Consider the following 54,085-nt stretch of genomic DNA (forward strand, 5'->3'; position numbering starts at 1 on the left):
CGTACAGTGCGGTCACGAGGGTGTTCAAGTTCGTCGTCACAAACGATCATGAACACCCTCTCTTGGCGCCCGCAGGCATTCGGAAAGACTCGTCTGAGGCCGGCCGTCGTCGGCCAGCTTCGCTACGTGGTCGGTCTGCTGAAGGAGAGCCGCCCGCCGTCCATCCAGCACGGCCTGTACGGGATCGCGGCCGAACTGGCCCGCCTCACCGGCTGGACTTACTTCGACGCCCGCCAGTACAACCAGGCCCGCGCCTACTTCACCGAGGCTCTGCAACTGGCCAAGGAGATCGACGACCGCCAGTTCATGGCCAACGTCCTGGCCTGCATGAGCTTGCAGGCGACTTACCAGGACAAGCCCGCGGATTCACTGGCGCTCGTGACCGCCGCCCAGGACCAGGCCCGCTCAGCCTTCGGCACGACGCCGCGAGTCCTGTCGATGCTCTCCATGCGAGAGGCATTCGCCCATGCCACGCTCGGCAGCCAGACGGCGACGCACCGAGCCATCGGGGAAGCCCACCGCCAGTTCGAGCAGATCCAGGAGAGCGACCCGGACCCGTCGTGGGTGACCTACTTCGACGAACTAAAGCTCATAGTGGACACGGGCATCGCCCACGGCCGATTGGGCGAGGCGGCGACGGCTGAACCCTTGATCGCGGACGCGTTGCGCCGGGAGGCCCGCACCAACCAGCGCGGCCGGGCGTTTCACGCTTTCTGGCTGGCACGTACGCAGCTGGACCAAGGGAAGCTCGACCAGGCGTGCGGTACTGCCACGCAGGCTCTGGAGTCCGCGTCGGCGGTGGCGTCGGAGCGGGTGTCCGGCCATCTCAGGGAGTTCTACGAGCAGTTGGCCCCGCACAGGCAGGAGCCCGTAGCCCTGGCTTTTGAGGCACGGCTACGGGCGATGCTCCCACCGGTCAGCGGATCGCTTCATCCATGAGCACGTAGAGGAGACCAACGAGGGTTCCGCTGCTGACGATCTCGCGGCGGTCGATCATTGCGCGCACCTCGCTGAGCGGGATCCACTCGATACGGTCCGACTCGTTCTTCTCGGTGGGCGGTCCCACATGGGTCGCGCCGTCCGCGCGGAAGACGTGGTGCTGAGAGTCGGTGATGCCGTTGGCCGGCTCGGCGTAGATGAGCGGCTTGATGGGGCCAGGCCGCCAGCCCGTCTCCTCCAGCACTTCGCGGGCCGCCGCCTCCTCGGGCGACTCGCCCTCCTCGACCAGGCCCATGGGCAACTCCCAGGCCCACGAGTCCGTGATGAAGCGGTGCCGCCACATCATCAGTACCTCTTGCCGGTCGTTGACGACGGCGGCCACGGCCAGGTGCCGGAGGCGAACGACGTGGTACTCCCACCTGCGCCCGTCAGGCTGTTGGACGTCGACCAGACACAGGTTCACCCACTTGTTCGTGTAGATCTGCCGTTCACCGTGGGTCTTCCACTCCATGCCTTCGGCCCCTCTCGATCGGACTCCAAGGATCTCAGACAGCTGCGGAAGAGGGCGTCAGTTCGACGCTTTCGCGTCATACTGACGAGATGGCCCGTGTATCGGTTGGAGCAGCAGAATGCCGGGCGTAGGGGGCCAAGGAAACCTCAGCTTGGGAAGCTTGGGTCTTCTGTCGGCAGTTGCTGCGTCGGCCTGCGGCGGAGCGCCCCTGGGACCTGACCTGGCTGGCACTCTGGTCCCCGTCATTCCCCGTGGTTCCCTGCACGATCTGGCACGGTTCTGGCACGACCTCTTCGTCCACTTCTAGGAGTACGGGGCGGTGCCTGGCCGGTACGATGCGCAGGCTGAGCAGTGTCCATGCGGTGGGGGAGGGACAGTGAGGATCAAGGATCCGGAGTACCCGGCAGCGGTCGAAGCGGCCGTGGAGATCCTGCGGAAGCGTGCCCGGCAGGGACAGACCATCACGTACGGGGAGCTGAGCGCCGAGTTGGCGGCACAGGGCTTCGACTCCATCCCGCCTCACCGCGGAGTCATGACCTACCTGCTCAAGGATGTCTGCCTCCACCGCAACGAAGACGGACGAGCAGCGATGCTCTCGGCGATCGTGGTGAACAAGGCCAGCCGGGAGCCATCCGACCAGTTCTCCGGCCTTGCCCGAAGTCTGCCCTTCTCCCGGTCGGCCAACTGGAGCTGGTGGGACGAGCAACAGCAGGTGTTCGCTCAGTACCGCGAGGAATGACATCGGTCCTCGACACCCGCTTTTGGAGTTCGATCTGGGCCCGGGGTGGTGGGGACTCACCTCGCGCACTGGCGCCGTACATGGCCGCTGGTTGTCGCCGCCGTCCGTGCTCGTTGATGTCAACGTTGGATGTCAGCGGAACAGCCCTGGGGCCGGGCAGACCTCCAATGGTTCATCCGGCCGGTCTGCCCAGCTCCACCAGATATGCCGATCGGCACACCGCCACAGCGACCGGCAGGTCAGCCGGCCAGCTCGTCACCACCGGTCGGCGCAGGATCCTTCGCCTCGCCCGGCACTGGCCCTGGACCGGCGACATCACCGCCGCCCTCGAACGGCTCGCGGTCCTGCCCGACCCCGGCTGACCAACAACCCACCGTCCCTGCGACAGCATCACCCGCCCCGGGCAGTGGAACCCGGCGCCCACCCGACGCGACAGCCGGGCCACCGGCCTGCCCACCATCAGCTCCGGAAAGCAAAAGGGCCCACCGACTCCGTCGGCGGACCCCCGCGAAAGATCGAGGCTAGGTTTCTACGTCACCGTGTGGGCGTGGTGCAGGAACCGGAATGACATCAGTCCGGCAGAGGGGACGTTCTAGTAGTTGTATGAACTGCTTATGTTGGTCCGGTGAGGGGGTGATCTGAAGCCCAGTGCTGCTAAGGCCTATAGTTACCGTGCCGGCGCAACACGACCCTGCCGAGCTACCTGCCGCAGCGTGCAGGTTGAGATGTGATTTCCCGGTCGGCAGGGGCGCCTCGCGGTGGCAATGTGTTGAGAGTTGTGTACAGGCAATGTGAGCATGAGGCCGTGCCGCGCGCACTCCCGAGACCATCTCGGGGTCCGGATTTGAAAAGCGGCCACCCCGAGCCATGGAGAACACAACTAATTCCGGCTGTACAGCTTGACATATCGCGGCCGCGAACTTTCGAGAATCGGATGTCTTCGCCTTCCCTCCATGATGAGGAAAGACCAGCACATGAGCTTTCAAATCATCGTTGAGAGACATCATGCGCTGGAGGGCCAGGGCGTCAATGTCAGCTGGCAAAAGTACTGCTGGGCGATCCTCCAAGGAAATCCGGAGAACGGCTGACAGTGTGTTCGCGGTGAGTCGCCCGAGTGGAGTTGCAGCATCAGAGGGACCGAGCGTCGCGATTTCTAGATCTGGATGTAAGACCTCGATCGTCACTCGATTGCTGAACGATAAGTCCGCAGTCGAAGCCGTGTTGAGGTTGCGCTGCCCGTTAAGCAGCCGCCCTTCTCGATAACGCAGATAGGCTTGCCTAGCAAGGTTCTGCCAGGCTTTGCTCTGCTTAGTGCCATCTGGGTTGTACCAGATCATGCCGATGATAAAACGGGTGTCCCATAGGAGCTTGACGGCACTTCCCATGTGGTCCAAGTCGCTGTGGGAAAGCACCAGGTGATCAATTTTTGTAATACCGCAGCGGTCTAACTCGTCGAATAGAGTTGTGCCAGGGGGGGCGTCAACCACCACACATCGGTCACCATCTCGCACTACAGCGCAATTCCCATGCCCGACATCGAGGACGATTACTTCCAGGGTGTCTGTGATTTGCTCAGTAGGCGTGCTGGTCACGCGCGCATCCAATCCGCTGGAAGGTCGGGGCTAAGTGAGAAGTTTCTGAAAAACAGGTCTCGCTCCTTCTCGGCGTGACAGTTCACCTCGGCTTCAACCCAACGGTTCCGTAATTCATGGAGGGCTAGGCCGGTACCTTCTGTGATCAGGCCGGCGGGCAACTGAATGGCCACGGAAGGGCGCCAGGCAGGGACGAGCACTTCTGCAGTCGGCATTTCCTCGTTGGTGTGCACTCCAAGCACTTCGATGACCGTCGGAAGGGCTAGCCTTGCCCGCGGCACGTCTCCATGAAACTCTGCGACAATGGCCTCGAATGCTGACTGAATGGCCTCCGCGCTCTGTTCGTCTTTATCGAGGAGACATGGAATTTCTGCCCTTCGCAATCGTATGGTGGTTGCCTGATCCCGCGAGATGTATGTACTACTCAGGACAGCGGGAAAGCCTCTCTGGGAGGCAAGGCTCGCGAGTTCGGCGCCATCAAATGGGACATTGATCTTGCCATTAAGCCTGTGGTCGAAGACAGCCGCAACGCAGTTGTCAGTCACGCGCTGCAGCATGCGCTCAGCCGCTTCCCTTTGCGGTGAGATCTCAACGGGCTCGTATCCCGCAAGGCGCAGTACCATTCCCGTCGCGTAAGCTTCCTCGGGGTCGTCATCAACTACCGCTACACGTGACCCCGCTTCAGGCACCTGAGCATGCGGGAAGAGTTTGTCTAGAGGCCGCCTGGCGTCCTGCTCCACGTTCATGACGAAGCTCCAGGAGTTTTGTTAGCAGCACGAGCTGGTTGAGCAGGTAGGCGGACCATAATCCGAGCACCGCCCAGCTCGCCCTTCTCGAAGGCGAGATTCTTACCTTTCAGCTCTTCCACCACGTCTCGCACGATGGTTAGCCCCAGCCCGGTACCGTCCGTGCGTGATGTCCTACCCGGTGACCAGATCTCGTCAATAGGCATGTCCTGAATTCCGGGTCCTGAGTCATCGACCGTGAGCACGACACTCTCTTCACCGCTCTGAGTCCGGATGAGGATTTCACGGTCGCGATCGGGCATGTCTTGCCGCAATAGAGCATGCGCAGAGTTCGTCAATAGGTTGGCCCAGATCGCCTCTATTTCCGCCACTGTGCTACGGACCCTCATTGTCTGGGCGTCGAACTCGGTCCTCACTGAAATGTTGCGGTCGTTGAAGTATGGCGAGAAGAGTTTCACTACCTCTCGGCAAACTTCATCAACGTCGACGTCGGCGGAGTCTCGTTTGCGTTTCTTCACCATCTCGAGTGAGAGATTGGCGAATGCTTGCACGGTGTCAAGTGATCGCCCGATTCGGGACATGGGCTCATCGAAGACGGCGTCATATGTTTCCTGGTCAACTTTGGTCCCTATAAGTTGACCCAGTGCCCTGACCATTCGAGTGAGCCGACTGGCAGGCCCTAGAACTTCGTGTGCAAATACCGCGGTGCTCGTGCCGAGAGTGCTTAGAGTTCGGTATAGCCTTAGGTCCCGCTCCACAGCCTTAACGTGCTGCTGTGTTTCGCCACGATATGTATTTACTTGGCGCTCTACTATTTCCCTGTACCTCGGCGGAAGAGTGCGCACGGTCTTGCGGAGCTCGTCCTCGGCGGTCTTCATTCTTGTGCGTGTCTTAGGTACTTGCTCCCGACGCCTGACTTCAGCATCTTTCAAGCGGACCGCAGCAGCCCAGTCCGTTGCCCGGATGGCGAATTCCCTGAGGTCAACGAAGGCTGGTGTTTCGACGAAGCCTGTTCGGTCGGTTTTGGGTTGCAGGATCTGAGTGTCGTCGTCGACGACAACTCGTCCGACGGCTGTCCTGGTCGAAGGACGCTCTTCGGGGCTACCTGTGCGGCGAGCATTGAGCTCTAGCCAGTCGTTTCCGGGGTCCCCGTATGGTGTGACCCTGAGCCCGCGGTGAATCAAATGTACGCCTCCCACAACATCAAGCCAGGGCCATACGCGGTCCCTGTCGGGGGAGGTTTTCAAAGGGGAAAGTGATTTTCCGCCCTTGAGGAACATCCAGAGTTCAAGGCTGGCTCGTGGGGCGAGCTCGAAAGGCAAGTGCACATCGCGGCCGCCGCGCTTTCGATTCAGGGCTACCAGGTCGTGGCCCGCTTCGTGAAGCACATCACCGCGCCAGTCATACAGCGTTGCCTTGGCATACCCTTCTCCATCGATTTCCGCGAACAGGCGAAAATCTGCTTGGTCCAAGTAGGCGCGAGACGTGTCAGCGAGTAGTTTGTCGAACTCTTCCGAAACGAAAATAGCTCGGAATGATGAGTTCTCGGGAAACGGTCCAGTGAGGAGCAGAACCGAGCGAGCCATCCGCTTTATATCCGCTTCAGCGAAGGGCTCGCGAAGCTGGCTAATGGTGACGCGAGTCCCCGGGGGTTCTGAAGTCGGCTTGTTGATGACTGTAAGGGGCACGTCTTCCACAGCGTGCACGGAGTCGTACTTCGTCCAGTCGATTGAGAGCACGTGCGCCTGGCCGGGGGTTCGGGCTGGTCGTGTCTCTAACTCAACGTGTGCTCCGAGTCGCAGCGCCGCCAGCCGGCCAAGGCCTTTCTCGCCCACCTTTCGTCGTCCGCCCGGCGTGATTGGAGATGAGGTCTTAGCGGAGCGGCCTAGGAGGAGGAAGCTGTCATAGATGCTGTCCTCGTCCATGCCTGTACCATCATCTTCAACGATGAGAGTGCCGCCAGCCCGATCCGCCTCAAGTAGGCGAATTGCGCAAATGGTTGCGTCGGCGTCGTAGGCGTTGCGTACCAACTCCATGACGCCGAGGTCTGGATGTGGGACGAGCTCTTCGCCCAGCCGCGCGAGGATCTCCGGCGCGAATCGCAGATGTCGGCTCATCCTTGCCTCCCCGTGGTGGCCGTGGAACGGCCACAGTCCCAGTCGCCAGACCAGCTGACTGCATGTTATCTATCGTGCCCAGTTAGCGACAGAGGGTCATGTGCCAGCAGACTAAGCCTGGCTCCAGGGGATCTCGCGCACTGCCCGCACGGTGAGGTGCCTACACCTGATGCGCTCGTCCAGCCATGCCGTCACGGGTGGGGAGGCCAAGACTTGGAGGAGGTGCCTGCACGTTTCCTCGCGTCCGTCCAGCGGTCGCGCTGTGATGACGTGGTTGTCAACGGCGACGGGGGCATGCCCTGTGAGCAGCACTCCGACGCCGCGGCTGTGTCCGCCCGTGCCCTGGCCCGGCCGTGACGTGCGCCGTATGGCCACAAAAGGCGGTTTTAGCAGACGCCCCGAGAAGCGACGCACTTGCTTGGGTATGCCTACGTCCCCGGCGGGGGGGAGGGCTCGGGCTTTGAGGAACGGCACCTCAGGACCTACGTGTGGATCACGGTTGTCTACAACTGGCCCAACCCGTACTTCAAACAGATCTCCCAGACTGCGCTTACTTCGCTCGGCTGTCCACCAGGCTGTATCTGCTCCGATTTGTCCCTTGGAACGACGGTGTCGCGTTCCCGACATCAGAAACACATGGATGTCCGTGTGGGGGTCGAACTGGCCCTGGGTCTGGACGGCCTGCAGGCTGAGGTGCTCGGCAACTTGCTGTCGCCATCGCTCGTAGCGACTGCCGCTGCGCAGTACGTCTGGGAGCACGGCAGTCAGCTGACTACCCAAGGAGAGCGCCTTGGAAGCTGCAAGAGTGAACACGGCAGCCTGAGACACTGCGCCTGAAGCCCAAGTCCAATGCCTCTCCGCTGGCATGGCGCCGAAGGGCGGGTTGAGGAGCACGCTGCCGTTGAAACTGCGAGCTGAATGCAATGCAGCCAAGCCGTCCTCGACTCTAAGTGAGCGCAGGTGGTTCGAGGGACGGTGGCTATCGCTTGGTCCGGGTTCGGCTCCTGCTGTGCGTGTCCTGTGAGCCGCAGCTATGTACAGGCGTAGACGTGCGGCAGCTACAAACTCAGGCTGCAGGTCACTACCCCGCAGGCTCCGGGACCATATGGCTAACGTCTCGTCGGTACTCTGCCCGACGGGGAGAAGATCGGATGCGGCAAGCAACAGATCCCCGGCGCCACAGGACGGGTCCCAGAATCTGCGGATAGATGGGGGCTGGTCTTGAAGCGCCCCGCTGAACGACGTGCGGACCGCGCCTGTGGTGAAGAAGGCGCCGTGCGTGCGCCGCGTCTGCAAAGGAACAAGCTGGCGTAGCCGCTCGGAAGCCTGACCATTCAATGCCAGGCTCACATCCTCCTCGATCCGACGCCATGAGCCACGGGCTACATCCTGTGCTAGGAGGGCTAGCTCATCGACGTAAGCGGAGTAGGAGCCGGTAGTGCCTTGCATGTGGGCGATGCGCCTTTCTGAGTCGCCAACACTGTAGGCACTCCAGGGTGTGCCGTGTGGTCAGATTCTGCAGCAGTGAGTTCTGCACGTCTATGTGGTAGCGCACGCTGTTCACTTGAGGGTGGTTCATGCAACGCGAGGTTGGCGGAGCGGCTTTGGGGTGGCGCTGCTTTGGCGCGAGTGATCATGGCCCCGTAAGCTTTCGGCGCGTCGGGCAGTCTGTGGACCTGCCCGGTAAAGCACGACGTTGGGGCCATGATCTTCGAGGCTCGCGCCAAAGTGGCTCCGTAAAGCCGCGGAGCCGACCGCCCCAGCCACGACGCACCCCTTCTCTGGCCTCAGGTGGCTGATTGCCGTGAGCGCGGCGCGGGCGCTGGCCGGGCTGGAGCGGGACGGAGGCAGGAGCGCAGGCCCGGCCGGGGGCCGGGCCGCGCGCGCGGAGCGGAGCGAGCCGCCTTGAACCCAGCAGAGAAAGTCGTAACTCGCCGAAGGTCCCGGGGCGGTCCCGGGGCGCGACGGGTACAGCAAGTGGGAGGCGGCATCAGAGTCCAGGTTGACGGCAGCTTTGACGGCAACGACGGCACATAGCCGCGCATGATCGCTCACCTGAGCGAGCGAGGTCCGGCGCCGTCAGCCTCTCACCTGGGGCCTTGCCCGATCCTACGGATCAGAAGGTTGCAGGTTCGAATCCTGCCGAGTGCACACAGATCGAAGGCCCCGGAGAGATCCGGGGCCTTCGGCGTTGAATCGGCGGGGAAACGCTCTGCCGCGACCACCGACCAGGCTTGATATCGGATGGGTACTGTTCGGAACTGCCGTCACGCCGGGGGAACATGACATGGCTGCCATCAAGCTTCTGAGAACCGCCCTTGCCGCCACTCTCCTGGCGTCGGTCGCCGCCTGCGGAGGGTCATCCGTGCCGGCCGTCTCGGCGAGCACCACGACCAACTCGGGCGCCGCCGGGAGGCCTCGTTCGGCAGACCCCGAGTCCGTCGCCGCCGTCATGCCCGATGTCATCGGCGGCAACGCCGGGCGGGCGTACGAGCAGATGAGCTCCGAACTCGACATGGTCTTCAAGGACGCGAGCGGACAGGGGCGCGTGGTGGATGACCTCGCCGTGTGGAAGATCTGCGACTCCCAGCCCGGCCCGAACCAGCAGATCACCGAGTACCCGGTGGTTTTCGAGGTGGTAGAGGTTTCGGAGAGCTGCGAAGACGCGACGCCGAAGTGATGCGTGCCCCCACGGCGCGGCTCCCTTGCCGAGACCGAGTGCGGCGGCTGACACCAGTAGTTGACACCGGCGAGGCCGAACAGCAGCGGTCCACGCCGGACCCCGGTGGACCATCGGCCGACACGCAGTGGGCGGACGGCCGAGTGCGGCTAGGCGCGAGGGGTGGTGTGCAGGGTGGCGAACAGTCCTCGTGTGCGGGTGCCGTCCGGGAGGTGCCAGGAGCCGGCGACGTGGCCGGCCGCCTTCGGGGGGAGGAGGGGCGCGTCGTCCGGGGCGGGGCGCAGCAGACGGTGCAGGCGGAGGGTCGTGCCGTGCGGGGCGGGCGGCTCGGTGCCTTCGTGGTCGTCGGTGGCGGAGGTGGTGAAGTCCGCGGGGGCGAGACCGCCACCGGTGCAGGAGCGGGTGACCTCGCGGTCGGGGGTGTCGCTGGTGTTCTGGTCCTGGGCCTCGACCCGGCCTTCGAGCAGGGCCAGCAACTGGGCGACCAGCACCGGGTCGTGGCAGCCGTCGTAGGCCCAGCGCCGCCCCAGCACCCCGTGCTCCATGGTGCCGACGAGGGCGTGCTCCGCCTCGTCGCGCGGGGCGCCTCGGTGAGTGAGGGGAACCAGGTAGCCGGCCGGTTGGGTGCCGGAGGTCTCGGTCACGACCATGAACTCGATGCCGACCTCACCCTGCGGGTCGTCCAGCCGGAAGCCGCCGGCCTTGGCCGGTTCGGGTCCGCCCGTGCCGCCGGAGTACCACGGCCGGGACGGCAGCCAGGAGGCGAGCAGCTCCAGCTTGGTCGGCTTGAGGTCGGTGCGGTGGATGACGGCCATGCCGAGGTTCTCCTCCGTGGGTGGATGCGCTCCGCACACCTTCCCATCCGCGTGACGTCCGCAGTGAGGTTCTTCAACGGGTGGCCTGGTAGGTGACGTTCAGCAGCAGTCTCGCCAGGCACAGCCTGAAGTACGCCGGCCAGGGGCCCAGTTGGGTGTCGTCTACCTTCAGGCGCGCGACGAGGGTGGCCAGGAAGTACAGCACGAGGCCCGCCGCGGCGACCGTGCCGGGCGCGGCCGCCGCCGGGAGCGTGCCCAGGGGGCGGATCCAGGCGTGGGGATGCCGTGGCGGTCCGCCTGGGTTCCGGGGTAGGCGTGGCCGGTCAGATACCGGGGTGACGGTTCGGGTGGGGCAGGGGTGACCGGCGGGCGTTGTCAGTGGCTCCGCCTACGCTCGGATGTCGATGGCGGACGTGTGGAAGTGCTCGGGGCTGCGCTGGGTGGACGGCGGGCCCGTGCTGGCGTGGAGCGGGGGCCGGCGCAGCGCGCTGAGCTGGGGGAAGCGGGTGGCCTTCGCGGTGGCGGAAGGGGGTGTCCGGACGTGCGTCGGGGCCCGGGGGCACGCGTGTCCCGTGGGGGCCGTGGTGGCGGGGCGGAGTACGGGGGCGAGGTGCGAGGAGTGTGCTCGGCTGGACCGCGCGCATTCCGTGGCCGCCGACGCCGTCCCCGACGACCCGCGGGCCTATCACGTGTATCTGGCCTGGTTCGGGCCCGGGATGGTGAAGGTCGGGATCACCGCCGTCGAGCGCGGTCAGGCCCGGCTGCTGGAACAGGGGGCCGTCTGTTTCAGCTGGCTGGGGGCGGGCCCCCTGATGGCGGCGCGGCGGGCCGAGGAGATGCTGCGGGCGGCCCTGCGGGTGCCCGACCGGATTCCGTACGCCGCCAAGCGTGCCGTGCGGGCCGGGTTGCCCCCGGCCGAGGCGGAGCGCGCGGCCGAGATCGCGGAGTTGCACGGCGCGGCCGTCGCCCTCGCCGCGTGGCCGGAGTCGCTGGAGCGCAGGCCGTTCCGGCCCGTCGACCAGGTGCGGGCGTTCGGGCTGGCGGGGGCGCCGGGTGCCGTCGGGGAGGTGGGTGAGCTCGTCGCCGGTGGAGTGGTGAGCGGCGAGCTGGTGGCGGCCGCCGGGCCCGACCTCCATCTCGACGTCGGCCGGCGGGTCGTGGTGCTGGACACGCGCCTCATGAGCGGGTGGGAGTTGATCGCGTCGCGTGCCGGGGCGGGGTGTTCCGTGGGGCAGGCGGGGGCCCTCTCCCTTCCTGTGCGTGGGTTTCCGCGGGCGGAGGCCCTTCAGGACGGCTTGTTCTGATCCCCTCCACCAGGCTCCTGAGGACGTTCCCGGCGGCCGCCGTCACCCCGCTGTGCGCTTCTCAGACAATTCACAGGTTGCCGAAAGGGCGCTCTCAGAGCCGGCCGCCAAGGTGTCCGGCATGGCCGCGATCTCGCCCCAGGGGCGCACCGAACTGCTGAGGCCGGACGGGAGCCCTGTCCGGGTGCTTGTGGTGGACGACGAGATGTCGATCACCGAGCTGCTGTCCATGGCCCTGCGCTACGAGGGCTGGCAGATGCGCAGCGCGGGCGACGGACGGGGCGCGGTACGGACCGCGCGGGAGTTCCGGCCGGACGCCGTCGTGCTCGACATGATGTTGCCGGACATGGACGGGCTGGCAGTGCTCGGCCGGCTGCGGCGGGAGCTGCCGGATGTGCCGGTGCTGTTCCTGACCGCCAAGGACGCCGTCGAGGACCGCATCGCCGGGCTCACCGCCGGTGGGGACGACTACGTCACCATGCCGTTCTCGCTCGAAGAGGTCGTCGCACGGCTGCGCGGCCTGATCCGGCGCTCCGGTGCCGCCGACCGCCGCTCCGAGTCCGTGCTCGTCGTCGGCGACCTCACCCTCGACGAGGACAGCCACGAGGTGACGCGGACGGGCCAGGGCATCCATCTCACGGCCACCGAGTTCGAGCTGCTGCGCTTCCTCATGCGCAATCCGCGGCGTGTGCTGAGCAAGGCGCAGATCCTCGACCGCGTGTGGTCGTACGACTTCGGCGGACAGGCCAACGTCGTCGAGCTGTACATCTCGTATCTGCGGCGGAAGATCGACGCCGGGCGGGAGCCGATGATCCACACCCGGCGCGGGGCCGGTTACCTGATCAAGCCTGCCGCTTCATGACCCGGCGGCGGTCGCGTACGCGCCGGCGGGCGGGGCGGGCGGGCCGGCCGCGCACCCTGCGGACCCGGCTCGTCGTGGCGTCGGTGGTGCTGATCGCGGTGGTGTGTGCGCGGTGACCGGCTCGGTGACGACGCTCGCGTTGCGGTCGCATCTGTACGACCAGCTGGACGGCCGGCTCGGTGAGGCCATGGCCCGGGCGGTGGGCAGGCCGCCCGGTGGCAAGCCCGACGGCGACGGAGTCCAGCGGAGCCAGGGAAGCCAGGAGAGCCAGGAGACCCAGGCGAGCCAGGTGGGTCAGAGGAGCCAGGGGAGCCAGGTGGGTCAGAGGAGCCAGGAGACCCAGGCGAGCCAGGTGGGTCAGAGGAGCCAGGGGAGCCAGGAGACCCAGGCGAGCCAGGGGAACCTCGGGACCGGCCTCGCCGAGTTCGTCACGCGCGGCCCGCAGCCGAGCGGCACGATCGCGGCCGAGGTGCACGACGGCACGATCACCGACGCCAGGGTCGGCGAGGAGACCGACACGTACCGGATGAGCGCCGGGACGCCGAGCGCCGGCGGCGGCACGGGTGGTGCCCAGGACGGCACGTCGTCGCAGATCACCTCCTGGGTGGAGGCGAACTTCAAGGAGGTGACGGTGGGTTCGGCCACGTTCCACGACCTGACGCGGCGGGCGGGCTGACCCGTGCCGACCCTCGTCCTGTACGGCGTATAGGACCTGTTATACGGTGTACAGCATGGCGACGACCCCCCGGGCGCAGGCCGCGGAACGGATCCCCGCGCGGGCCCCGACCGGACACCCTCAGCGCTGGCTGATCCTCGGTGTCATCTGTCTCGCACAGCTCACCGTGCTGCTGGACAACACCGTGCTGAACGTGGCGATCCCCTCCCTCACCCAGGAGCTGGACGCCACCCCCGCCGACATCCAGTGGATGATCAACGCCTACTCCCTCGTGCAGTCGGGTCTGCTGCTCAGCGCGGGCAGCGCCGCCGACCGCTACGGCCGCAAGAAGATGCTGCTCGCCGGCCTGACGCTGTTCGGCATCGGCTCGCTGGTGGCCGGGGTCGCGGACACCAGCGGGCAACTGATCGCCGCGCGGGCGGGGATGGGTGTCGGCGGTGCGCTGCTGCTGACCACCACGCTCGCCGTGGCGATGCAGATCTTCGCGCCCGAGGAGCACCCGAAGGCGATCGGCATCTGGAGTGCCGTCAACGCGCTGGGCTTTGCGACCGGCCCGCTGATCGGCGGATTCATGCTCGACCACTTCTGGTGGGGCGCGATCTTCCTGGTCAATCTGCCGGTGGTGGCGATCGGCCTGGTCGCGGTGGTGGCGCTGGTGCCCGAGTCGAAGAACCCCCAGGGTGACCGGCCCGACCTGCTCGGCGCGCTGCTCTCCACGATCGGCATGGGCTCGCTCGTGTTCGCGATCATCTCCGGGCCTGAGCACGGGTGGACGTCCGGTCAGGTGCCGGCCGCAGCAGGCGTCGCGGTGGCCGTACTCGCGCTGTTCGGCTGGTGGGAGAGCAGGATCCCGTACCCGATGCTGGATCTGCGCTTCTTCCGCGACCAGCGGTTCACCGGTGCGGTGGCGGGCGCGGTGCTGATCACCTTCGGGATGGGCGGCGCGCTGTTCCTGCTCACGCAGCATCTGCAGTTCGTGCTCGGGTACGAGCCGCTGGAGGCCGGCCTGCGGACGGCGCCGCTCGCCCTCGTCGTGGTGCTGCTCAACTTCTCGGGGCTGTCGGCGAAGTGGATGGTGAGGCTCGGCACGCCCGTCTCCATCGGGCTCGGCATGGTGATGATGTCGGGCGGGCTGGTGTCGATCGCGACATCGGCCTCCGAAGGGTACGCCGGGACGCTGCTCGGGCTGGTGCTGATCGGCGTGGGCTGCGCGATCGCCAACCCCGCGATGGCGCACGCCATCATGAGCGCGATTCCGCCCGCCAGGGCCGGGACGGGCGCCGGGATCAACGGCACGCTGGCGGAGTTCGGCAACGGCCTGGGCGTCGCCGTGCTCGGCGCCGTGCTCAACTCCCGGTTCGCGGCTCTGGTTCCGGTGGCCGCGACATCACTGCCGGCCGCGCTGGCCTCGGCGGGGTCGTCCGCCGAGCGGCAGGAGCTCACCGAGGCGTTCTCCTCCGGGCTGCGGACCAGCCTGCTGGTCGGTTCGGCGGCCGTGCTGCTGGGCGGGTTCCTGGCGGCCGCGTTGCTGAAGCGGGCGGAGCGGGCGGAGCGGGCGGACGCCTGAGAACGCCAGGGGCGCTGTCCTGTGGCGGGTACCGGCCGCAGGGCGTGGCTCGGGCGGTTCCCCATGCCCCCTGCCGGGCGTCGCGGCCTAGCCTTGTGATCAGGGACCCACTGTCGAGGAAGGTGCGCCATGGCGAAGGCAGCTGCGGGGCGGGCGGCGCGGACCAGCGTCTGGCTGGCGGACAGGACGCGCCGCACCGGCGGCCGGAGCGCTCAGCCGTCGGGCCTCGACCTCCGGCGGATCACCGAGGCGACCGTGCGGCTGCTCGACGCCGAGGGCCTCGCCAAGTTCTCGATGCGGCGCCTGGCCACCGAGCTGAACGTCACCGCGATGTCCGTCTACTGGTACGTCGACACCAAGGACGACCTCCTCGAACTCGCCCTGGACACCGCCTTCGGCGAGCTGCGGCTGCCGGACCCGGACGCCGCCGGGGACTGGCGCGACCAACTGCGCGCGCTGGCCACCGGGTACCGGACGCTGCTGGTGCGCCACCCCTGGCTGTCGCCGCTCGCGGGGACGTACCTCAACATCGGGCCGAACCACCTGGCCTTCTCCCGCGCCGTCCAGCGGGTGATCCGCAGGAGCGGGCTTCCGGCGCACGGCGTGACGGGCGCCATCTCGGCGGTCTTCCAGTTCGTCTACGGCTACGGCACGATCGAGGGTCACTTCTTCGCCCGCGCCGCGCAGACCGGCATGACCCCGGACGACTACTTCCAGGAGGCCATGAGCTCGGTGAGTGACGTGCCGGAGACCGCCGAGGTCGTCGAGGAGTCCAAGAGCCTCATGGCGGCCCGCGGCGGCGACACGGTAGCGGAGATGATGGACCGGGACTTCGTCTTCGCCCTGGACCTTCTGGTGGCCGGTATCGAAGTCATGGTCGAACGCGGCTGACCGGCTCACCGTCTGCGCGTACGCCTGTCGGCCGCGGGTGCGTCAGCCCGCCAGGGCCGCGCCGAGGTACGGGCGGGCACCCAGGCCCAGGTACTGCCCGCTGAGCAGGACGGAGCCGGTGCCCGGCGGGCCGGCCGTCGTGCCCGGGAGGATGTGCAGCCGCCCCCTCCCGTTCGCCGTGGCGACCAGTTCGGCCAGTCCGTCGTGGTCGAAGTCGCGCAGCGGCACCGACGCCCCCAGCCAGGAGTCGCCCTCTTCGGCGGGGCGGCCCCCGACGCCGGGTGTGCGGACGTCGTACTGGCGGACCCCGGAACCCGGCGTCGCGATCAGGAGACCGTCGGAAAGTGGCGGAGGTCGCAGGGGAGTTGGGTGAGCATTCGGGGTTCACGCGTGCTGGGAGGAGACTTCAGTCGCTCTCGACCAGCCGCGCCGGAAATCCCCCCGTCGCCACCGGGCCCCACCGCTGCGGCGTCACCCTGATGATCGACTTGCCCTGCTTCACCATGGCCTCGCGGTACTCGGCCCAGTCCGGGTGCTCCCCGGCGATGTTCCGGTAGTACTCGACGAGCGGTTCCACGGAGTCGGGGGTGTCGATCACCTCGGCGGTGCCGTCGATCTGGACCCAGGGCCCGTTCCAGTCGTCGCTGAGGACGACGAGGCTGACGCGGGGGTCCCGCTTGGCGTTGCGGGTCTTGGCCCGCTCCGGGTAGGTGGACACGACGATCCGGCCCGGGTCGTCGACCCCGCAGGTCAGCGGCGACGCCTGGGGGCCGCCGTCGGCGCGGCGGGTGAGCAGCAGGGCGTGATGACGGGGACGTACGAAGTCCAGGAGCTCGTCGAGCGAGACGCGGGTGCTGGTCGCGATGTTCGGTGCCATGGACGGCAGCCTAGGGGGAGCGGGGCCCGCGGCGGCCGGCCCTGCGGGAGGCACCGTCACGCGGCCAGCGCCTCCGTGAGGTCGGTGTGGACGGGGACGTCGCGCCGGACGCCGGTCACCTCCAGGACGCGGTTCGGCACGCCGTCGGGGGGCGCCACCACGCGGAGCTGGACGTGCGCCGGGAGGTGGTGGCGGACGTCCACGACCAGGCGGGCGCCCTGGGAGTCCATGAACTCGGTTGCGCTGAAGTCGAGTACGAGCAGCCGCAGCTCATCGGTGCGGGCGTCGGCGACGGCGGTCGCCGCGGCGTACAGGGCGGCGCCGTTGCCGAGGTCGATCTCGGCGGGGAGGGCGAGCAGGGTGCAGCCGGGCAGGTCGCGCACCCGGCAGGGGGTGGGGAAGGGGGTCACGGCACTCACCTGGCAGACGGCATGTGGCAGACGGCAGACGATCGTCCGGTTCCGTATTCCGAAGAGGCCGCTTCCTGACCCGTCGGCCCATTCCATCACGCCCGCCGCCCGGTTCAAAGGTGTCCGGAAAGACCGTCAGCCGGGCGTCACCTCACCGCAACGGAGCAGATAAAGTGCTGTCCGTCCTGTGCTCGCAGTCGGGAATGTGCTGCGGAGCTCTCCTGCGCACGGCTTTGTGGCCGCGCTCGCTGAAGAGGTTCGTGGTGACTGCGTCCGACTTTTCTGGTTTGCACCGTTTTCCGGCTGGTTTCGAGCTGGCCGAAGCACTGACGGTGGCGGCGCAGCAACTCCATGAGACGCTCACCCCGGACACCACGCTGGACACCGCCGTGCGGCTCGCGGTGCGGCTGCTGCCGGGCGCCGAGTACGCCGCGATCTCCGTGATCGAGCGGGACGGTGACCGTCGCACGGTGGCCTGGAGCGACGAGCTGGTACGCGCCGTCGAGGCGTACGGCGGCGACGGTGCCCGGCCGCCGTACTGGACCCGGCTGTGGAACGCCCCCGTCGTCCGGCTCGCCGACGGTCAGGCCGAGGAGGGCGGCGAAGGCCCGGCCGGTCTCGGGCTGCGCTCGGCGCTGGCGCTGCGGCTGCGGGCCGACAGGCGCAGCCTGACCGTCCTCACCGCCTACGCCCGCAAGCCGCACGTCTTCGACGAGGTGGCGACGCGGATCGGCCGCCTGTTCACCGCCCACGTCAGCATCGCCCTGGACTCCGCGACCGTGCGTGAGCAGCTCACCGAGGCCATGCGCACCCGCGACCTGATCGGGCAGGCCACCGGGATCCTGATGGAGCGGATGAACATGGACGCGGGGGAGGCCTTCGAGAGCCTCGTGCGGGCCTCCCAGCGGGAGAACGTCAAGCTGCGCGACCTCGCCCGCCGGCTCGTGGACGCGCATCCGCCGGCGTGAGGCGGAGCAGGCTCACGCCCCCGGCAGCGCCTCCTCCCCCGGCTCCCGCGGCGTCCCGTCCCGCACCGTGCCCGGGGGTGTCCGCCTCGGCCCGCGGCACCCGCGTGCCCCTCGCGTCCGTCACGGTGACGACCGCGTGCGACACGGCCCATCCGTCCCGGGTACGGATCCTCGCGGTCGGTCCCCTGTCCTTCCTGACTCCCCGTACTGGAACCGGCCCGTGACGGGGCACCCGCCACGGGCCGGAGCTGGTGCTTCCACGTGCTTACTCGCCGGGGTGGGCGAGCTCGATGTCGTGGCTGTCGACGCCGGCACCGGTGACCGTCAGCGCGGTCGCCGCCGGCGGGTGGCCGCTCGCGATCACGGTGTACTCGCCGCCGTCCAGATCGGTGAAGGCGTACGCCCCGTCCGACCCGGTCGTCGCGGTGCCGACGACGTTGCCGGCCGCGTCGACCAGCGTCACGCGCGCGTCGGCCAGCGGCCCGTGCGGCGCCCGTACGACGCCCTGCACCCTGGCCCCCGCGTCCAGGTCGACCCCGACCCGGGTGACGCCGGTGTTCGCCACCTCGGCAGGCACCGCGCGCGGCCGGAACCCGGCGGCGCTGACGGCGACCGTCACGGGGCCGGGCACCAGCTCGGCGAAGCCGAACTGGCCGTGTTCGCCGGTGGTCTGGCCGGCCAGCAGGTCACCCCGGACGTCGGTCACGATCACCATCGCGTCCTTCACCGGCAGCGCGTTCCCGGCGGCCCGCACCACACCGGTCAGCCCGCTGGTGCCGCTGAGCAGGATGTCGTACGACACCGGCTCGCCACCCACGACGACGGTGCAGGCCTGCGGCTGGAAGCCGTCGGCGGAGGCGATCAGGACGTACGAACCCGTGCCCGGCGCGTCCACCGCGTACGAGCCGTCCGCCTGCGCGACCGAACGGCCGAGCTGGCGGCCCGACAGGGAGATCAGCGTGACGGCGGCCTGCGGGACCGGCGCGTTCCCGGCGCCGCGGACATGGCCGCGGACCGGGATGCCGCCGGGGACCGGCGCTTCGGTGGCCACGGCGACGGCGGCCGCGAGCCGCTCTGTGCCGTCGGCACCGGCCTCGGTGTCCGCCAGGACCGGCCCGCGCGCAAGCGGCTGAGCGGCGGGAGCGGCGGCCGGTGCCGGGATCCCGTCGTCGGCGGCCTGCGCCAGCGCTCCCTTGGTCCTCAGCGGCACCTCCTTGATGAACAGCGAGCACACCAGCGCGAGCAGCGCGACCGGCGCGGCGTACAGGAAGACGTCCGCGATGCCGTGGCCGTAGGCGCTCTCGAAGAGGGTGCGGAGCGGGCCGGGCAGGGCGTCCAGGTCCGGGATGCTGCCGCTGGAGCTCGAACCGGTGAGCGCGGCGGCCGACTTCGGGTCGAGGGCGGACGCGCCCTCCTCGACGTAGTCCGTGATGCGGCGGGTCAGCACCGCGCCCAGCGCGGAGACGCCCACGGCACCACCGAGGGAGCGGAAGAAGTTCACCACCGAACTCGCGGCGCCCAGGTCGCCGGGGGTCACCTGGTTCTGCGTGGCGAGCACCAGGTTCTGCATCATCATGCCGACGCCGAGCCCGAGCAGGGCCATGTAGAGCGCCACGTGCCAGTACTCGGTGTCGTACCGGATCGTGCCGAGCAGGCCGAGGCCGCCGGTCACCAGGACACCGCCGGCCAGCAGCCACGTCTTCCAGCGTCCGGTGCGGGTGATGACCTGGCCGGAGACGGTGGAGGAGACGAACAGGCCGCCGATCAGCGGGATGGTCAGGACGCCGGACATGGTCGGCGACTCGTCCCGGGCCAGCTGGAAGTACTGGCTGAAGAAGATGGTGCCGGCGAACATCGCGATGCCCACCAACAGCGAGGCGAGCGAGGCCAGCGTGATGGTGCGGTTGCGGAACAGCCGCAGCGGCACGATCGGCTCGGATGCCTTCGTCTCGATGATCAGGAAGATCGCGAGCAGCGCGACCGTGCCACCGACCATGGCGTACGTCTGCCAGGACACCCAGTCGTACTTGTCACCGGCGAAGGTCACCCAGATCAGCAGCAGGCAGACCGCGGCCGTGATGAAGAAGGCGCCCGCCCAGTCGACCTTGACCCGCCGCTTGTCGACCGGCAGGTGCAGGGTGCGCTGAAGGACTGCGAGGGCTATGACGGCGAACGGGACGCCGACGTAGAAGCACCAGCGCCAGCCGAGCCAGTCGGTGTCGGTGATGACGCCGCCGATGAGCGGGCCGCCGACCATGGCGGTCGCGAAGGTGGCGCCCAGGTATCCGTTGTAGCGTCCGCGCTCACGCGGGGAGATCATCGCCGCGAGGATGATCTGGGCCAGCGAGGACAGGCCGCCCATGCCGATGCCCTGCACCGCGCGGAAGGTGATCAGCGTCGCGGGGTCCTGCGACAGACCGGCCGCCGCCGATCCCAGCATGAAGATCACCAGGGCCAGCTGGATCAGCAGCTTCTTGGAGAAGAGGTCCGCGAGCTTGCCCCACAGCGGCGTGGACGCGGTCATCGCCAGCAGCGACGCGGTGACCACCCAGGTGTAGGCGCTCTGGCCGCCGCCGAGGTCCTGGATGATGTCGGGCAGGGCGTTGGAGACGATCGTCGAGGACAGGATCGCCACGAACATGCCGAGCAGCAGCCCGGTCAGCGCCTCCATGATCTGCCGGTGCGTCATCGGGGCGCCGGAGCCGTGCGAGCCGTGGGCGCCACCTCCGTGCCTGGCGTGGGCCCGCACACCGGCTGGTGTGGATGTTGCCATGGGCTCCCTTTTCTCTCTCACGTGTTTGCGGGTGTACGGGTGCAGTCGTCGAAGCTCGCCCGGAGCCGGGTCATCAGCTGGATCAGCCGGCCGACCTCGTCGTCGCTCCAGTCGCTCAGCCGCTGGGCGAGCAGGTGTGTGGTCCGCCGGGACAGCTCGTCGAGCTGGTCCAGGCCACTGGGGGTCAGGCGCAGGATGCGGGAGCGCTTGTCCGCCGGATCCGGCAGGCGTTCGATCCAGCCCCGTCCGGCCACGTGCGCGACATGGCGGCTGGTGACCGACATGTCGACGCTGAGCAGCTCGGCGAGCCTGCTCATGCGCATCTCGCCGTACCGGCCGAGCAGTGTGAGGACGGCGGCGGAGCCGCTCGGGCACTCGGACGGCAGGATCCGCCCCATCTCCCGTTTCACGGCCCCGAAGGCGCTGAACTGACGCGCCAGTTCCTCGTACTGCGCCCGCTCTGCCATGACCTCTCCCAGTTCAGTTGCTTAGGGCAACCATAGAAACGTTGGTTGCTGCAGGCAAGCTAAATCGGGGGTCAGGCCACAAAAACTTGGCAAAGGCAAGTATTGCGACCGTTAACGTGCAGGTCGGGCCCGGTGCGACCCCCACTTGGGCCCGTCAGGCCTTTTCGCTAGGGTCTCGGGGCATGGCTAACAACCCGGGTCCCCAGGGCAACCACGACCCCGCAGGCAACACGCAGATGTTCCGGGCCTTCGTCGACGAGGCCCCGCAGGGCCGGCAGCAGCCGGCCACCCAGGCCGGCCCGCGCGTCGGACTGATCGTCGGCATCGTGGCGGCCGTCCTCATCGTCGCCGCGGTCGCCTGGCTCGCACTGAAGTAACCGCCCCGTCACTCCCACCGGACCCAGGCCGAGACGTCCCGCGTCTCGACGTGCATGCCGAGCGGCACCCGCCAGGCGTCGGCACACACCGTCCAGGTCCGCTCCTTCCGTGCGCCGGCCGCGATCGGCGCCGGGAGTTCCTCACTCGACTCGATCGTCCCCCAGTCGACGCCGAGCGCGCCGATGATGTGCGTCCCGAAGGTGGCCGTGCCCGAACGCACCGCGCTCGCGCCGGTGTTGTGGAAGGCGACGGTCACCTGCTCGCACCACCGTCTGTCCGCCGGCTTCCGCACGGGCGTGCCCATGCTCACCTCGGCCGGTCCTGGCGGCGCCGGCCGGCCGGGCCCCGGCGTGGGGCCGGACGGGCGGGTGGGGACCGGCGGCGGTGGGCCTGCCGTCGTACCGCCGGGACCGGGGCTGCCGCCCGAAGGGGGCGCCGTGCGGCGGTCGTCCGCAGGGGCGGAGGCGTCGTCCGCGGGCGGTGGTGTCCGGTCCGGCGTCCGCCCTCCCGCGGAGGCGGGGGCCGAAGCAACCGGGTCCTCAGGCGAGTTGCGCTGCCGGCCCGTCCCGTCCGCAGTCCGGGTCCCGTCGAGCGGCACCAGCGTGACCCCGCCCGGCCGTGCGCCCGCCGTGCCGGACGCCCCGGGCGGGCCGCCTGCCGCGCCGACCGCGACGTACCCGCCGTCACCGCCACCGCTGCCGCACGCGGCCAGTACGCCCCCCGTGCACACGAGGGCCGCCGCGGCACCCAGCAGGGCACCACGGCGGCGAGGCGACTGTGTGCTGAACGCGCTCCATGCCCCACGCATCGCGCCAGTGTGACTGACGGCCCGTCAGGAAGGAAGGAGCGGGGAGGGGTCAGTCGGAGATGAGGCCCTCGCGCAACTGCGCCAGCGTGCGGGTGAGGAGGCGGGAGACGTGCATCTGGGAGATGCCGACCTCCTCGCCGATCTGCGACTGGGTCATGTTGGCGAAGAAGCGCAGCATGATGATCCGCCGCTCCCGGGGCGGGAGTTTGGCCAGCAGCGGCTTGAGCGACTCGCGGTACTCCACGCCCTCCAGAGCGCTGTCCTCGTAGCCGAGCCGGTCGGCCAGGGAACCCTCGCCGCCGTCGTCCTCGGGCGCCGGGGAGTCCAGCGAGGAGGCGGTGTAGGCGTTGCCGACGGCGAGGCCGTCGACGACGTCCTCCTCGGACACGCCGAGCACCGTGGCGAGTTCGGTGACCGTGGGGGAGCGGTCCAGCTTCTGGGACAGCTCGTCGCTGGCCTTGGTCAGGGCCAGGCGCAGCTCCTGGAGCCGGCGCGGCACCCGCACCGACCACGAGGTGTCGCGGAAGAAGCGCTTGATCTCGCCGACGACGGTCGGCATCGCGAACGTCGGGAACTCGACGCCGCGCTCGCAGTCGAACCGGTCGATGGCCTTGATCAGCCCGATCGTGCCGACCTGGACGATGTCCTCCATCGGCTCGTTGCGGGAGCGGAAGCGGGCCGCCGCGTAGCGCACGAGGGGGAGGTTGAGCTCGATCAGGGTGTCCCGGACGTACGCGCGCTCCGGGCTGTCCTCGTCGAGTGCGGCGAGCCGCAGGAACAGGGAGCGGGACAGGGTGCGGGTGTCGATGTCCGCCGGGGCCTGCGGGGCCGGGACCTCCGCAGCCGGGAGGGCCGGGGCCGGAACGGCTGCCAGGGCCGGGACGTCATCGATGGGGTCGAGCGCGTCGTGCGCGTCGAGCGCCTCGGGCGCTGTCTCGCTCTTGGTGAGCGTGAGCACCTTCGAGCTGCCCTGGTCTGCGGACATGCCACCCCCTTTGGGTCGCGGGACGGTCGCGGCGAAACGCTCCTCGTTGCGGAGCGCAGCCTTCACCTGAATACCGGCGCCGGGGCACCGGCAAACGCGCTTCCCGCAGAATGTCACATGTCGGCAACGCGCTGTAGTGACATGTCGACATGCGAGATGCGAATACCCCCTGGCAGAAGGGGGTCTGACGGGTATTCGGGACGGAAGGACCGCCAAAGGGCCTGGTGAGCGATTCGCTCTCCACGGTGACGTGTCGAGCCCGCTTTCGGTTGTGCGCCGGTTCGATTCGCGGCCGCGTGGTGATCCCGTTCGCTCTTGCGCCGGACGGGGTCCCTGGGTTAAGGAGCCCTGGGTCAGGCGTCGATGCGGTTCGCCGACCGCAGGCGCTGGAAGCTGCGGGCGAGCAGCCGGGAGACGTGCATCTGGGAGACGCCGAGTTCCGCGCTGATCTGTGACTGCGTCAGATTGCTGTAGTAACGCAGCAGCAGGATCCGCTGCTCGCGTTCGGGAAGCTGGACGAGCAGATGCCGTACGAGGTCGCGGTGCTCCACGCCGTCCAGGGCCGGGTCCTCGTAGCCGAGCCGGTCGAGAAGTCCGGGCAGCCCGTCGCCCTCCTGGGCCGCCTCCAGCGAGGTGGCGTGGTACGAGCGCCCGGCCTCGATGCAGGACAGCACCTCGTCCTCGGTGATGCGCAGCCGCTCGGCGATCTCGGCGGTGGTCGGGGAGCGCCCGAAGGCGGTGGTCAGGTCCTCGGTGGCGCTGTTCACCTGCACCCACAGCTCGTGCAGCCGGCGCGGCACGTGGACGGTGCGGACGTTGTCCCGGAAGTACCGCTTGATCTCGCCGACGACGGTCGGCATCGCGAAGGTCGGGAACTGCACGCCCCGGTCCGGGTCGAAGCGGTCGATGGCGTTGATCAGGCCGATGGTGCCGACCTGGACGACATCCTCCATGGGTTCGTTGCGGGAGCGGAACCGGGCGGCCGCGTAGCGCACCAGCGGGAGGTTGGCCTCGATCAGCGCCCCGCGCACCCGGTTGTGCTCCGGCGTGCCCGGCTCCAGCTTCTTCAGCTCGGCGAACAGCACCTGGGTCAGTGCCCGGGTGTCGGCGCCCCGGCTGCTGCGCTGGGGCGCCGGTTCGGGGGCGGGCGTTTCCGGGGCGGCTGCTTGCGGGACGGAGGCTTCTGGGACGGAGGCTTCTGGGGCGGGTGTCTCCTGGGGCGGGGCTTGAGGCGCAGTACTGGCCGGCACGGTCAACTCCACCTCGTGATCCATCAACTCATCCGTCAAAAGCGGTCATAGCATCACAAGACATGTGCACTGTGTGCAAGCACCGCATAACGCCGTGTTGAGGGCAAGTTGGGGCATAAGGCGCATGAGAGCCCCCCGCCGTTCCGGCGGGGGGCTCATGGCCGTCCGTCTAGAACTCGTAGTCCGCGATCACCCAGGTGGCGAACTCCCGCCACGGCGCGACGCCCGCCTGGTGCTCCGGGTGCTCCAGGTACCGGGTCAGGGCGGCCCGGTCGTCGAACGACGAGCTGATGGCGAAGTCGTACGCGATGGGCCGGTCGCTGAAGTTCCAGCCGAGCTCCCAGGAGCGGATCTCCGGGATCCTGCCTTCGAGGGCACGGAAGGTGTCAACACCCGCGACCACGCGAGGGTCGTCTCGCTCCACACCCTCGTTGAGCTTGAAGAGGACCAGATGGCGGATCATGACTTTCCTCCGTTGGCGACCCAGGTCATGAAGTCGCCGATGGCCTGGGCGGCGTCCGATATGCCCTCGAAGCCTATCTGGACGTAGTCGGCCGCCTTGGCGGGGTCAGTGATGATCACGTAGAGCGCGAAGACCACGACGACATAGACGGCGACCTTCTTCGAATTCACCGCCACCGCGGCCTCCCCTGCGCCTGCTGTGCCCGTATGGAACGCCTGTTTGCCGGCCGCGAGTGTAGCTTCACGTCGTATTTGACGACCAACGGCGCGCTGAACGGCGACCGCACACGGGGAGGCGGCGGAACGGCCGGCGCGGGATCATCGGTACATGGACGTCACCCTTCACCTCGCACAGGACCCCGAGGCCGATGAACTGCTCGGACGCTCCCCGCTCGCCGCGCTGATCGGGATGCTGCTGGACCAGCAGATTCCGATGGAGTGGGCGTTCAAGGGCCCCGCGACCATCGCCGGCCGGATGGGCGTGGCCGACCTGGACGCGCAGGAGATCGCCGCGTACGACCCGGAGGCGTTCGCGGCGCTGCTCTCCGACAAGCCGGCCGTGCACCGCTACCCGGGTTCGATGGCTCAGCGGATCCAGCAGCTGTGCCAGTACCTCGTCGAGCACTACGACGGTGACGCGAACGCCGTCTGGGCGGACGTCGGCGACGGCCGGGAACTGCTGAGGCGGCTTCAGGAGCTGCCCGGCTTCGGCAAGCAGAAGGCCCAGATCTTCCTCGCGCTGCTCGGCAAGCAGCTCGGCGTGACGCCGCGGGGGTGGCGGGAGGCCGCGGGCGACTACGGAGCACCGCGGTCCTTCCGCTCCGTCGCCGACATCACCGGACCCGAGTCGCTGGCCAAGGTGCGGGCGCACAAGCAGGAGATGAAGGCGGCGGCGAAGGCGGCCAAGGCCGCGAAGAAGTAGGGCCGGGCGTCATTCGTCTGGACCGCTCCGGCGTGCGGCCGGCTCGGTCACGTTCCCAGCATGGAGCATGACCGAGCCACCGAGCGGGGCCCCGCGGGGAGCGGAGTTCGACGACCGGCACGTGCACGCCGCGCGTGACCCGCACACGCCGAGACCGCCGTACGAGGGTCCCGAACCGCCCTTCGAGGGCCCGCTGCACATGCTGGCCAGGGCGGCCTGGCAGGCGGTCCTCGTCACCGGCATCGCGTCCCTGGTCCTGGGCGTCCTCGTCCTGATCTGGCCCGGCGCCTCGCTGGTCGCCGCCGGTGTCCTCTTCGGCCTCTACCTCCTCTTCAGCGGCGTCCTCCAGCTCGTCTCCGCGTTCGGCACCCACAAGACGACCGCACTGCGCGTGCTGGCGTTCATCAGCGGCGCCCTGGGCATCCTGCTGGGGCTGTTCTGCTTCCGCGGGGCCATGCAGTCGATCCTGCTGCTCGCCCTGTGGATCGGGATCGGCTGGCTCTTCCGCGGCATCACCCAGACGCTGGCCGCCGCCTCCGACCCGGCGATGCCCGCCCGCGGCTGGCAGATCCTCCTCGGTGCGGTGACCTTCGTCGCCGGAATCGTCCTGATCGTCTCGCCGTTCGAATCGGTCGCCGTCCTCACGGTGGTCGCCGGGTGCTGGCTCGTGGTGGTGGGCGTGGTCGAGATCGTCACGGCCCTGCGCATCCGGGGCCGCGCACGCCAGGTACCCCGCGAGGTGTGACGACCGTGCCCGCGACCTCACCCCCCACCGGCATATCCCCGCACCCCGCCTTCAGGCCCCTCCCGACCGGCATGTCCCCGCACCCCGGGCCCCTCCCGGCCACGCCACCACCGGCCGCCGGCCCCGGCACACGACTGCCTGCCACCGACGCGGTACCGGCCGTCCCCGGCTCGTGGTGGGTCGCTGGTGTCGTGCGGCGGGGTGCCGGTTCGTCGTGGTGGGTCGCTGGTGTCGTGCGGCGGGGTGCCGGTTCGTCGTGGTGGGTCGCTGGTGTCGTGCGGCGGGGTGCCGGTTCGTCGTCGTGCGTCACGGGTGCTCTGCCGGCCGGTGCGGGTACGGCGCCTGTGCCGCGGGGCCGGGCCGGTGGGCGGCCCTGTGCCGGTGATGCGTCGCCGCGTGTCACCGACGGGTCGCCGGGTCCCGACGGCGCCTCCCTGCGTGGCGTCAGCGGGTCGCCCCGGCGCGATGGCGACGCCCAGCGTGGCCTCGGCGGGATGCCGAGCCTCGACAGCGATTCCCCGTACTCCACCAGCGTCTCGCCGCGTTCCGACGGCGGCTTCCCGCATGCCTCCGTCAGGTCACCGCGCCCCACCGCTACGCCGCCGGCGTCCGCCGTGCCGTTGCGAGGTGCCGTCGGCTCGTGGGCGGCGTCCGTCATGTCGTCGCCGGGTCCCAGCGCCCTGTGGCCGGCTGCAGCCGCTGCCTCGGCGTGGCCTCTCGCCGTCCCACGCCGTCCCGCCGGGGCGGTGCTCCGTTCCGCCCGCGCCTCCTCCCGTCGCGCCCCTACGCCGAGCGGGCGGATTCCGGACGCCATGCGATGGACGCCGCGCCTTGGCCGGGGAGATGACCTGCTGTGAGCGCCTCCCCGCAGTCCCGTCGCGTCGTGCGCCGGCGCGCCTGGCCACGGATGCTCGCGCTGCTGCTGGTGCTGCTTCTGCCCGTGGCGCACGCGGAGGCGGCGGTCGGGCCCGTCTCCGTGGTGGCGGGGGAGGCGGTCGAGGCCGACGTACTGGACACCGTTGCGCGGCCGCCGGGGCGGAGCGGGCACCGGCCCGTCGTGCCGCAGCGGCCCGCGCGGTCGCCCTCCCCGGGCAGGCGGACCACGCCCGACCGCCCCGCTCACGCGCCGACCGGGCCGCCGTACCCACTGCGGGCCCTGCGCTCGGTGGTCCTGCGCTGCTGACCGGCCTGTGGTTCCCCCCAGGTCAGCCGGTACGACGCAAGGAGTCACAGCCATGCCCTCGGATCCCTACGCCGTTCTGCGCGCACTGGTACGCGCGGAGGCCATCCGTAACGAACCGAAGACGGAACTCAAGGACACCAAGCAGCCGCCACGACCGCCGAAGAAGCGGGATCGCTGAGCCGTGGGCGGAGGCGGGCCCTACCGCCTCCGCCGCGCCGTCCCGAAGAGGGAGCGGGTGATCTCCCGCCCGATCTGGGTGCCGATGGAACGGGCCAGCGACTTGAACATGCCGCTTCCCACGACCTGTTCGACGACGGATTCCTCCCGGCGGGCCGTGCTCCCGCCCGCTTGCCGCTCCGGTTCTGCCTCCGGCGCCGGCCGCCGCGCCTTCGCCGCCTCCAGCTTCTCGTACGCCGACTCCCGGTCCACCGCCTGTGCGTAGCGGCCGAACAGCGGCGAGGACGTCACCGCCGTGTCCAGGGCAGCCGCGTCGACCGGGCCCATCAGGGACTCGGGCGCGCGCAGCCGGGTCGCGGCGACCGGCGTCGGGGCGCCCTTCTCGCTGAGGACCGTGACCACGGCCTCGCCGGTGCCGAGGCCGGTGAGGAGTTCTTCGAGGTCGTAGGCGGAGTCGGGGAAGGTCCTGACCGTCGCCTTCAGGGCCTTCTGGTCGTCGGGGGTGAAGGCGCGCAGGGCGTGCTGGACGCGGTTGCCGAGCTGGGCGAGGACGTCGCCGGGCAGGTCCTTGGGGGTCTGGGTGACGAAGAAGACGCCGACCCCTTTCGAGCGAATGAGCCGCACGGTCTGCGTGATCGAGTCCAGGAACGCCTTCGACGCGTCGTCGAAGAGCAGGTGCGCCTCGTCGAAGAAGAAGACCAGCTTGGGTCTGTCGACGTCGCCGGCCTCTGGCAGGTCGTGGAAGAGATCGGCGAGCAGCCACATCAGGAAGGTCGAGAAGAGCCGCGGCTTGTCCTGCACCGCCGGCAGCTCCAGGACCGACACCAGGCCCCGCCCGTCCTGCGCCGTGCGCAACAGCTCCGCCGTGTCGAACTCCGGCTCCCCGAAGAAGGAGCCCATCCCCTGCGCCTCGAAACCGGTCAGCGCACGCAGGATCACCCCGGCGGTCGCGGTGGACAGACCGCCGACGGCCTTCAGCTCGGCCCGGCCCTCGTCGGAGGTGAGGAAGGCGACGACCGCGCGCAGGTCCTTGAGGTCGATCAGCTCCAGGCCCTTGGCGTCGGCGTAGTGGAAGACCAGGCCCAGGGACTGTTCCTGGGTCTGGTTGAGCTGGAGGACCTTGGCGAGCAGGACCGGGCCGAAGCTGGTGACCGTCGCGCGCAGCGGGATGCCGTGGCCGATGCCGCCGAGGGCGTAGAACTGGGCCGGGAAGCCGGTCGCGGTCCACCGCTGATGGACCTCGGAGGCGCGGGAGCGGATCTTGTCGTTGGGCAGGCCGGGCGCCGAGATGCCGGACACATCGCCCTTGATGTCGGCGAGGAAGACGGGGACGCCCTGCGCGGAGAGCTGCTCGGCGATGAGCTGGAGCGTCTTCGTCTTGCCCGTGCCGGTGGCACCCGCGACCAGGCCGTGCCGGTTCAGCATCGGCAGTGGGATGCGGACCTGGGCGTCAGGCAGGCACCGGCCGTCCCACAGCAGGGCTCCCAGATCCAGGGCGGGCCCGCCGAACGCGTACCCGGCGGCGATTCTCAGGGCCTCCTCCGGGAGGGCGGGAGCGCTGCCGGGCGCCTCGGGGTTGGTGGCCGCGGGCACGGTCTCGCTGTCACTCATGTCAGACCCCTGTTCTGTTTTCACCCGAATAGCGGCATCTTTTCCAGCGTTGCACTCCCTCTCCATGGCTGCGCCCGGAAGGTCTTGACCGGTAGGCTTTCCGTGTGATCTTCAAGCGCATCGGAAACGGCCGGCCGTACCCCGACCATGGCCGGGACAGCACCCGGCAGTGGGCGGACGTCGCGCCGCGCCCGGTCCGCCTCGATCAGCTCGTCACGACGAAGCAGCAGCTCGACCTGGAGACCCTCCTGGCCGAGGACTCCACCTTCTACGGCGACCTCTTCGCGCACGTCGTGAAGTGGCAGGGCGACCTCTACCTGGAGGACGGTCTGCACCGCGCGGTGCGTGCGGCGCTCCAGCAGCGCCAGGTGCTCCACGCGCGCGTCCTCGAGCTGGACTGACCCACCCCGCGCGAACCCCGCGAACGGCACCGGCCGGCAACGGCTTGGCCCTTTCGGGTTCTCCTGTGCGGCGTCCGATGATCATCTAGTAGGCATTGCCGCCCGAGCGCACTACGCTGCGCTCATGAGCATGCTGACTCCCCCTGGCATGGGCGGCCAGTACCGGATCACGGGGGACAAGTACCCGCGGATGCGTCCACCCCAAAGGCGCGGCAGGCTCGTACTCGTCGTCACCGCGTCCGTCGTCGTGATCGGCGTCCTGAGCTGGGGCACCCTCCAGCTCGTCGACGTCTTCACAGGCGGCGACACAGCCTCCGCGGCCGGCACCAAGGCGGGCTGCGCCACCAAGGCGAGCCCCTCGCCCAGCGCGGCCGTGGCCGTCACCGTGCCGAAACCCGGCGCCGTCACCGTCAACGTGCTCAACGCCACGACCCGCAGCGGCCTCGCCAAGAGGACCGCCGACGAGCTGAAGAAGCGTGGCTTCACAATCGGCGAGGTGGGCAACGCGCCGAAGCAGTGGGACAAGAAGGTGAAGGGCACCGGGCTGCTGATCGGGCCCACCTCGGCCCTCAACACCGCACTGCCCGTGCTGGCCACGCAGGTGCCGGGCGCCGAGCGCAGCACGGACCGGGCCCGTAAGGGCCCGGCGGTCGACCTCATCATCGGCGACGGCTTCAAGGAACTCGCGAAGAAGCCGGCCGCCGACCGGGCGCTGGCCGCGCTGACCGCGCCGCAGCCGGCGGCCGCGGCTGGGAAGAAGAGCTGCTGAGCGCGGCGTACGGAGCCGCGTCCGCCGAGCCGGCGCAGTAGCCGGGCCCGCTCGCGCGGCACGGCCGCTGCGCCCGCCTGCCCGGCTGTGCGGTGCGCCTGCTTGCCCGGCTGTACGGTGCACCCGCTTGTCGCCGGTTGCCCGCAGCCGGGCACGCCCCGGGCGCCTGCTCGGCGGGCCCGCAGCGAGCGGGACTGCTGGACGGGCCGGGGATTTCCGGCTACTCGGCCGCCCCGTACATCCGGTCACCCGCGTCGCCCAGGCCCGGGACGATGTAGCCGTGGTCGTTGAGGCGTTCGTCGACCGAGGCGGTCACGACCGTCACCGGGGTGCCGGCCAGCTCGCGCTCCATCAGCTCGACGCCCTCGGGCGCGGCCAGCAGGACCACGGCCGTCACGTCGTCGGCGCCGCGCTTGATGAGCTCCTGGATCGCCGCGACCAGGGTGCCGCCCGTCGCCAGCATCGGGTCCAGCACGTACACCTGGCGGCCGGAGAGGTCCTCGGGCATGCGGGTGGCGTACGTGGAGGCCTCGAGCGTCTCCTCGTTGCGGATCATGCCCAGGAAGCCCACCTCGGCGGTCGGCAGCAGCCGGACCATGCCGTCCAGCATGCCGAGGCCGGCCCGCAGGATCGGCACGACCAGCGGGCGCGGGTGGGAGAGCTTGACGCCGGTGGTGGCGGCGACGGGGGTGGAGATGTCGACCTGTGCGGTGCGCACGTCGCGCGTGGCCTCGTAGGCGAGCAGGGTGACCAGCTCGTCGGCCAGGCGACGGAAGGTCGGCGAGTCGGTGCGGCGGTCGCGCAGCGTGGTGAGCTTGTGGGCGACCAGAGGGTGGTCGACGACGTGGAGACGCATGGGCACAACAGTAACCGCGCTTCGTTGCCGCCACTGTCTGGCGTCAAACGGGCCGTCCGGGGGAAGGTGAGAGGGACGGATAGGGGTGGTGTGCCTATGCCTGACCTGCCAGAGCTGCCCGACCACGCGTCCCGGCCGGACGCGGGCGCGCAGGAGAACGACGCCGAGCGGAGGCGGCGCCGGGCGAGGTTCCTGCGGGAACTCGCCGAAGCCAGAGAACTGCGTGACCGCGTCCAGCCGCGCCGCGCCAAGGCGGCCCGGCTGCGCCACGCGATGCGCATGCGAACGTTCCGCTGGTAGCCACCGCCACCCGCCGAGGGCCGGGAAGAACCGCGCCACGCGCGGTCGTTGTCGGGGTGGGCCTACGTGGCCCCGCTCGGAAGCCGCGTACGATCCGCTGGTGGCGGCAACGAGTGTGCCGGTGAGTCGTTCGCGGACGTGCGATCAAAACAGCCGGACACAGCGGGCCGAAGACGTCCCCTGAGCGCCTTGTTTCTGCCACGATTCCGAGTGGGTGGGGCTCGGAGCCCGAGCGCTCCCCGCCCGCAGCCTCCGCCGGGGGGACCCCCAACCGGCACGCCTCAGACCAGTGGGAGAGTCACGGTGTACTTCGCCGCACTGCTCGCGCGCACCGAAGACGGGTGGGAAGCGAGCGACACAGAGCTCGACGACGTGGAGACCCTGTCGGATCTGGCCGACCTGGCCCGGGAAGCCTCTCCCGACGACGACACGGTGCTCGTCCTCATCGAGCAGGAGGACGCCTGGTTCGGCGTCGTCCGCATCGATGGTGAGGACGACCCTCGCATCTACGTCTCGGACGCCGCCGCAGCAGCCCGCAGCAGCTACGGCGAGATCCTGCTCACCGACGAACTGCTCGGCCGGGATCCCGCCGACGACGGCAACGACCTGGACGCCCTCGACCTCGACGGCACCGAGGACGGTGAGCCCGACGGGGACGGCGACGACGGCGAGGAGGACGGCGGCGCCGCCGAGGCCGTGCCGCACGGCCCGGTCGGCGACGCCGCCGTCCTCGACGACCTGGGCGTCAGCGAGAAGGAGTTGCGGTCGCTGTCGGCCGACGCGGTCACCGAGATCGCCGACGCCCTGGGCGCCTCGGAGACGCTGGAGACCGTCCGCTGACCCCGTCCGATCCCCGTACGGCCCCGGATCCGGTGCGCGACCCCTGGCGGGCCGCGATGCGGCTCGCCCTCGACGAGGCCGGGCAGGCGGTCCGGGGCGGTGACGTCCCCGTCGGCGCGGTCGTCCTCGCCGCCGACGGCATCACGGCGCTCGCCGCCGGGCACAACGAGCGCGAGGCCACCGGCGACCCGACCGCGCACGCCGAGGTGCTCGCGATCCGGCGGGCCGCCGCCCGGCTGGGCGAATGGCGGCTGACCGGCTGCACGCTGGTGGTGACCCTGGAGCCGTGCACGATGTGTGCGGGCGCGCTCGTGCAGTCCCGGGTGGACCGGGTCGTCTACGGCGCCCGTGACGACAAGGCCGGCGCCGCCGGCTCCCTCTGGGACGTCGTACGCGACCGGCGCCTCAACCACCGCCCCGAGGTGATCGAGGGCGTGCTCGCCGAGGAGTGCGCGGGGCTGCTCACCGACTTCTTCCGGGACCGCTGACGGCCTTCTTCCGGGGCTCGAGCGACCGCTGACGGCTCTCTCCCGTACCGCTGACGGCACCGCGCCGACCGCGCCACGGCCTCGCGGCTGCCGTGCTCCGGGGCAGCCGGAAACGGATTTCGGAGCACGCCCCACCTTGCTGTAAGGTCTCCCTCGGTAGCGTGTCCGAGCGGCCGAAGGAGCTCGCCTCGAAAGCGAGTGTGGCGCAAGTCACCGAGGGTTCAAATCCCTCCGCTACCGCTCACAGCCGAAAGGGCGGTCCCGATGGGACCGCCCTTTCGTGGTCCCCGCTCATCACCGCTCAGCCGATGCGGACGTCCTTCTCCACCGTGACCTGGTCGATGTCCGTCGTGCGGACGGTGATCTTCATGGTCCACACGCCGGGCAGCGGGAGCTGGAGTTCGTCCGTGTTCCAGTAGCCGCCACGGTTCTCCAACTCGGCGTCGATCGGGCCGACGTCCTGCGCGCGCAGGGTGAGGCTGAGGCTCAGCTCGGGGACCGTGACGATGCCGCCGTCGGGGCCGAAGACGATGGCCTGCACCCGGTTCGGCCCGACCCGCCCGGGGGCGAGGTCGAGCTGCACCTTGCCGCGGCCGTTCGCCGTGCCCACGTCGAAGGGCACCGTACTGCTGGAGGCGGTGGGCCCGCCGGGGCTGGCGGCCGCCTGCGCCGCGGCGGACTCGGTGGCGGCGCGGCCGGGGACGGTGACGGTGAGGAGGGTGGTGATCATCAGCACCAGCACGGCGGTGACGAACTCGGCCAGGACGGAGCGGCGCAGGGCACTGCGGTGGCGGTCGGGACCGGGGGCCTGTACCTGATCCTGCTCGGCGGGGTGCCCGCCCGCCTCACCGTGCCCGGCCCCGGCGGCGCCGGAGAGGCCCGTCGGCGGCTCCACCGGTGCGATCGCGGCCGCGCCCGCCCCCACCGTCTCCAGCACCCGCGCCTCGGCCGCAGCCCGCCCCGGTTCCGCCGCCCAGCGATGCGTCCAGCGGCGGGAGAAGCCCGCCGCCGCCAGCAGCATGGCCACCGCGGCCACCTTGGCCAGCAGGAAGCGGCCGTACGTCGTACCGGTGAGGGCCTCCCAGGTGCCGAGGCCCCGCCAGGACTGGTAGACGCCGGTGACGGTGAGGACGGCCACCGAGGCGAGGGCCAGCCGGGAGAAGCGGGCGACGGCGGCGGACGTGAGGTCGTGCGGGGTGCGGTGGAGGACGACGAGCAGGGCCGTAAGCCCGCCCAGCCAGACCGCCATGGCCAGCAGGTGGAGCACGGACGACGTCATCGCCACCGGCACCTGGATGCCGGCGGAGGCGTGCTCGGCGGCGGCCCAGGTGAGGGCCAGCGCGACGCAGAGCGCCATACCGGCAACGGGGTGCGCGGTACGGGCCGCCGAGCGGCGTACCAGGACGAAGGCCGCCGCCAGCAGGGCCAGCCGCGCCAGGAGCGCCAGGCCGGGTCGGGTGGTGAGCGTGGCGCCCAGCACGGCCGGGTCGAGGGCGTCCTCGAGGCCGTTGCCGCGTTCGTAGGGGCCGCGCAGGAGCAGCAGGGCGACCGTGGAGATCACCAGGGTCAGCCAGGCGGCGGGGAGGAGCCGGCGCAGGGCGGCGGCCGGGCCGCCGAGGACGGCGGACAGGAAGACGGCGACGCCGATGAGCAGGGCGAGGGCGCCGTACGCGGCGTAGCGGGCGATGTTGTGGAGCGCGGCGGTCGCCGGGTCCTCGGCCGGGGCGGTCACCGCGGCGGTCGTCGCGGACGGTTCGCCGACCGAGAAGAGGAACGCGCCCGAGACCGGGTGACTGTCCGCCGAGACGACGCGCCAGGCCACGGTGTACGTGCCGTCCGCCAGATCGGCGGGGAGGCCGACGCGGACGGTGTCGGCGCGGTCGCCGGGGTGCGCGGCCTCCCCCGTGTCGACGCTGCGGTTCTCCGGGTCGATGACCCGGACCGAGCCGTCCATGAGGCCGACGGCCTCGGTGAAGGTCAGGGTGATGTGGCGGGGGGCGGAGTCGAGGACCGCTCCGTCGCGGGGGGCGGTGTCGCCGAGCGCGCTGTGCGCGGAGGCGGGGGAGGTGCAGCCGAGGAGGACCAGGGCGAGCGCCGCGACCAGCAGCAACGGCCTGCGAAGTCGCCGGAGGCCCCCGGGTGGGGCGGGTGCGCCGTACCCGTCGCCGTGCCGTGCTCCGCCGTCGCGCATCCCCATCGCTTCTCCGTCGTCGGATCTGCTTCCGGGATACGTACGGATGCGGTGGCCGGTGTGCTCAGCAGGGACCGGCACGGATGCGGCGGCCGCGGCGCGGCCGTCCGGGAGCCGTCCGGATACGGCTGCCGGCGTGGTCACCGGAAGCCGTGCGGGCACGGCACCCGGAGCCGTAAGGGCACGGCATCCGGTCCGCCAGTGCCGGGCACCGGACCGGCGTCCGGCGGGGCGGGATCTCACCACGTGGGTCGTGCCGAGATCCCCCCGTCCACCACCAGGTCGTGACCCGTCACCCAGGACGCCAGCGGCGAGGCCAGGAAGACGCACGCGTCGCCGACGTCCTGCGCCCGGCCCAGCCGGCCGAGCGGCACCGCCCGATGCCAGCGCTCCACGCCCTGCGGCCAGGCCTCCGCCAGGCCCTCCCGGTCGATCAGCCCGGGCGAGACGGTGTTGACGCGGATCCCATGACGCCCGTACTCCAGCGCCGCCGACCGGGCGTGCATGACGACCGCCGCCTTGGAGGCGCAGTAGTGCGCGTGCGCGGGTGCGGGTGCGCTCGCCTCGATGGAGGCGAGGTGCGTCACCGAACCCCCTTCGCCGCGCTCCCTCATGACCTCGACGGCCGCCTGCGTGCACGCGAACACGCTGGTGAGGTTGGTGTCCACGACCGTCCGCCAGTCGGCGGCGGTCATCCGGGCGAGTTCCTGGACCGGCTGCACGGCGGCGTTGTTGACCAGCGCGGTCAGCCGTCCCGCACCGAACTCGGCGGCCTCGCGCACCACCCGCCGGCACTCGTCCTCGTCGTTCAGGTCGGCCCGCAGGACGACGGCCCGGCCGCCCAGGTCCCGCACCTGGCCGGCCACCGCGCGCGCCTGTTCCACCGACGTACGGCAGTGCACGGCGACCGCCGCGCCCTGCTCCGCGAACCGCAGGGCGATGCCCCGGCCGATTCCGCCGCCCGCGCCCGTGACGAGGGCGACCTGGCCCTCCAGCAGCCTCATGCCCGGCACAGTGCCACGATCCGGTCGGCCAGGTCCGGGTAGCGGGCGGTCAGCTCGGCCGCGTCGCCGTGCTCGTAGCCCTCGAAGGTGAAGCCGGGCGCCATCGTGCAGCCGAGGAACGTCCAGGCACCGCCCTCGGCGACCCGCCCGCCCATCCAGGTGCCGGCCGGCACGGTGAACTGCGGGTGCTGGCCGCCGAGCACGTCCGGTCCGAGGACGACCGTGCGGGAGGTGCCGTCGGGGGCGAGGAGCAGCAGTTCCAGCGGATCGCCGAGGTAGAAGTGCCAGACCTCGTCGGTGGGCAGGCGGTGCAGGGCGGAGTGGTCGTCCCGCTGGAGCAGGGCGACGATGGCGGTGCCCTCCGGGCGCCCGTCGGGGCGGTCCGGTCCGGCCCAGGTCTGCCGGAACAGGCCGCCCTCGCGCGGGAGGGGCTCCAGGGCGTAGTGCGCGACGAGGTCTTCGGGAGTCACGCCGGGAAGGCTACCGGCCGGGTGAGGAAGGCCAGTTGAGCGTGCTTCTCCGGCAGGTGCACGTCGGGCAGGTTCACCTCCGGCAGTACGACCTTCGGACCGGCCACGAACCCCAGTCGCAGGAAGCGCTCGATCGCCTTGCCGTTGCGCACGTCCGGGTCGACCACGATGCGCCGCCGGTTCAGGCCGAGCCACACGTACGAGGCAACGGCGTGCACCAGCGCCGCCGTCCAGCCGGCGCGGGCCCCGCCGGGGCGGGCCGGCGCGAGCATCAGGTGGACGCCGATGTCGCCGGGTTCGGCGTCGTAGCACTCGCTGACCCGGTCCGCCTCCGGCTCGTACGTCTGGAACAGCGCTGCCGGGTCGCCGTCCTTCACCACCAGGTACGCGTGATGGGTGTCGAGGGTGTCCATGTGGGCGTAGATGCCGGCCACCTCGTCCCGGGTGAGCCCGTTCATGCCCCAGAAGGCGGCCCGCTCCTGGCTCACCCAGCCGTGGATCACCTCGGCGTCGCCCTTCGCGTCCAGGGGCAGCAGCCGTACGGTGCCGAAGCCGTCGATCACCTGTTCGTGGACGGCGGTGCGGTCGGCGTACGGGTCAGTCATCGTCGTTCTCCTTCGTCAGGCGGGCCCAGTCGGTGACGACCGGGACGAGCTCTCCCCTGGTCCACAGCGGGAGTTGGTCGCGGTGATGCGCCGAGCCGGGCACGCCGGACGCGCCCAGCGGCACCACCCACAGGCTGTCCTCACGCCGGGCCAGGTCCCAGACGTAACGGGCGGCCGGGCCACGCGCCGCGAGGTCGGTGAGGCCGGGGACCGCCGAGGTGCACAGCACGCAGTCGTGGTCGCCGGACAGGGCCGGTTCGGCGTTCGTCTTCGTGGCGTACGGCGTGCCGGGCAGCGCCCGCCACGGGGCCAGGCGGTGGGTGTCGCCCCAGGTGCGGACGGTCCCGGTGGCCGCCACCTCCTCCAGCGCCGCCCGGACGATCGCCGGGCGGTCGATGCCGTACAGCTCCTCGGCCGTCAGCAGGTTCTCCAGGGCGAACGCGATCCGTGCGGTGAGTCCCAGCCAGGGGAGGAGGACCTCGGGGTAGGCGGGCGGCTCGGTGAGCGGGCCGAACGCCGGGTGCGCGGCGAGGCGGCGGACGACGGCGCCGCGCACGGCCGCGTAGTCGGCGGCCGGCTCGCTCGTGGCGTCCATGCGGCGGTCCCAGCTCAGCAGCCGGTCGCGCAGGGCGGCGGCCTCGGGGGACAGGCCGTCGAGTGCGGGGAGCAGGCCGAGGAGGGGCGCGGCGGAGGCGAGGTGGGTGTCCATGTGGAGGGTGGGCATGCCGGTCGCCGACCACTGCTCCTTCCCGCCGAGCAGCGCGGCGATGCGCCGGGCGCGGTGCGGCGGGGCGAACTCGACGCCGAGCGGGGCGGACGGGCCGCGCTGGTTGGCCATCACCGCGATGCCGTCGGTCAGGCCCGCGCGGGGCATCTCGTGCCAGCCGCGCCACTCGTGGCCGGGCTCCCAGGCGGGCACGAGCCGGACCTGGTTCGCCTCGGACCGGACCGGCACCCGGCCCGCCACCCGGTGCAGGGTGCCGCCCTCGGTGTCGGCGGCCAGCACGACGTTGACCGGCTCCACCCAGCTGTCGAAGGCGCGGTCGACGTCGGCGACCGTGCGGGCCCGCAGCAGCGGGAGCAGGGCGGCGAAGCCGGCCTCGGCGAGGACCCGGGGCGGGTGGCGCAGGCTGAGGGCGAGAGGGGGCTCCGGGTCGTCCGGGAGGAATGTGCCGTCGTCCAGCCCCTCGGGCCCGCCGGCGATCACCGGTCCGCGGGCCGTCTCGATGACCTCGACCGGCACCGGCTCCGCCCCGCGCACCTCCACGGACTCGGTCTGGCGGTGGGCCCGTTCCCACCGCCCGTCCGGGCCGAGTGCCTCCACGCCCGCGCCCGTCCGGCGCAGCCGCTCCCGGTACAGGTCCTGGTAGTCGGCCATGGCGTTGGTGATGGCCCAGGCGACCGCGCCGGTGTGGCCGAAGTGGGCCGTGCCCGGGACGCCGGGCACGGCGAGGCCGACGACGTCGAACTCCGGGCAGCTGAGGCGTATCTGCTGGTAGACGCCCGGCTCCTCGATGAAGCGGTGCGGGTCTCCGGCGATCACCGCCTGTCCGGTGACGGTCCGCTCTCCGGCGGCCAGCCAGCCGTTGCTGCCGGAGGTGCCGGGACCGTCCGTGGCGAACAGCGCCACCGCCTCCGGTCCCAGACGCCGTGTCACCTCCTCGCGCCACAGCTTCGCCGGGAAGCCCGCGAACAGGATGTGCGTGGCGATCCAGACGGCGAGCGGGGTCCAGGGCTCCCAGCGTCCGGGGGCAAGTCCCGCGTCGGCGAACTCCGGGGTACGGCGGGCGCCTTCCGCCAGACCCTCGTTGACGCCGTCGACGTAGGCCCGCACCCAGTCGGCTGTCTCGGGGTCCAGGGCGTTGAAGGAACGTTCCGCCGTGTCGGCCAGGCGCGCCCGTCTCGCGAGCACGTCCCAGGGCACGGCGGCCGCACCGAGGAAGGAGGCGGAGGTGCCCCCGGCGCGGTGGCGTTCGACCTCCAGCTGCCAGGCACGGTCGAGGGCGGTGACCCGGCCCTGGGCGCGGGCGAGTTCACGGGCGTCGGTGGCGCGCAGGTGGGGGATGCCCCAGGCGTCGCGGTAGATCTCGATGGTCACCTGGACATCACCCTGTCATTCCTTCTGTGCTTTAGGTTAGGCTTCCCTAAGTAAGTCGTGGCGGAATGGTACGCGAAACGTGAAGGAGCGCCATGGGGCAGGGGCACGGTTGGCAGGGTGCGGTCCTGAAGCTGATGGGTGCGAAGGACTTCGTCCTCACCGTCACCGGCGCCGAGGACGTCACACCGGACTACCGGAGGGTGCACTTCACCGACGGAGGCCTGCTCACGGCCAACGGCATCCATCCGACGATGTGGGTCCGGCTGTGGTTCGACAACGCGGGCAAGCCGCACCAGCGGGCGTACACGCTGGTCGACGCGGACCGCGGGGCGAACACCTTCAGCCTGGAGTTCGCACTCCACGAGGGGCGCGCCAGCGACTGGGCGCGGGCGGCGAAGGAAGGCGACACCATCGAGGCGACGGTCCAGGGCACGGGCTTCCAGCATCCCCGGCCCGAGCCCTCGCACGTCTTCGCGATGGGCGACCCCGCCTCGCTGCCCGCGCTCAACTCCCTCCTCGACGCCCTCGGTTCGGCACCGGCGACGATCTGGTTCGAGGGCGGGCTGGACGGCCTGCCGTGCCACGCCGACCCCGACAGGCACGAGATACGCCAGTTGCCCCGCCCCGGCATGGTCGACGAGGTACGGGCCACGCTGCCGGCGCTCCTGGCGGCCACACCGAACCCGTACGTCTGGATCGCCTGCGACACCGCGACGACCCGCACCCTGGCCACGTACGTCCGCAAGGACCTCTCCGTCCCCAAGGAGCGGATGCACGCGCTGGGGTACTGGCGGGCCACCTGACACAGGGCGAGCCGCCCCACGGGGAGGTGCCGGTCGGTGAGTCGAGGTACCGGCCGGTGAGGGGAGACGCCGGTCGGTGAGTCGAGGTACCGGCCGGTGAGGGGAGACGCCGGTCGGTGAAACGCACCACGGGAAGCGGCGGCCGGCGGTTCCGTGACGGAACGGGGCGGCTGAGTGGCGGAACGGGGCGGCACGTGGCGGTACGGGAGCCCCGGTGCGCGGGACCTGATGCCGCCGGCCGGACGGACGGGACGCGGGCTCAGCGTGCCGCGCCGCCCGCCCGCGCCGGGAACGGTTCAGATGTGAGGTGCGCGCACGCCGGCCTGCCGTGCGCGCCCCCCACGTCGAGGGCGGGCCGCGAGGGAGCTGAGCCATGCCCGAACTGCCGGACGTCGAGGCCTACCGGAAAGTGTTCGAGTCCTGCGCGTCGGGCAGGGTCGTCCGGCGTGTCGAGGTCCGGGACGCGGGCGTCCTGCACGGCGTGAGCGCGCGGCGGCTGCGCGAGGCGCTGGAGGGCCGCAGGTTCACCGGGCTCGAACGGCACGGCAAATGGCTCCTCGCCCGCACCGGGGGCGGCCTCACCCTCATGCTGCACTTCGGCATGACCGGCCGGCTGGTCTGCGAGCATCCGGACGCCCCCGCCGAACCCCACGACCGCGTCCTGCTCACCGTGGGCCGCGACCGCCAGCTCCGCTTCCGCGACCAGCGCAAACTCCAGGGACTGTGGCTGGCCGACGGTGCCGGGGTCGCCCGGCTGCTGGACCGCCAGGGACCCGACGCGATGGCGGTGGGCCGCGCGGGGTTCGAGACCGCGCTCCGCGGACGTCGCGGGAGCCTGAAGACCGCGCTCACCGACCAGGCCGTCCTGGCCGGGCTCGGTAATCTCCTGGCCGACGAGATCCTCTGGCGTGCGGGGCTGCGCCCCACCGGCCGGGCGAGCGATCTCACCGAGGCCGACCGGCGGCGCCTGTACACCCGGATGCGCAGCACCCTGCGCTCCGCGGTCGGCGCGGGGTGCGTCCCGCCGCGCGACTCCTGGCTCACCGGCCACCGCGACGACCCCGACCCGCAGTGCCCGCGCTGTGGCACCCACCTGCGCCGCACCCGCCTGGGGGGCCGCACCACGGTCTGGTGCCCGCGGTGCCAGCCGGAGGGTTCGTGACGGGGCGCACCAGGGGACCTGTGCGGCGGCACGCCCGGCCGGGGCGGCATCAGGGAACCTGCCCGGCGGCACGCCCGGCAGGGGCTTGCGCGGTCGGTGTCGGCGGGTGGCGTGCATATCCTGCCGGCCGCCGGCGGCGGGCGGGTACGTGATCATTGCCGGTCGCCGCCGACGGGCGAGTGCGTGATCATTGCCGGTCGCGGTCGCGGTCGCGGTCGCGGTCGGCGGGCGGGTGCGTGAGCTCGGCCGGTGGCGGTCGGCGGGCGGGGTGTCAGCGGACGAGAGCCGAGACGCCCGCCTGCGCGTACTTCTCGTCCAGGTCGCCCTTCGGCACCGGTCGCCGACCGCATGACCGCCCGGCTCCGCGCTCCTGCTACGCGTGCGACCCTCACGCCGCGCGAGCACGACATCCTCCGCCGGCTCTCCCAGGGCCTCACCGACCGTGACATCGCCCGCACCCTTGCCAACAGCGAGGCCAGGTGCAGCCCATCTCCGCCGCGTCTACGACAAGCTGAACGTCGACACGCGCGCGGGTGCGGTGGCCGTGGCGAAGGAGCGGCGTCTGGTGCCGTGAGGCCGCGCCGAACGCCGAGCCGTAGGCTCCTGGGCTCCTGGGCTCCTGGGCTCCTAGGCGACGCCGGAGACGGCCGGCCGTCGGGCGCCGGGATCGTCGTCACTCTCGTTCGGGAAGGACTCGTCCTCCCCGAAGTCCGGGGCCTGGAAGGGGTTCGTCGCCGGAGGCGGCGATGCCGCGGCGCTGCCGCGCGGCTGCCCTTCCAGGGCGGAGAACAGCGAGGTCGAATCGATGAGAGGTCTCACTTTCGTCACGGGCCACGGAGGGGTGTCGCGTGTCCCTTGGGGTGCCGTTGTGCCCGGGACCGGGCACAACGGCGTCAGAGCTTGGTCATCTTGGAGTACGGGCTCAGGATCCGCATCTGCGCCGAGCCGAAATCGACGAGCGCCGCGATTCCGTCCTCGATGCCGATCACGCGGCCGAGGCCGTACATGTCGTGAGTGACCTGGTCGCCCACCGCGAAGTGCTCGGGAACGCGGGTGACGGGGGCCTTGAAGGGGCTGGTAGGCAAATGACGCTTCGGTACATCGGGCTTTGTCATCGTCCTCAGTATGGGCCCACGCGCACGCCACTGGAAACGCCGGAGGGCCGGACCTTCGCGGACGCCGTTGGTTTGTCCGGCCCCTGCTGTGCCCCGTCGAGCGCCGACTCGACGGGGCACAGTGCTGCGAAGTGGCTGGTGCGGGTGCGGGCCCGTGGTGTGCCGGCGAGGTGGGCGTCGATGCGGGCGAGGTTGATCGCGGCGCCGGTGAGCTGGTGCTGGAGGCTGGTCCTTGTCAGGCCCGGGTAGCCGGATCTGCGCAGGCCGCAGCGCCCTACTGCTGGGGAGATGGTGCCCTCGACACCGGCACGGATCTTGTAGCGCTCCTTCCACGCATCGGTCCGCTGTTCAGCGCGGATGCGCCGGATGGCGTCATGCTGGGCCTGCTGTTGCCGCCACATGGTTCCCGGCGGCTGCCGGTGGCAGAGCTGACGCAGTCCCGCGGGTGAGGACAGGGGCCGCAGCGGCTGGCGGGGAACCTGACGCGGATGACCGGCAGGCCCTTGGAGTGAGTGCGGGGATACCAGCGACCGTGACCGGGCCGACCATGTCGTTGCGGGCGTAGGTGCGTCCGCGCGAGAGCCGTCCGGCGTCCAGAGTGGAGTCCTCCAGGGCGGCCACCCATGCCTGGCCCCACCAGGTCGAGGCGAAGGCTCGCCTGCCGCGGGCGGGCGCACGGCGCGGGCCGGGGACAGCGGGGCTCATGACTGCCTTCCCAGGGCGACGAGTTCGGCGAGTTCGGCGTCGGACAGTTCGGTCAGGGCCGCCTCGCCGGAGCCGACTACGGCGTCGGCGAGGGCGCGCTTGGCTTCGAGCAGCTTCGCCACCTTGTCCTCCACGGTTCCCTCCGCGAGGAGCTTGTGTACCTGGACGGGTTTTTCCTGCCCGATACGGTAGGCGCGGTCGGTGGCCTGGTCCTCGACGGCTGGATTCCACCAGCGGTCGTAGTGCACGACGTGGGTGGCGCGGGTGAGGTTGAGTCCGGTGCCCGCCGCCTTCAGCGACAGCAGGAACACCGGCACCTCACCGCGCTGGAAGCGGTCCACCATCTCCTCGCGCCGCGCGACGGGGGTGGCACCGTGCAGGAAGAGAGTGGGGACGCCACGCTCTGCGAGATGCTTCTCCAGCAGAGCCGCCATCTGTTTGTACTGCGTGAAGACCAGCACGGATTCGCCTTCGGCGGTGATGGTGTCGAGAAGCTCGTCGAGCAGGTCGAGCTTGCCGGAGCGGCCCCGCAGGGGAGTGGACTGCCGCAGGCTGTGCTCTTTCAGATACTGGGCGGGGTGGTTGCAGATCTGCTTCAGCGCGGTGAGCAGCTTGAGCACCAGACCGCGCCGGGCCATGCCCTCCGACTCCGCGATCTTCGCCATGGTCTCGCGGACCTGCGCCTCGTACAGGCTGGCCTGCTCGGCCGTCAGCGGGACGACGCGGTCGGTCTCCGTCTTGGGCGGCAGTTCGGGCGCGATGCCGGGGTCGGACTTCTTGCGGCGCAACAGGAAGGGACGTACGAGACGGGACAGGCGCTCGGCCGCCTCGGGATCCTCGCCCGCCTCGATGGCGCGGGCATGCCGGTCACGGAAGGCGGTGAGCGTGCCGAGGAGCCCGGGGGTGGTCCAGTCGAGCAGGGCCCACGGCTCGGAGAGGTTGTTCTCCACGGGCGTGCCGGTGAGAGCGACGCGGGCGCGGGCGGGCAGGGCGCGCAGTTCGCGGGCGGTGACGGCGTAGGGGTTCTTGACGTGCTGGGCCTCGTCGGCGGCCACCAGCGACCAGGCTGTCTCGGCGAGTACTTCGCGGTCGCGGCGCAGCACCCCGTAGGTGACCAGCACGACCTCGTCGGCGGCCAGGTCGTTGAGGTGGCGGTCGCCGCCGTGGTACCGGCGTACCGGGGTGAGCGGTGCGAATCTGGCGGCCTCGCGCTGCCAGTTGCCGAGCAGGGAGGCCGGGCAGACGACAAGGGTGGGGCCCGTGGTGGTGGGGTCGCTCTGGCGGTGCAGGTGCAGAGCGAGCAAGGTGATGGTCTTGCCCAGGCCCATGTCGTCGGCGAGACAGCCGCCGAGGCCGAGTGCGCACATCTCGGCCAGCCAGGCCAGGCCCCGCTTCTGGTACTCGCGCAAGGTGGCCTTGAGCGCGGCGGGCGGGGCACGGGGGTACGGGACTCGGGGTCGCGGATACGAGTGACCAAATCTCCGAGCGCACCGACCGCCGCACAGGGAACCCGGTCACCGTCCCGCTCGGCCTCACCGGTCAGCGCGGCGCTCAACGCCTCCATGGGGGTGAGCGGTTCCATCCGGCGGCGCCTGGCGCGGGCCACCAGCTTCGGGTCGGCGACCACCCACTGGTCGCGAAGCCGGACGAGGGGACGGCGTGACTCCGCGAGGGCATCCATCTCGGCCTCGGTGAGCGGCTCGCCGCCCAGGGAGACCTGCCAGCGGAAGTCGAAAAGGGCCTCGGTGTCCAGCAGGCCGCCCGCGGTGGAACCGGGGGCCGTGCGTTGCCCGATCTCCGCGGTCGCGGTGAGCGCCTTGACCAGCTCGCGCGGCCAGTGCACGTCGACACCGGCCGCGCGCAGCGCGTCCGTGGCGTCCCCGAGGAGCTCGAAGGCTTCGTCGTCGGTCAAGCGGAGCCGATCGGGAGCGGCATCGTCGAGCAGCCTCCGCAGCGGGGGCCAGGCGCGGGCGCCGCGACGCAGGGCGAGCAGGGTCTCGGTCTCTGCGCGTGGGCCGAGCAGCCGTTCCACTTCGGCCGGCTCGCTCCACAGCTGGGCGGCCTCGATGACGAGCGCCGGGTCCGCCGCGGTGTGCAGTTGCAGGACGGCCCGGAACTGCCGTCGGCGTCCTTCGGGTACGTCGACGCGCAGGGAGACACTGACCTCGGAGGTGAGCGACGCCTGGGTTTCCTCCGCCCATTCACGCAGGGCGGGCACGGCACGGGCCTCGCGCCAGGCGTACGGCAGCGCTCCCATGGCGAGCGGCGCGGCCGGCGTACGGACCAGATCATCGGCGACCGCGTCGCAGAACCGGCGCACCAGCGCAGCCGGTTCGGCGATCCGTACCGGCGCAGGACCAGGCTCGGGGAGGCAGTGGGCGTGGGGCGGGAAGGCGGCGGCCAGGGCGTCCAGCGTCCGGCGCTGGGCGGCGGTAAAGGGGCCCACCTGCCAGGTGTCGTGACCGGCCGGGGTGAGGGCCGGGTGGACGCGGCCCTCGGCGAGCAGCCGCAGCGCGAAGCGAGTGGCGGCCTGCCAGGCGGCGGCGGAAGGGTGCGTCGGCTCCGCATCGGCCAGGGCGGAGACAGCGACGGCGACAGGCAGCGCGTAACCCTCGACCCTGCGCCGCCTGACCGAGCGGCCGTGCGGCAGGACCAGCTCAACCACCTCGGTCTCGAGGCCGGTGGGCGCCGTACGCACCCGCTGGAGGTCGTCGCGTGAAACGCAACGGACGCATCACCCTCGTCGTCGGCCTGGTGGCGGTCGTCCTCATGGCCTTCCGGGTCTCGTGGAACGCGCTGTCCGACGTGGCCCGCGCCATCGGCGCCGACCCCACCGCCGCCCTGCTCTACCCGATCGTCATCGACGGGCTGATGGCCCTCGCGCTGGTCGCCACGCTCGTGCTGACCGGTAACGACCGTAAGTTCGCGCTGCGGGTCCTGGCGACCTACACGATCGCCAGCCTCTTGCTGAACTACGTGCACGGCCTCATCCCGGCCCTGCACACCGAGTCGGTCCAGTGGGGCCGACTGGCCGACTGGGACCCCGCGAACTGGGCCCTTGTGCTGCTGGCGACCTCGCTCCCGGTCGGGTCGATCTACTTCGGGTCCGACCTCGTGGCGAAGGTGCTGCACCACAACCCCGAGTCGGCCGACTCCGCCGAAGCAGCCTCTGCCCACTCGGAGAGTCGGCAAGCCGGCGGGCAGGCCGCACGGTCGAGGTCTGACCAGGCCGAATCGCCTCCCGAGCAGCTGACCGAGTCGGCCCCCGTGAAGGTCGCCGAAGCAGCCGTGACGAGGCCGACCAAGGCCGAGGAGTCGGCCCCCGCCACCCGACCGCCCCGGTCGGCCACCGCAATGGAGTCGACCGGAGCCGCCCCGCGTCGGGCGACCGGTCGGGTCCGCACCACCGCAAAGTCGACCGCCGACCGCACCCGCACCGACGCTGCCATCCTCGACGAGGCCCGACTCCTCACCGCCAGCTGGAGCGACGACCGGCTGACCGCCGAGCGTCTGCGCAGCGAACTACGGATCGGCCAGAAACGCGCCCGCGCCCTGCGCGACCAGCTGCAGGCCGAGCGCACCAGCCAGGCCGAACCCACCGCGTACGACGACTTCGAGGCCGAGCCTCTCGACGGACTCGACGAAGCCGCGCCCCAGCGGCAGAGGGAACTCGACACCGCCCGACCCCCGCAAACGCACCTTCGCCCCCTTCCGGCTCACCCGTGCCCCGCGCAGACAAGCGCGGAGCACGAGGCCGCGCAAAGCGAAGCACCCGACACCAGCACCCCACGGAGAACCGTTCCATGCACGATCCGCACCGCGAACTCGCCACCCGTCAGCAGGAGATGACCACCGGCCTGAACGGCGCAGCAAGCAAGGGCGTTGGACCGTCCATCGGCCGGTCCAACGCGGACGCCTCCGCGCCGGGGGTCGCGGAGGATCAGCTCCGGCGCGAGGGCGCGCCGGAGCAGGAGTCGGGGGCGGGCGAAGACGTCGCTGCCGAGCAGCAGACACCTGTCGTACGCGCTGCCGACGAAGCCGCGCTCTATCGTGTCCTGCGCCGCCGCGAACGCTGTGACGACGGTCGTCGCGAGGCCCGTGTCGATGCCCGTTACAGCGACGACGAGAAGGCCGCGATCGTGGCCAGGGCCAAGGCGATGGGCATCGCCGGCGCCCACCTGGTCGGCGCGGTCGTCATGGCCTTCGTCAACGGCGAGACGCACCTGCCCGAACGGCGCACCGTCTACGACGATGCCATCGACGAGTTCGCCGCTCTGCGTACCGAGATCGCCCGGATCGGCACCAACGCCAACCAGATAGCGCGCCGTCTCAACTCCGGCGGTGATCCACACCCTGTGGACGCCGCCGTCCTGGACCGGGCCGAGCGCCTCCTGGCCACTGCCCGCGACGCGATGAAGGCCGTGGACGAGGCCGCTTTCCGGGCCGCCGGGCAGAAGGCGGGCCGGGCGTGATCGCGAACATCGTCAAGCCGGGCAGCAACACCCGCGGCGTACTGAGGTACCTCTTCGGGCGGGGCAAAGCCACCGTGCACAGCGACCAGCACATCGTCGCCTCCTGGGACGGCTTCGTACCCGACCCCGGCCCCGAAGGCAGCCCTGGCCACGAAGAGCGGATGGACCAGCTCGTCAAGGCTCTCGACCTGCGCGTCAAGCAGGCCGGCGACCAGGCCCCGGCGGGGCACGTGTGGCACTGCTCGCTGCGCGCAGCGCCCGAGGACCGCATCCTCACCGACGCCGAATGGGAACACATCGCGCGCCGCATCGTGCACGCGACCGGCATCGCCCCCACCGGCGATCCGGACGGCTGCCGCTGGATCGCGGTGCGCCACGCGGACGACCACATCCACATCGTCGCCACCAAGATGCGCGGGGACCTGCGGCCGCCCCGCAACTGGAACGACTACCACCGTGCCATGACCGAACTCATGGCGATCGAGGAAGACTTCGGCCTCACCCGCGTCGCCCGCGGACGCCAGGCCGCCGCCCGCACCCCGGCCGCCAAGCGCCCCACCCGCGCCGAGCAGGAGAAGGCCAAGCGCACCGGCCGCAGCAAGGATGCACGCGCAGAACTCCGCCACGTCGTCCGCACGGCGCTCGCCCGCGCCGAAGACCTTCAGGAGTTCTTCAACCTGCTCGCCGACGCCGGTCTCCAGGTCGAAACCCGCGCTCTGCCCTCCGGTGACCTGCAGGGCTACAAGGTCGCCCTGCCCGGCGACACCAACGACAACGGCGAGCCCGTCTTCTACTCCGGCTCCAGCCTCGCCACCGACCTTTCCCTCCCTCAGATACAGCAGCGTCTCACCGCCGCCGAAGCTCCCGCCACCGAACCCTCACCGGCCGGGCGCCGATTCAACCCGTGGCACCAGGCCGCCATGGCCACCGAACGCATCCGCCACCACATCGACCACAGCTCCGCCGACGTAGCGCAGGCCCACCTGGTCGCCTTCGGTGAGACCCTCTACGCCCTGCCCCTCTACGCCCCCGCCCATCTGAAGGCCGAACTCCACCGGGCCGCCGTCGCCTTCGAGCACGCCGCCCACACCCGTGCCCGCGTCGACCACCAGCACGCTCGCGCGCTGCGCGGCGCGATCCAGGCGATGCGCCACCACCCCGCCGATGGCAGCGGCCTGGCGATGCTCCTGGACGCCGCCATCCTCGTCGTCACCGCCGTCCAGCGCCACAACGCGCTGCGGCACCACGACCGGCAGGTCGCCGCCGCCCGCCAAGCCCTGCTCCACCTCCGGGCCGCCTACGACCAGACAGCCCCCGAACCCCTGGCCACCATGGCCGCCCACAAGCCTCCGGCCAATACCGTCCGCCGGTACGTCCAGCACGTCCGCGACGCTGTTCCGGCCTACGCCGAGCAGATCCTCGCCGAACCCGCCTGGGAGGCCCTGGCCGCCACCCTCGCCACCGCCGAGGCAGCCGGGCACGACCCGGCCGAACTCCTCCACCACGCAGCAGGGCGACGCTCGCTGGACGACGCCACGTCCCCGGCCAGGACCCTCACCTGGCGCATCCAACGCCTCGGCAAAAGCCGAACTCGCGACACCACACAAGGAACCGCCCATGCCCTCCTCTGTTCGCCCTAACCTCGTCGTCCTCCTCACCGAAGTGGACAGCACTCGCCCCGATGACCCATCGCTCCTGTATCGCCGCAATGGGACCCTATTCACCACCGCCGAACACGACCTGATCTGCACCGCCACCCCGGCAGAGATAACCGCCGCGAACGCGCAGCGACGGCTTGAGAACGAGTGGGCGCGGGAAACCCACGCGATGCAGAAGGCCCTCGTCGACCTATTCATGAAGTACGTCGACCAACTCCCGGACGGCTCATGCAGCAACATCTACGCCACCATGACCGACGAGGACTACGCGGAATACGAGCGCCTGGTCAAGATCGTCGCCGCACGAACCGGCCTCGAGTACCGCGCCGAGCACGAAGACAACTGACCGGATGCACACCAACGGCGGCCCACCCAGTGGGCCGCCGTTGCGGCAGAACCGAAGCGGCTGCCGATTCACCCCGTAGACCTGACCACCGTGGCCTTGGCGACCGCCTTGCGCACCTGGGCATCGACAAGGCCGGGGCTACCGGAGACCACGACGAGCACCATCCCGGTGCGGACGGCCGTCTGCTTGACGACGCTGCTGCGCCCGCCAGCGGCGAAGGTCAGCAACTGGCTCCACTGCTCGTCGCCCAGCCGACGGGCGACGAGCACCTTCTGAGTCGTGACCGTGACGGGCGTACTGCCGGCGAGGACCTGGTAAGTAGGGCAGGAGGTCATCGCCTCGAAGATCCGGTCCACGCTCCGGGAGAGCTTGTCCTCGGCGTTGCTGTACAGCTCCTCGGACAGCTCGGAGTCGCTGCCGCCGGCGTAGGTGAAGGACGCCTTGGCCTTGCGGGGGAGGGCGAGACTTGCGCCGTTCACCGCGGCGTCGCCGAGCTTGGCCAGCGCCGGGCAGCCGATCACGGTCACGTCGTCGTGCGCCGCCGTGCGCTGTGGCATGCGGGTGTAGTCCTCGCCGAGGTCGCTCTCGTCCAGGAGCCGTTTGGCCAGTGCGGTCGAGGACAGGGGAGAAGGCGCCGGGGCACTCTGGCCGTCCGGGGGCACCGGGACGGTCGTGGACGACCTCGGGCTGGGGGAGGTGGCGCTGCCATGGGTACAGCCCGCCAGGGCCATGACGGTGAGGGCGGTGAGGCTGAGGACGGTCGTGGTGTGAACGCGCATAGGAAACCCCTTTGTGGCCTGCGAAACGGACGGTCTGACCAGGCCGGCCCTCCTGGTGCCGGCAGTACGAAGGGGCAGGGGTTTCGGGAGGTCAATGACCGAGGTGGCGCAGGCCCTCTTCGAGAGTGGGGTGGAACGGTCGACGGGACCGGAGTGACGGTTGAACCAGGCCGCATCCAGGCCGGGCTCCTTCGTTTCGTGGCCCGCCCGACAACGCAGCCACACCGAGTCGTCGCGCATGCAGAAGACGATCCAGTCCCGGTACACGCCGCACCCGGGGCACGTACGGACCTCGCCGTCGACGAGGAGCGGCTGCAGCCAGCGTATTATTACCCCGGCCACCTCCTGGCGCGACGGCAGCCGCAACTCCGGCGGCAGGAAGTCGGGCACCGCCGCCTCCTCCGCGACAGGGTCCTGTGGGGTCGGCTCGGGGCAGTCGGTCCACGGCTGGGTGGCCTGCAGTCGCAGGAGCAGCTCGTAGCCCGCACGCTGGGCTTCACGGAATGCACGGTCCTCACGAGCCCGTCGAAAGAACAAAGCTCTCTCCTTCTCTGTCATCGGGCGAGTGCGGGGTCGCACCCCGCCTGACCTGCTACTACTCGGGAGATCAGCGACGAGCTGCACCACAGCGGCGCCTCTGGCATGGAGCGTCGTCAGCTGCAGCGGACGACAGTGAGACGCCCCTCCGCGATCTCGGGCACGGTGCGGCGGGGCACCGGGACCGGGGAGGCGAGCGAGGACGCGAACGCGGCCACCAGCGCATGAGGGACGCTGGCGCTGAAGCTGGCACACCACAGATACGGCGCGCCGAGCGCGGGCTCCGCCCACGCCTGCCAACCCACCAAGTCCGGCCGCGGGTCGGCGTCCTCGATGAGCGGCGGCAGCATCCCCAGGGAGACGCAGGAGGAGAACCCGGGGTCCGTAGCGGTGGTGCGGGGGCGGTCCACGTCACGGATCCAACCCCGGGCACTCAGCGCGTCGAGGACCGTCTCGGGCTCCTCGAAGCCGGCGTCGGGCGCCTCACGGGCGTCGATCGCCACGAGGAGATCGGCAAGCGCCTCGTAGGAGACGTCCGTGGTGAAGTACGCGTTCCACTCCGGCATCGCGGAGGCGGCATGGCCGCGGGCGCTCAGCTGCCAGGCAACGGGCAGACCGCCCAACTCGAACGGATAGGCCGCAAGGACCCACTCGGCCCCACGCAGCCCGTCCGGGCTTGCGTAGAGAAGGGTGCGACGGGAGGTGGGCCACATGCGCCAGCCGAGGTCGGACAAGGTGTCGTCGATCCGCTCGGCGAGCACACCGTCGTCACCGGCCAGATGACGCGGGGTGACCCAGTACACCGGGTCCGGCACGTTTGGTCTGGAGTGGTGCGGGAGCAGGGGCGCCTCCATGGGCTCGTGGGGTGGAACACTGGCCGTGCAGGATCACCGGTATCGCCTCGTTGACCAGGTCCTCCGGCAAGGTGTTGCAGGTTGACATGGCTACACAGCTGCGCACCAGTCATTCCTGGATCTTTCGTGTCTGCCTGTGGCGAACTGGGAAATGCACGGGCAGGCTTACCCAAAGAAGCGAGCACCGCTCACGTAGCTCCGGTGTTTGATCGCCGATGGCTTTCGTGGTGCGCCCCGTGGCTCAGACGCGGCCTTGACCAAGGTCTACGAGGACTGTTTCGTTAGGACATCTGATAGCCGGGCTTCCTCGGCGCGGCCGTCACGTCTGGCTGCCTCTGGTTTCCTCGCCGCCGAAGCCTCCGCCAGAACCACCCAGGCGGCCTTGGTTCCCCAGTCCGTGACCTGGAACCCCCACTGTCCCTGGGTCAGCTCGTTCACGATGTGCAGTCCCCGTCCGTGCTCAGTGAGCAGCCCACTCACTGCCTCCGATGCGGTGGCTTCCGGCGAGGCCACTGCAGCCAGGTAGAGGCCCGTAGGAAGCAGAGGTTTCCCGTCGTGGATCTCGCAGATGTATTTCCCGGCAACAGAGCGAAGGTGCACCTCGTAGGGGCCGCACGCGTGCTCGTGCGCGTTTGCCACGAGTTCCGAGACCGCCAAGACTCCGTCACTGATGACGTCGTCGGAGAGGCCCAGATCTTTGAGAACACGTCGCAGGACCGAGCGGGCTTCGCCCGGCGGGTTGATGGTGTGGTCGGTCCAGCGGTACACAAGGGCGGCAGACGGCGCACTGATCATCGGGCGGCGGACCTCCTGTGAGTGACGTCGGTGGCCTCCTTCCAGGGCTCCGGAGTAGTCACGGCAGTGGGTACGACACCGAAAGGCTTACGAAACCTCAGAAAGCAATCGGTATCGAGTGTGTCCGACCCCTGGGAGAGTCGTGGCTCAAGCACCCGGCAACGAGACCGGTCGCGAGTCACTCGCTCAACGATGGCTGCCGATGCCCCTGATGCTCATGGGCGTTTATGAGCGCAGGGTGCGAGTGGGCGACAGGGCACTCCAGCGAGACCGCCGACCCGCTGTCGGCCTTCGCCTCCGCTCGTCTGGTCACTGAGAGTATGGGTGGGTGAGTGCTGACGTGTTTGGACGCTGGGTACCGGATCGACCCGAGGATGTAGCCGAGGTCTTCGCCAAGGCGGACTTCCTGTGGTGGATCGCCGGTGGCTACGCGATCGAACTCGCGGTCGGCCGCGAGCTGCGCGCACACGGCGATCTCGACGTCCTCGTCCTCCGGCGTGACCAGGCCCTCGTACATGAATTGCTGGCCGACTGGGACCTGCACGTGGCGGATCCGCCCGGCCAGGGGGAGTTGCGACCGTGGCGTCCTGGAGAGGTCCTTCGGCCGCCGCTCCACGACATCTGGTGCCGCCGTACTTCCAAGGCGCCCTGGTCGGTGCAGCTCATGCTGGACGAGGCCGAGGGCACCCAGTGGGTCTCGCGACGCACCCCGGAGATCCGGCTCCCGATCGACCAGCTCGGGCGGACGGGCGAGGCGGGCATCCCGTATCTGGCGCCCGAGGTGCAGCTCTTCTACAAGGCAAAGGCGACCCGGGACAAGGACGAGACCGACTTCGAAGCGGTACTGCCGCTACTCGACGCTCCGGCACGTGCCTGGCTGGCAGACGCGATCAAGGTGATCGCGCCCAACCACCCCTGGCTTCGCCGGCTCCTTCCGGTCAGCCGAACGTGAGCAGCGGAACGTCGTAGAGGTCGGGGTTCCGGGGCCGGGTCATCGTGGGCGACGTGACCTCCACGATCAGCAGCTCGCTGAGGAACTGGACCTTGGCGCTGAGGAGATGGCTCGTCCTGCCGTCGGCCGACTGGGCCTTCAGGCCGGCGGAGACGTGGATGTGCGGAATTATCCCGCCGGTGGCCGGGTCGTGGGCGAGCGTGCCCGCGCCGAACGCCTCGACGTTGGTGACGTACGTCTTCGCCCAGACCGGTGCGTCCGGGTCGGCGAGCTTCTCGCAGGCGCCCACGATCTCGGCCTCCGCGAAGGCCCCGATGAACGAGGGGATGTAGCCCTGCCGTACGCCGTTGTCCCGGCAGAAGGTGGACAGCGCCTCGAAGAAGTCCTCCCCGTGGTCGAAGGTGACGCCGAAGGTACGGCCGACGGTCAG

General features: G+C 70.4%; 55 protein-coding genes, 1 tRNA gene and 4 pseudogenes (1 of these 60 cut by a window edge). 29 read left to right on the forward strand and 31 right to left on the reverse strand.

The window, feature by feature from the left end; genetic code table 11:
- Positions 1–87 precede the first annotated feature (87 nt).
- Positions 88–939: pseudogene (locus ACGF8A_RS32095) on the forward strand (hypothetical protein); the annotation flags it as partial.
- On the opposite strand, the gene ACGF8A_RS32100 reads toward ACGF8A_RS32095, so the two are convergent.
- On the reverse strand, positions 917–1,450 hold the full coding sequence (locus tag ACGF8A_RS32100) for an NUDIX hydrolase (protein WP_060893881.1): 534 nt from the start codon (positions 1,448–1,450) through the stop codon (positions 917–919). The pseudogene ACGF8A_RS32095 and the gene ACGF8A_RS32100 sit on opposite strands and share 23 nt — an antisense overlap.
- A gap of 376 nt (positions 1,451–1,826) precedes the next feature.
- On the opposite strand from ACGF8A_RS32100, the gene ACGF8A_RS32105 reads away from it, so the two are divergent.
- The gene (locus ACGF8A_RS32105; protein WP_393113854.1) at positions 1,827–2,189 is read left to right on the forward strand and encodes a hypothetical protein; all 363 of its coding nucleotides are present in this window, start codon (positions 1,827–1,829) and stop codon (positions 2,187–2,189) included.
- A 167-nt stretch (positions 2,190–2,356) separates the two neighbouring features.
- The gene (locus ACGF8A_RS32110) at positions 2,357–2,551 is read left to right on the forward strand and encodes a hypothetical protein (RefSeq protein ID WP_393113989.1); all 195 of its coding nucleotides are present in this window, start codon (positions 2,357–2,359) and stop codon (positions 2,549–2,551) included.
- A 159-nt stretch (positions 2,552–2,710) separates the two neighbouring features.
- On the opposite strand, the gene ACGF8A_RS32115 is transcribed toward ACGF8A_RS32110, so the two are convergent.
- From ACGF8A_RS32115 to ACGF8A_RS32125, 3 genes are read right to left on the reverse strand one after another with little or no spacing between them, the layout of a single operon-like run.
- Positions 2,711–3,781 (reverse strand): ComEC/Rec2 family competence protein, encoded by a 1,071-nt coding sequence (locus ACGF8A_RS32115; protein ID WP_393113856.1) that lies wholly within the window; start codon positions 3,779–3,781, stop codon positions 2,711–2,713.
- Positions 3,778–4,527 (reverse strand): hypothetical protein, encoded by a 750-nt coding sequence (locus ACGF8A_RS32120; RefSeq protein WP_393113858.1) that lies wholly within the window; start codon positions 4,525–4,527, stop codon positions 3,778–3,780. Before ACGF8A_RS32120 ends, ACGF8A_RS32115 begins: the two co-directional genes overlap by 4 nt.
- Positions 4,524–6,644 (reverse strand): ATP-binding protein, encoded by a 2,121-nt coding sequence (locus ACGF8A_RS32125; RefSeq protein WP_393113860.1) that lies wholly within the window; start codon positions 6,642–6,644, stop codon positions 4,524–4,526. Before ACGF8A_RS32125 ends, ACGF8A_RS32120 begins: the two co-directional genes overlap by 4 nt.
- 2,287 nt (positions 6,645–8,931) lie before the next feature.
- Between ACGF8A_RS32125 and ACGF8A_RS32130 the strand changes: the two genes are divergently transcribed.
- The gene (locus tag ACGF8A_RS32130) at positions 8,932–9,324 is read left to right on the forward strand and encodes a hypothetical protein (protein WP_393113863.1); all 393 of its coding nucleotides are present in this window, start codon (positions 8,932–8,934) and stop codon (positions 9,322–9,324) included.
- A gap of 149 nt (positions 9,325–9,473) precedes the next feature.
- On the opposite strand, the gene ACGF8A_RS32135 is transcribed toward ACGF8A_RS32130, so the two are convergent.
- A complete protein-coding gene (locus tag ACGF8A_RS32135; protein WP_393113865.1) occupies positions 9,474–10,139 on the reverse strand; it encodes a 1,4-alpha-glucan branching protein in 666 nt (221 codons plus the stop codon).
- 73 nt (positions 10,140–10,212) lie between these two features.
- Entirely contained in the window at positions 10,213–10,344 is a 132-nt protein-coding gene (locus ACGF8A_RS32140) for a hypothetical protein (RefSeq protein ID WP_393113867.1), read from the reverse strand.
- A 199-nt stretch (positions 10,345–10,543) separates the two neighbouring features.
- Here ACGF8A_RS32140 and ACGF8A_RS32145 point away from each other — a divergent pair, with 199 nt between their 5' ends.
- From ACGF8A_RS32145 to ACGF8A_RS32165, 5 genes are all read left to right on the forward strand, one after another.
- Positions 10,544–11,443 carry a DUF2797 domain-containing protein gene (locus ACGF8A_RS32145; protein ID WP_393113870.1) on the forward strand — a complete coding sequence of 300 codons (900 nt, stop codon included), beginning with the start codon at positions 10,544–10,546 and terminating at the stop codon, positions 11,441–11,443.
- Between the two features lie 121 nt (positions 11,444–11,564).
- Entirely contained in the window at positions 11,565–12,305 is a 741-nt protein-coding gene (locus ACGF8A_RS32150) for a response regulator transcription factor (RefSeq protein WP_393113872.1), read from the forward strand.
- A gap of 112 nt (positions 12,306–12,417) precedes the next feature.
- A complete protein-coding gene (locus tag ACGF8A_RS32155) occupies positions 12,418–12,981 on the forward strand; it encodes a hypothetical protein (RefSeq protein ID WP_393113874.1) in 564 nt (187 codons plus the stop codon).
- Positions 12,982–13,036: 55 nt separating this feature from the next.
- Positions 13,037–14,548: an MFS transporter gene (locus ACGF8A_RS32160; protein ID WP_393113876.1), complete on the forward strand. Its 1,512-nt coding sequence runs from the start codon at positions 13,037–13,039 to the stop codon at positions 14,546–14,548.
- 129 nt (positions 14,549–14,677) lie between these two features.
- Positions 14,678–15,439, forward strand: a complete 762-nt coding sequence (locus tag ACGF8A_RS32165) for a TetR/AcrR family transcriptional regulator (protein ID WP_393113878.1) — start codon at positions 14,678–14,680, stop codon at positions 15,437–15,439.
- Between the two features lie 42 nt (positions 15,440–15,481).
- Here ACGF8A_RS32165 and ACGF8A_RS32170 read toward each other — a convergent pair whose 3' ends face one another.
- The 3 genes from ACGF8A_RS32170 to ACGF8A_RS32180 form a co-directional block, all read right to left on the reverse strand.
- Positions 15,482–15,667 (reverse strand): hypothetical protein, encoded by a 186-nt coding sequence (locus tag ACGF8A_RS32170; RefSeq protein WP_393113880.1) that lies wholly within the window; start codon positions 15,665–15,667, stop codon positions 15,482–15,484.
- A gap of 178 nt (positions 15,668–15,845) precedes the next feature.
- The gene (locus tag ACGF8A_RS32175; protein ID WP_393113882.1) at positions 15,846–16,316 is read right to left on the reverse strand and encodes a PPOX class F420-dependent oxidoreductase; all 471 of its coding nucleotides are present in this window, start codon (positions 16,314–16,316) and stop codon (positions 15,846–15,848) included.
- 56 nt (positions 16,317–16,372) lie between these two features.
- Positions 16,373–16,726, reverse strand: a complete 354-nt coding sequence (locus ACGF8A_RS32180; protein WP_393113884.1) for an STAS domain-containing protein — start codon at positions 16,724–16,726, stop codon at positions 16,373–16,375.
- Between the two features lie 203 nt (positions 16,727–16,929).
- Between ACGF8A_RS32180 and ACGF8A_RS32185 the strand changes: the two genes are divergently transcribed.
- On the forward strand, positions 16,930–17,694 hold the full coding sequence (locus tag ACGF8A_RS32185) for a GAF and ANTAR domain-containing protein (RefSeq protein WP_393113982.1): 765 nt from the start codon (positions 16,930–16,932) through the stop codon (positions 17,692–17,694).
- 265 nt (positions 17,695–17,959) lie between these two features.
- Here the strand turns inward: ACGF8A_RS32185 and ACGF8A_RS32190 are convergent, their stop codons facing one another.
- Positions 17,960–20,467 carry an MFS transporter gene (locus ACGF8A_RS32190; RefSeq protein WP_393113886.1) on the reverse strand — a complete coding sequence of 836 codons (2,508 nt, stop codon included), beginning with the start codon at positions 20,465–20,467 and terminating at the stop codon, positions 17,960–17,962.
- A gap of 17 nt (positions 20,468–20,484) precedes the next feature.
- On the reverse strand, positions 20,485–20,934 hold the full coding sequence (locus tag ACGF8A_RS32195; RefSeq protein WP_393113888.1) for a MarR family winged helix-turn-helix transcriptional regulator: 450 nt from the start codon (positions 20,932–20,934) through the stop codon (positions 20,485–20,487).
- 182 nt (positions 20,935–21,116) lie between these two features.
- On the opposite strand from ACGF8A_RS32195, the gene ACGF8A_RS32200 reads away from it, so the two are divergent.
- Entirely contained in the window at positions 21,117–21,311 is a 195-nt protein-coding gene (locus ACGF8A_RS32200; protein ID WP_393113890.1) for a hypothetical protein, read from the forward strand.
- 8 nt (positions 21,312–21,319) lie between these two features.
- On the opposite strand, the gene ACGF8A_RS32205 is transcribed toward ACGF8A_RS32200, so the two are convergent.
- The 5 genes from ACGF8A_RS32205 to ACGF8A_RS32225 form a co-directional block, all read right to left on the reverse strand.
- Positions 21,320–21,616 carry a hypothetical protein gene (locus ACGF8A_RS32205; protein ID WP_393113893.1) on the reverse strand — a complete coding sequence of 99 codons (297 nt, stop codon included), beginning with the start codon at positions 21,614–21,616 and terminating at the stop codon, positions 21,320–21,322.
- Between the two features lie 553 nt (positions 21,617–22,169).
- Positions 22,170–23,105: an RNA polymerase sigma factor SigF gene (locus tag ACGF8A_RS32210; RefSeq protein ID WP_393113895.1), complete on the reverse strand. Its 936-nt coding sequence runs from the start codon at positions 23,103–23,105 to the stop codon at positions 22,170–22,172.
- Positions 23,106–23,458: 353 nt separating this feature from the next.
- On the reverse strand, positions 23,459–24,379 hold the full coding sequence (locus tag ACGF8A_RS32215; RefSeq protein ID WP_393113897.1) for an RNA polymerase sigma factor SigF: 921 nt from the start codon (positions 24,377–24,379) through the stop codon (positions 23,459–23,461).
- Positions 24,380–24,524: 145 nt separating this feature from the next.
- Positions 24,525–24,818 (reverse strand): Dabb family protein, encoded by a 294-nt coding sequence (locus ACGF8A_RS32220; RefSeq protein WP_393113899.1) that lies wholly within the window; start codon positions 24,816–24,818, stop codon positions 24,525–24,527.
- Positions 24,815–24,994 (reverse strand): hypothetical protein, encoded by a 180-nt coding sequence (locus ACGF8A_RS32225; RefSeq protein ID WP_393113901.1) that lies wholly within the window; start codon positions 24,992–24,994, stop codon positions 24,815–24,817. Before ACGF8A_RS32225 ends, ACGF8A_RS32220 begins: the two co-directional genes overlap by 4 nt.
- A 151-nt stretch (positions 24,995–25,145) precedes the next feature.
- Between ACGF8A_RS32225 and ACGF8A_RS32230 the strand changes: the two genes are divergently transcribed.
- The 4 genes from ACGF8A_RS32230 (at position 25,146) to ACGF8A_RS32245 (ending at position 27,845) form a co-directional block, all read left to right on the forward strand.
- Positions 25,146–25,739, forward strand: a complete 594-nt coding sequence (locus ACGF8A_RS32230) for an HhH-GPD-type base excision DNA repair protein (protein ID WP_393113903.1) — start codon at positions 25,146–25,148, stop codon at positions 25,737–25,739.
- 67 nt (positions 25,740–25,806) lie between these two features.
- Entirely contained in the window at positions 25,807–26,484 is a 678-nt protein-coding gene (locus tag ACGF8A_RS32235) for an HdeD family acid-resistance protein (RefSeq protein ID WP_393113905.1), read from the forward strand.
- Between the two features lie 853 nt (positions 26,485–27,337).
- A complete protein-coding gene (locus tag ACGF8A_RS32240; protein ID WP_393113907.1) occupies positions 27,338–27,667 on the forward strand; it encodes a hypothetical protein in 330 nt (109 codons plus the stop codon).
- A gap of 52 nt (positions 27,668–27,719) precedes the next feature.
- Positions 27,720–27,845 (forward strand): hypothetical protein, encoded by a 126-nt coding sequence (locus tag ACGF8A_RS32245; RefSeq protein ID WP_393113909.1) that lies wholly within the window; start codon positions 27,720–27,722, stop codon positions 27,843–27,845.
- A gap of 20 nt (positions 27,846–27,865) precedes the next feature.
- On the opposite strand, the gene ACGF8A_RS32250 is transcribed toward ACGF8A_RS32245, so the two are convergent.
- Positions 27,866–29,455 carry a helicase HerA-like domain-containing protein gene (locus ACGF8A_RS32250; protein WP_393113911.1) on the reverse strand — a complete coding sequence of 530 codons (1,590 nt, stop codon included), beginning with the start codon at positions 29,453–29,455 and terminating at the stop codon, positions 27,866–27,868.
- Between the two features lie 104 nt (positions 29,456–29,559).
- On the opposite strand from ACGF8A_RS32250, the gene ACGF8A_RS32255 reads away from it, so the two are divergent.
- Both ACGF8A_RS32255 and ACGF8A_RS32260 read left to right on the forward strand, forming a co-directional pair.
- Complete coding sequence (locus tag ACGF8A_RS32255; RefSeq protein WP_003991361.1) at positions 29,560–29,856, forward strand: type II toxin-antitoxin system VapB family antitoxin; 297 nt, start codon at positions 29,560–29,562, stop codon at positions 29,854–29,856.
- 148 nt (positions 29,857–30,004) lie between these two features.
- Positions 30,005–30,625: a LytR C-terminal domain-containing protein gene (locus ACGF8A_RS32260; protein WP_393113985.1), complete on the forward strand. Its 621-nt coding sequence runs from the start codon at positions 30,005–30,007 to the stop codon at positions 30,623–30,625.
- 220 nt (positions 30,626–30,845) lie between these two features.
- Here the strand turns inward: ACGF8A_RS32260 and upp are convergent, their stop codons facing one another.
- Positions 30,846–31,481: a uracil phosphoribosyltransferase gene (gene upp / locus ACGF8A_RS32265; RefSeq protein ID WP_393113913.1), complete on the reverse strand. Its 636-nt coding sequence runs from the start codon at positions 31,479–31,481 to the stop codon at positions 30,846–30,848.
- Positions 31,482–31,577: 96 nt separating this feature from the next.
- On the opposite strand from upp, the gene ACGF8A_RS32270 reads away from it, so the two are divergent.
- The 4 genes from ACGF8A_RS32270 to ACGF8A_RS32285 all read left to right on the forward strand — a co-directional run bounded on the left by ACGF8A_RS32270 (position 31,578) and on the right by ACGF8A_RS32285 (position 33,349).
- On the forward strand, positions 31,578–31,781 hold the full coding sequence (locus ACGF8A_RS32270; protein ID WP_393113915.1) for a hypothetical protein: 204 nt from the start codon (positions 31,578–31,580) through the stop codon (positions 31,779–31,781).
- Between the two features lie 303 nt (positions 31,782–32,084).
- Positions 32,085–32,621, forward strand: a complete 537-nt coding sequence (locus ACGF8A_RS32275) for a hypothetical protein (RefSeq protein WP_393113917.1) — start codon at positions 32,085–32,087, stop codon at positions 32,619–32,621.
- Positions 32,622–32,677: 56 nt separating this feature from the next.
- A complete protein-coding gene (gene tadA, locus ACGF8A_RS32280; RefSeq protein ID WP_393113987.1) occupies positions 32,678–33,109 on the forward strand; it encodes a tRNA adenosine(34) deaminase TadA in 432 nt (143 codons plus the stop codon).
- Between the two features lie 155 nt (positions 33,110–33,264).
- Positions 33,265–33,349, forward strand: a tRNA-Ser gene (locus ACGF8A_RS32285).
- 61 nt (positions 33,350–33,410) lie between these two features.
- On the opposite strand, the gene ACGF8A_RS32290 is transcribed toward ACGF8A_RS32285, so the two are convergent.
- The 5 genes from ACGF8A_RS32290 to ACGF8A_RS32310 all read right to left on the reverse strand — a co-directional run bounded on the left by ACGF8A_RS32290 (position 33,411) and on the right by ACGF8A_RS32310 (position 39,477).
- Positions 33,411–35,306, reverse strand: coding sequence for a copper resistance CopC/CopD family protein (locus tag ACGF8A_RS32290; RefSeq protein WP_393113920.1), 1,896 nt, complete (start codon positions 35,304–35,306; stop codon positions 33,411–33,413).
- Positions 35,307–35,539: 233 nt separating this feature from the next.
- A complete protein-coding gene (locus tag ACGF8A_RS32295; RefSeq protein WP_393113922.1) occupies positions 35,540–36,304 on the reverse strand; it encodes an SDR family NAD(P)-dependent oxidoreductase in 765 nt (254 codons plus the stop codon).
- Positions 36,301–36,774 carry a cupin domain-containing protein gene (locus ACGF8A_RS32300; RefSeq protein WP_393113925.1) on the reverse strand — a complete coding sequence of 158 codons (474 nt, stop codon included), beginning with the start codon at positions 36,772–36,774 and terminating at the stop codon, positions 36,301–36,303. The genes ACGF8A_RS32295 and ACGF8A_RS32300 overlap by 4 nt, the downstream gene beginning before the upstream one ends.
- Positions 36,771–37,379 (reverse strand): GNAT family N-acetyltransferase, encoded by a 609-nt coding sequence (locus ACGF8A_RS32305; RefSeq protein ID WP_393113927.1) that lies wholly within the window; start codon positions 37,377–37,379, stop codon positions 36,771–36,773. Before ACGF8A_RS32305 ends, ACGF8A_RS32300 begins: the two co-directional genes overlap by 4 nt.
- Positions 37,372–39,477: a penicillin acylase family protein gene (locus tag ACGF8A_RS32310; RefSeq protein WP_393113929.1), complete on the reverse strand. Its 2,106-nt coding sequence runs from the start codon at positions 39,475–39,477 to the stop codon at positions 37,372–37,374. The genes ACGF8A_RS32305 and ACGF8A_RS32310 overlap by 8 nt, the downstream gene beginning before the upstream one ends.
- A gap of 92 nt (positions 39,478–39,569) precedes the next feature.
- Between ACGF8A_RS32310 and ACGF8A_RS32315 the strand changes: the two genes are divergently transcribed.
- From ACGF8A_RS32315 to ACGF8A_RS32325, 3 genes and pseudogenes are all read left to right on the forward strand, one after another.
- The gene (locus tag ACGF8A_RS32315) at positions 39,570–40,280 is read left to right on the forward strand and encodes a siderophore-interacting protein (RefSeq protein ID WP_393113931.1); all 711 of its coding nucleotides are present in this window, start codon (positions 39,570–39,572) and stop codon (positions 40,278–40,280) included.
- Between the two features lie 373 nt (positions 40,281–40,653).
- Positions 40,654–41,442, forward strand: a complete 789-nt coding sequence (locus ACGF8A_RS32320; protein WP_393113933.1) for an Fpg/Nei family DNA glycosylase — start codon at positions 40,654–40,656, stop codon at positions 41,440–41,442.
- A gap of 327 nt (positions 41,443–41,769) precedes the next feature.
- A pseudogene (locus ACGF8A_RS32325) lies at positions 41,770–42,016 on the forward strand (response regulator transcription factor); the annotation flags it as partial.
- A 53-nt stretch (positions 42,017–42,069) separates the two neighbouring features.
- Here ACGF8A_RS32325 and ACGF8A_RS32330 read toward each other — a convergent pair.
- The 4 genes and pseudogenes from ACGF8A_RS32330 to ACGF8A_RS32345 form a co-directional block, all read right to left on the reverse strand.
- Positions 42,070–42,261 carry a hypothetical protein gene (locus ACGF8A_RS32330; RefSeq protein ID WP_393113935.1) on the reverse strand — a complete coding sequence of 64 codons (192 nt, stop codon included), beginning with the start codon at positions 42,259–42,261 and terminating at the stop codon, positions 42,070–42,072.
- 74 nt (positions 42,262–42,335) lie between these two features.
- Positions 42,336–42,557 (reverse strand): hypothetical protein, encoded by a 222-nt coding sequence (locus tag ACGF8A_RS32335; RefSeq protein ID WP_393113937.1) that lies wholly within the window; start codon positions 42,555–42,557, stop codon positions 42,336–42,338.
- Between the two features lie 74 nt (positions 42,558–42,631).
- A pseudogene (locus ACGF8A_RS32340) lies at positions 42,632–43,086 on the reverse strand (transposase); the annotation flags it as partial.
- A 172-nt stretch (positions 43,087–43,258) separates the two neighbouring features.
- A pseudogene (locus tag ACGF8A_RS32345) lies at positions 43,259–45,960 on the reverse strand (DEAD/DEAH box helicase).
- A 17-nt stretch (positions 45,961–45,977) separates the two neighbouring features.
- On the opposite strand from ACGF8A_RS32345, the gene ACGF8A_RS32350 reads away from it, so the two are divergent.
- Genes ACGF8A_RS32350 through ACGF8A_RS32365 form a run of 4 tightly spaced genes read left to right on the forward strand, consistent with a single transcriptional unit; the run spans position 45,978 to position 49,738 of the window.
- Positions 45,978–47,111 carry a DUF2637 domain-containing protein gene (locus ACGF8A_RS32350; RefSeq protein WP_393113939.1) on the forward strand — a complete coding sequence of 378 codons (1,134 nt, stop codon included), beginning with the start codon at positions 45,978–45,980 and terminating at the stop codon, positions 47,109–47,111.
- On the forward strand, positions 47,066–47,734 hold the full coding sequence (gene mobC / locus ACGF8A_RS32355; RefSeq protein ID WP_393113941.1) for a plasmid mobilization relaxosome protein MobC: 669 nt from the start codon (positions 47,066–47,068) through the stop codon (positions 47,732–47,734). Before ACGF8A_RS32350 ends, mobC begins: the two co-directional genes overlap by 46 nt.
- Positions 47,731–49,374 (forward strand): mobilization protein, encoded by a 1,644-nt coding sequence (locus ACGF8A_RS32360; RefSeq protein WP_393113944.1) that lies wholly within the window; start codon positions 47,731–47,733, stop codon positions 49,372–49,374. The genes mobC and ACGF8A_RS32360 overlap by 4 nt, the downstream gene beginning before the upstream one ends.
- Positions 49,352–49,738 carry a hypothetical protein gene (locus tag ACGF8A_RS32365; RefSeq protein WP_393113946.1) on the forward strand — a complete coding sequence of 129 codons (387 nt, stop codon included), beginning with the start codon at positions 49,352–49,354 and terminating at the stop codon, positions 49,736–49,738. The genes ACGF8A_RS32360 and ACGF8A_RS32365 overlap by 23 nt, the downstream gene beginning before the upstream one ends.
- A 68-nt stretch (positions 49,739–49,806) precedes the next feature.
- Here ACGF8A_RS32365 and ACGF8A_RS32370 read toward each other — a convergent pair whose 3' ends face one another.
- The 3 genes from ACGF8A_RS32370 to ACGF8A_RS32380 all read right to left on the reverse strand — a co-directional run bounded on the left by ACGF8A_RS32370 (position 49,807) and on the right by ACGF8A_RS32380 (position 52,703).
- Positions 49,807–50,517, reverse strand: a complete 711-nt coding sequence (locus tag ACGF8A_RS32370; protein WP_393113948.1) for a hypothetical protein — start codon at positions 50,515–50,517, stop codon at positions 49,807–49,809.
- 653 nt (positions 50,518–51,170) lie between these two features.
- Complete coding sequence (locus ACGF8A_RS32375) at positions 51,171–51,908, reverse strand: DUF317 domain-containing protein (protein ID WP_393113949.1); 738 nt, start codon at positions 51,906–51,908, stop codon at positions 51,171–51,173.
- A 264-nt stretch (positions 51,909–52,172) separates the two neighbouring features.
- Positions 52,173–52,703: an ATP-binding protein gene (locus ACGF8A_RS32380; protein WP_393113951.1), complete on the reverse strand. Its 531-nt coding sequence runs from the start codon at positions 52,701–52,703 to the stop codon at positions 52,173–52,175.
- A 328-nt stretch (positions 52,704–53,031) separates the two neighbouring features.
- Here ACGF8A_RS32380 and ACGF8A_RS32385 point away from each other — a divergent pair, with 328 nt between their 5' ends.
- A complete protein-coding gene (locus ACGF8A_RS32385; protein ID WP_393113953.1) occupies positions 53,032–53,655 on the forward strand; it encodes a nucleotidyltransferase domain-containing protein in 624 nt (207 codons plus the stop codon).
- On the opposite strand, the gene ACGF8A_RS32390 is transcribed toward ACGF8A_RS32385, so the two are convergent.
- Positions 53,642–54,085: the 3' portion of a PPC domain-containing DNA-binding protein gene (locus tag ACGF8A_RS32390; RefSeq protein ID WP_393113956.1), read on the reverse strand. It continues 15 nt past the right edge of the window; the window shows 444 of its 459 coding nt (coding positions 16–459); the start codon falls outside the window, past its right edge; the stop codon is at positions 53,642–53,644. The genes ACGF8A_RS32385 and ACGF8A_RS32390 overlap by 14 nt on opposite strands.

Source organism: Streptomyces sp. NPDC047706, from assembly GCF_043204795.1.
GTDB lineage: Bacteria > Actinomycetota > Actinomycetes > Streptomycetales > Streptomycetaceae > Streptomyces.

Excerpts from the sequence above, each read along its gene's own strand:
- ACGF8A_RS32230 (WP_393113903.1), top strand. The coding sequence starts at position 25,146 with ATGGACGTCACCCTTCACCTCGCACAGGACCCCGAGGCCGATGAACTG.
- ACGF8A_RS32215 (WP_393113897.1), bottom strand. The coding sequence starts at position 24,379 with ATGGATCACGAGGTGGAGTTGACCGTGCCGGCCAGTACTGCGCCTCAA.
- ACGF8A_RS32320 (WP_393113933.1), top strand. The coding sequence starts at position 40,654 with ATGCCCGAACTGCCGGACGTCGAGGCCTACCGGAAAGTGTTCGAGTCC.
- ACGF8A_RS32185 (WP_393113982.1), top strand. The coding sequence starts at position 16,930 with ATGTGCTGCGGAGCTCTCCTGCGCACGGCTTTGTGGCCGCGCTCGCTG.
- ACGF8A_RS32260 (WP_393113985.1), top strand. The coding sequence starts at position 30,005 with ATGGGCGGCCAGTACCGGATCACGGGGGACAAGTACCCGCGGATGCGT.
- ACGF8A_RS32290 (WP_393113920.1), bottom strand. The coding sequence starts at position 35,306 with ATGGGGATGCGCGACGGCGGAGCACGGCACGGCGACGGGTACGGCGCA.
- ACGF8A_RS32135 (WP_393113865.1), bottom strand. The coding sequence starts at position 10,139 with ATGGCCGTCATCCACCGCACCGACCTCAAGCCGACCAAGCTGGAGCTG.
- ACGF8A_RS32235 (WP_393113905.1), top strand. The coding sequence starts at position 25,807 with ATGACCGAGCCACCGAGCGGGGCCCCGCGGGGAGCGGAGTTCGACGAC.
- ACGF8A_RS32295 (WP_393113922.1), bottom strand. The coding sequence starts at position 36,304 with ATGAGGCTGCTGGAGGGCCAGGTCGCCCTCGTCACGGGCGCGGGCGGC.
- ACGF8A_RS32305 (WP_393113927.1), bottom strand. The coding sequence starts at position 37,379 with ATGACTGACCCGTACGCCGACCGCACCGCCGTCCACGAACAGGTGATC.
- ACGF8A_RS32160 (WP_393113876.1), top strand. The coding sequence starts at position 13,037 with ATGGCGACGACCCCCCGGGCGCAGGCCGCGGAACGGATCCCCGCGCGG.
- ACGF8A_RS32270 (WP_393113915.1), top strand. The coding sequence starts at position 31,578 with ATGCCTGACCTGCCAGAGCTGCCCGACCACGCGTCCCGGCCGGACGCG.
- ACGF8A_RS32210 (WP_393113895.1), bottom strand. The coding sequence starts at position 23,105 with ATGTCCGCAGACCAGGGCAGCTCGAAGGTGCTCACGCTCACCAAGAGC.
- ACGF8A_RS32190 (WP_393113886.1), bottom strand. The coding sequence starts at position 20,467 with ATGGCAACATCCACACCAGCCGGTGTGCGGGCCCACGCCAGGCACGGA.
- ACGF8A_RS32120 (WP_393113858.1), bottom strand. The coding sequence starts at position 4,527 with ATGAACGTGGAGCAGGACGCCAGGCGGCCTCTAGACAAACTCTTCCCG.
- ACGF8A_RS32195 (WP_393113888.1), bottom strand. The coding sequence starts at position 20,934 with ATGGCAGAGCGGGCGCAGTACGAGGAACTGGCGCGTCAGTTCAGCGCC.
- ACGF8A_RS32375 (WP_393113949.1), bottom strand. The coding sequence starts at position 51,908 with ATGGAGGCGCCCCTGCTCCCGCACCACTCCAGACCAAACGTGCCGGAC.
- ACGF8A_RS32220 (WP_393113899.1), bottom strand. The coding sequence starts at position 24,818 with ATGATCCGCCATCTGGTCCTCTTCAAGCTCAACGAGGGTGTGGAGCGA.
- ACGF8A_RS32200 (WP_393113890.1), top strand. The coding sequence starts at position 21,117 with ATGGCTAACAACCCGGGTCCCCAGGGCAACCACGACCCCGCAGGCAAC.
- ACGF8A_RS32150 (WP_393113872.1), top strand. The coding sequence starts at position 11,565 with ATGGCCGCGATCTCGCCCCAGGGGCGCACCGAACTGCTGAGGCCGGAC.
- ACGF8A_RS32125 (WP_393113860.1), bottom strand. The coding sequence starts at position 6,644 with ATGAGCCGACATCTGCGATTCGCGCCGGAGATCCTCGCGCGGCTGGGC.
- ACGF8A_RS32335 (WP_393113937.1), bottom strand. The coding sequence starts at position 42,557 with ATGACAAAGCCCGATGTACCGAAGCGTCATTTGCCTACCAGCCCCTTC.
- ACGF8A_RS32100 (WP_060893881.1), bottom strand. The coding sequence starts at position 1,450 with ATGGAGTGGAAGACCCACGGTGAACGGCAGATCTACACGAACAAGTGG.
- ACGF8A_RS32110 (WP_393113989.1), top strand. The coding sequence starts at position 2,357 with ATGGTTCATCCGGCCGGTCTGCCCAGCTCCACCAGATATGCCGATCGG.
- ACGF8A_RS32315 (WP_393113931.1), top strand. The coding sequence starts at position 39,570 with ATGGGGCAGGGGCACGGTTGGCAGGGTGCGGTCCTGAAGCTGATGGGT.
- ACGF8A_RS32175 (WP_393113882.1), bottom strand. The coding sequence starts at position 16,316 with ATGGCACCGAACATCGCGACCAGCACCCGCGTCTCGCTCGACGAGCTC.
- ACGF8A_RS32130 (WP_393113863.1), top strand. The coding sequence starts at position 8,932 with ATGGCTGCCATCAAGCTTCTGAGAACCGCCCTTGCCGCCACTCTCCTG.
- ACGF8A_RS32370 (WP_393113948.1), bottom strand. The coding sequence starts at position 50,517 with ATGCGCGTTCACACCACGACCGTCCTCAGCCTCACCGCCCTCACCGTC.
- ACGF8A_RS32245 (WP_393113909.1), top strand. The coding sequence starts at position 27,720 with ATGCCCTCGGATCCCTACGCCGTTCTGCGCGCACTGGTACGCGCGGAG.
- ACGF8A_RS32365 (WP_393113946.1), top strand. The coding sequence starts at position 49,352 with ATGCCCTCCTCTGTTCGCCCTAACCTCGTCGTCCTCCTCACCGAAGTG.
- ACGF8A_RS32250 (WP_393113911.1), bottom strand. The coding sequence starts at position 29,455 with ATGAGTGACAGCGAGACCGTGCCCGCGGCCACCAACCCCGAGGCGCCC.
- mobC (WP_393113941.1), top strand. The coding sequence starts at position 47,066 with ATGCACGATCCGCACCGCGAACTCGCCACCCGTCAGCAGGAGATGACC.
- upp (WP_393113913.1), bottom strand. The coding sequence starts at position 31,481 with ATGCGTCTCCACGTCGTCGACCACCCTCTGGTCGCCCACAAGCTCACC.
- ACGF8A_RS32145 (WP_393113870.1), top strand. The coding sequence starts at position 10,544 with ATGGCGGACGTGTGGAAGTGCTCGGGGCTGCGCTGGGTGGACGGCGGG.
- ACGF8A_RS32380 (WP_393113951.1), bottom strand. The coding sequence starts at position 52,703 with ATGATCAGTGCGCCGTCTGCCGCCCTTGTGTACCGCTGGACCGACCAC.
- ACGF8A_RS32205 (WP_393113893.1), bottom strand. The coding sequence starts at position 21,616 with ATGGGCACGCCCGTGCGGAAGCCGGCGGACAGACGGTGGTGCGAGCAG.
- ACGF8A_RS32165 (WP_393113878.1), top strand. The coding sequence starts at position 14,678 with ATGGCGAAGGCAGCTGCGGGGCGGGCGGCGCGGACCAGCGTCTGGCTG.
- tadA (WP_393113987.1), top strand. The coding sequence starts at position 32,678 with ATGCGGCTCGCCCTCGACGAGGCCGGGCAGGCGGTCCGGGGCGGTGAC.